Here is a 47,341-nt window from a genome sequence, read left to right as displayed (position 1 = left end):
GGCCCGCCCACCTCGCACCGAGGCGGGCGGGCCGCCGCCGTCGTCGTGCCGGGTCCCGGCGGCCCTCGGGCTCCAACATCTCCATCAGTAACCTTCCGGATTGTGGGTGCAGAACCCGGAGGCGCTCCTACACTGCCGTCATGGGCCAGACCGTGCTCTTCGGGATCGTCGCCTCGAGCGCCCTCGTCATCGGGGCGCTGGTAGGGGTGCGCTTCGAGCTGCCCAAGCGCGTGCTCGCCATCCTGCTGTCCTTCGCCGCCGGCGCCCTCATCACCGCGCTGGCCTTCGAGCTGTTCGAGGACGCCTACGAGCGCGGCGGCCTGCCGCTGGCCGTCGTCGGGCTGTTCGCCGGCGCCGTGGTCTTCACGGCCCTGAGCGCCCTCCTGGACCGCTGGGCGCAGCCGGGCCCCCGGGCCGAGGACGCCGAGAAGCAGGAGGGCAGCGCCAAGCTGGACACCGATGCCGCCGCGGACCGGAAGGCGCCGACGGCGGCCTCTGCGAGCGGCGGGGCCGGGCTCGCCCTGCTGGCCGCCGTCACCCTCGACGGCGTGCCCGAGAACGTGGCCCTGGGCGTCTCCCTCACCGAGGGGACGGGCGGGCTGGCGCTGCTCGCGGCCATCTTCGTGTCCAACCTGCCCGAGTCCCTGGTCGGCGCCGCCTCGATGCGCGAACAGGGCATGTCCCGGGGCAAGGCCGTGCTGCTCTGGACGGTCTGCGGCGTGCTCCTGGTGCTGGCCGTGCTGGTCGGCGCCGGCCCGCTGGCCGGCAGCGATCCCGAGACGATCTCCCTGCCGCTGGCCTTCGCCGCCGGCGCCGTGATCGCGTCCCTGGCCGACACCCTGATGCCGGAGGCGTACGAGCACGGCGGCCCGGCGGTGGCCCTGAGCACCGCGTCGGGCTTCGCGCTGTCCTTCGCCCTGTCCCTCGCCTGAGCACCCCGCTCGTGAGCGTTCTGCTCCTGAGTCCCCTGCACGGGAGCACCCCGTCCTGAGTGCTCTGCTCCTGATTGCCCTGCACGGGAGCACCTTGTCCTGAGCGCTTTGCTCCGGAGTGCCCTGCACGGAAGCCTCCGTCCCTGCGCCCCCTGCTCCGGAGCACCCCGTGCGGGTCCTCGAGGCCGCCCTGCCGCGCGTCCCATGGAACGCCCGGGCCCCGTCCGTGGCAGAGTCGAGGCGTGAACACCGACGAAAAACGCATCGCCCTGCTCATCGACGCCGACAACGCCCCGGCGGCCAAGATCGACGTGGTCCTCGCCGAGGTGGCCCGCCACGGCGCCGCGAACGTCCGGCGCGCCTACGGCAACTGGAAGAGCCCGCACCTGCAGCAGTGGGAGGCGGTGCTGCACGCGTACGCGATCCGCCCGATCCAGCAGTTCGCCTACAGCACCGGCAAGAACGCCTCGGACATGGCCATGGTGATCGACGCCATGGACCTCCTCTACGCCGGATCGGTCGACGGCTTCGCGATCGTCTCCAGCGACGCCGACTTCACACCGCTGGTCATGCGGATCCTCACGGACGGGCACAAGGTCTACGGCTTCGGCCAGCGGCAGACCCCGGAACCGTTCATCAACGCCTGCTCGCAGTTCACCTACGTGGAGAGCCTGGGGGAGCCCGCCGAGGAGAAGCCCGGGGAGGCGCCGGCGGCGGCCCCGCAGCAGGCTCTGCGCGGGGACGCGCGGCTGGTCCGGATGCTGCGCAGCGCGGTGGACGCCGCCAGCGGCGACGACGGCTGGGCGCACCTCGGCGCGGTCGGCCAGCAGATCGGCAACCAGGCCTCCTTCGACTCCCGCAACTACGGGTACCGCAAGCTCAGCGACCTCATCGAGGCCACCGGGCTCTTCGACGTCCGCCGGCAGAACCCGGGGGTCCAGGTGCGGGACAGCCGCCGCCGCTGACCCGCGACGGTGCACCCGTCTCGGCAACCCCGGTAGACCTCAAGACACCGTCTTCGAGTTAAAGCCACATGCGGTGTGCGGTCGACGCCACTGGCGTGTCCGCTTTGCTATGGTGATCGGCAAGTGGAGCCTCCAGGTTCCTTAGTGGCCGATCGCTGTTAGGTGTGAACCGCGTACCGGGCAGGATATGAGCCCGCCGAGTACGGCAAGTCGAGGAATCGTCATGTCGGAATGCTCGAAGGTCCATTACACCAGCCGTCGGACTGCTGTGGTTGCGATGAAGGCAATAGCCCGCCGTTACGCAAGTCGCGGCCTTGATGGCCCCAAGGGGGCGTATTTCTGCAGTTCGTGCCGGTGCTGGCATCTCACGTCCAAGGCTGGAGTACGGACTCCGTCATGGGAGAGGCCACGTGCTCGTCGCTGAAAGCGGCACGTCCGTGCCATTAGCTTCAGGAAGCGCACAATTCGCTAAGATACCCTGGCCGGTACGAAGGCGGGCCGGCCGCTAAGAAGGCAGCGCTTGTGCCGAAAGACGCAGGGGTGGGATAGCCGACGCGTAGGCTGAGGTAAGGCGAGCAACTCACCAACACGCACGAGATCGGGGCGAGTATCCCATGACCAAGGAGAAGTTGGATGGTCTCTGGTGGCTTCCAGAGAATCCTGACAAGCAAGTAGCGGGGACGCTGGTCGTATTCGGCAATGGTCGGCAGGAGTTGCGGCTGATCGGTAGTCTTCGCGACCCTTGGTCGGGCGCCGAGGTCACCCAACGGGATGACGGTTCAGCTGTCACTCAAATGACCAGAGGGTCCATCGAGCAGAACGGGTTGTATCCGCGTATTCACGGCGTGGTGGGAACAACGAACTACGATCTCGAGGACTGCTTTCAATTGGCTTCCACTATGAACCTCTTCGGGGGAGTGGGGGCCGAACGGATCCACGTCCATCAGAGTTTCTCGAACGTGCTGTTCGAGGTGGATGAAGAAGTGGCGTTCAGTCGTGCTCAGATTTCTCTGCTTGGTCTGGCGTATTGGGTGATGGAGACGGGGCTCGAGGAGTCAATGACCTTCAAAGAAGAGAAGGCAGGCAACATCACCGATATCGCTCACCAAATCAAGATCTCCCATGTCCCCGATGTCAAGTTCACCGGACCTGACGGTGAGAATCTTCGCTTCTCGCACACATACACGATGGGGGGTGACCGTCGGACTGAGCTTCGGTTCACCCAGGATTTCAAGTTTGTAGTGGAGCCCGACTCACTGCGCGCACCAGGAGAGTACATGAAGGTGAGCTCAGCGCTACAAGATCTCTTGACGATCGCGATCGGACGCCCGTCGGTCCTTCGAGAGGTCGTCTTCCGACATCCAGACACCAAGCGAGTTTTGGGAGAGAAGGAGTACTACCCCGCGATCGTCAATAGGGCGCAATGGGCCGTTCGTCCTGCTAAGCGGAAGAAGCCTCTCAGTCAGAACGACGTAATCTTCAACCTGGACGATTTCGGTGGTCCCGAGAAGGTGACCAAGTGGTTGGAGGTTGCCAGTGCGAACAGGTCAACTCTCTCGCGTGTGATGGCGACGAAGTACTCGGTAGATATGTTTGCAGGCGACTTGTTCTTCAGTTGCGCTGCCGCCCTCGAGGCCTACGACAGGACTATGTTCGCCGACGACATATATTACGTAGATCGCCTTAATACTACAGTCGCGTTTGTAGGGCATGTCCGTGGGCTCTGTAGTGATGTTGCCTGGCGCGGTGCTGGTGTTTACGGCGCCAGCGGGAACGGTCCAGGACGATCTGCGGCTCCGGTGGTGCGGCCCAGATCAGCAGGACGAGCAGGTGCCGGATCTCGGGCAGGCTCAGCGCGATCAGTTCACTACCGCCGGGGCGGCCCCCCTTTTTGCCGCTGCCCGGGCGCGGGTGACGGTGAGGAAGGCGTGGGCGAGCATCGCTAGGGTGATGTGCCGGTACCACCCGGTGTACTGGCGCACCTGGTACTGGTCGAGTCCGGTTTGGCCCTTGGCGGTCTGGAAGGTCTCCTCGATCGACCACCGGGTCCCGGCGATCCGGGCCAGCTCGGCCAGGCTCACCCGTCGGGGCCCGTAGCAGAGGTAGTAGGCGATCTCGGTGGGGTCGCTGAGTGAGCGGCGGGCCAGCAGCCAGTACTCACCGTCAGGGTCGAGCATGCCGTTGATCCTGGCACGGGCCCATCCATACCGTCGCTCTCCCTTGCTCCCGATTCCGGCCGTGCGTACCCGCCAGGCCTGGGCGGGTAGGGACGCAATGAGCTCTTTGGCTCGCACCTGGTGCCAGGCCAGAGGCCCGGCCTTGGGCACCACGGCCTGGGTGGAGGGTACGCCCAGCACGTAGTGCAGGCCGGTCTCCTCCACGGCCCGGCGGAAGGACCAGGCCTGGCCGTAGACGGCATCAGCGGTCACCCATCGGGCTGGTACGTGCCCGGCCACGGCGGCCTCGATCATGGTCGCGGCCAGTTCCGGCTTGGTGGCGAAGCGGCGTTCGTCCGGAATGCCGGCGGCCGCGCAACGGGGTCGGTCATCAGTCCAGGCCTTGGGCAGATACAGCTCCCGGTCCAGGAACGTGCGCCCGAGGGCGGTGGCGTAGGTGAGGAACACCCCGATCTGGCAGTTCTCGGTCCGTCCGGCCGTGCCCGAGTACTGGCGGGCGACCCCGGCCGAGCGAGTGCCCTTTTTGAGGAACCCGGTCTCGTCCACCACCAGCACCCCGTCCGGGTCCCCGAGGTAGGACAGCACGTAGGCCCGCAGGTCATCGCGCAGCGCATCCGGGTCCCAGTCCGTGGTCGAGAGCAGCCGTTGCATCGCATCCGGTGTCTTCTGGCCGGCTTGTTCGGAGATGGTCCAGGAGTTCTTCCGCTCCACGCCCGAGAGCAGCCCCTGCAGGTAAGCCATCGCATTAGCCCGCGGCTCCGCCCTCGCGAACCGCGCACCGATCAACCCCCCGACCTCATCCAGCCCCTGGGCCCACTCCGCCACATCGGCCACCACCACGTTGTCGCCCATCACACCATGATGAAACGGACAGCTATTCCCTCACAAGCGCGACTGTAGTATTAAGCGTTGCGCTCAACGCGTCGGTGCGCCTTTCACTTCTTTGGTGTGCGACGTGGACAGTTGGGCCACGTTGGTGAAGAAAAATCGAAACACCGTTGCGCACCACAATGCAGAGATTGCAGACGCTACGACGGCGCAGATCGTACTCGGACGGTCTGCGTTCTGGCTCTATGTCTTCTGCCTGTTGCGCGATGTGGATGCGCCGGAAGTGGTCTTCGAGAAGCTGTCCGATCAGCCATCTTTCGACCGCCTAACCAGCGACTTGGCCGGTGTGCTCGCGGCGCCGTAGGCGCCGTCTTGACTTGAACTAGCAACGTAACTCGTTGGGGTGCTTCATCCTCGTCACTGTGCCTGGGTGCACCCGGATGCTAAATTGTGTGGCTATAAGGGATCTGGTGCAGTTGTTCTCCCGGTCTGGCACGGCGTGCGTCTGCTGGCGACGTCGCGGGACTGTAGCGGTTCCTTTGGGTGTCTGCTCACTCTCTGGCGATAGTGCGAACCTTCGTGGTTCCTGACCTCCAGGGTGTGTCATGTTCGCTTTTCCTTCCTCCGCTGCGCCTACGCTTCCTCTTGCCGTTGATGCGGGGTGGCGTCTGTCTTTGTACCCCGATGCTGGGGAGGGCGGTGGCTGTTTCGTAGCATCCCAGCGGCCCGACCGTTCCTACGTTGCTCCAGGGTCTGCCGTTGATCCCGAGCGAGCCGCCCAAGAGGCGGCACGCCGTGCTCGGGCCAAACTGCGGCGTTACTGCGCGGCCAATCGGCTGAACCGTCTGGGCACTCTCACCTACGGCGAACCTCGGTGCACTGACCCCCGCCTGGTGCGGGCACATGCTGGGCTGTTCTTCCGGCAACTGCGCGACAGCCTCGGCGGCGATCCTCTGCCGTATGCCTGGGTGCCGGAATTGCACAAGGACGGGGTGCACTTCCACGTGCACTTCGCCGTGGGGCGCTACATCTCGCGGCACCTCATCAGCGAGGCGTGGGGCCGTGGGTTCGTGCACATCAAGCTGCTGGGGGATCTGCCGGTCGGTTCCGGCTCGCTCGGTGAGGCTCGTCTGGCGGCGCGGTATCTGTCCAAGTACGTCACCAAAACCTTCACCGACCCGGGCACCCGCGCGCTGGGTATGCACCGCTACGACCTCGGTCAGGGCTTCCAGCCGAAGGTGACTCGTCTGCACGGGGACAGCCCCGGGTCGGTCATTGAGCAGGCATCCGGGGTTCTTGGTGCGGAGCCGGCGGTGCGCTGGAACTCTGATCAGGTGTTGTCCTGGGATGGCCCGCCGGCCATCTGGGCGCAGTGGGACATCTGATCGTGGGCGCGATCGATCCGTCCGTGGTGGCGGCATGGGTCAGCTCCACCTGTGCAGCACAAGGAGTACCGGAGAAGATCACCGATCCGGCGGCATTGCACGAGCTCGGTGTGCTGTTGGGGGCGAGGGCGGAGCGGTTGCGCGCGCACGGCGCCCCGGCGCCGAGCACGCGACCGGCCGCCCTGTCCTCACTGCCGCCAGTCGGGCACGACCCGATCGTGGTCCAGTCCGTGCCTCCCGAGGTGTGTGGCGGGCAGGATCGTGACGGAGTTCAAGACGGCTTTGACGATGGCGACCTGCCGGGAGAGGTTGAGGGACTTCCAGACTTCCTGTAGCTGCTGGCCCTGGCCGATGTACTCGGTGACCGCGTCACGTCGATTGAGCCGGTCGAACCGGCTCCTGGCGTCTTTGAGCTTCGCCTCGATCCGGTTCCGGGCGGTGCGCCATTCCTCCTTGGAGATTTCTCCGTCGGCCCACATGGTCGCCAGGTCGTCCAGGCGGCGCTTCTGCGTGTCGATTGTGTCGGCCAGGGTGCGGAGTTGGTCGTGGTCGATGCCGTCTTCGGTGAGCGCTTGGTCCATGGCGGGGGAGTCCAGGCGCAATAGCACGGCTTCGGTGATGAACTGCTCGAGCATTTCGGCGTAGATGTACACGCCCCCGCACCCGCCGAAGTCGGGGCCGGTGCGGCAGCCGTAGCGTCGGGTGTCGTAGCGCGGTGCCGAGTGCATCCGATTGCCGCACTTGCCGCACACCAGCAAGCCGGACAGCAGGTATCGGCGTGCACTGCGGTTGGTGCGTCGGGCCGGGTCCAGCAAGAGCCGTCGGAGCCTCTCGCCCTGTTCAGGGGTGATGATGGGTTCCCACTGGGCGGGGCCGATGATCTGCCCCTGGTGGACGCGCATGCCCCACATGCGCGGGCTGGTCAGTTGTGTCCGGAGCGTGTTGGTACGCCATTCCTTGCCCGCCACCGTCTTCACACCGGTCTCCTGCAACCAGCTCGCCAGCGACGTCAGGGTTTCCCCAGCCAGGGCGCGTGCGGCAAGCTCGGCGATGATAGGGGCCTCGGTGGGGTGGTGGCTCACCCGGTCGTCCTGGAAGCCGAACGGGCGCGGCCCGCCCATCGCGGGGCGTCCGGACTGGGCGATCTCCAATGCCTTGCGGGCGCCTCGGCGTCGCTTGGAGTCCGATTCGTTAGCGGCGACTGCGGCCAGCAGGCGGGCCATCAGCAGCCCGTCCCCGTGGACGAGGTCCACGTCTCCGGAGAGCGTGACCACGTCGCGGACCCCGGCGGCGGTGCAGGTGTCCACGAACCGTTCTAGCTCCACCGGGCGTCGGTGCAGCCGGTCCATGTGCCACACGATCACCCCGTCGCGGCGCCCTTCGGCGATGTCGGTGAGCATGCGTTCGTACTGCGGTCGTTTCTTGCCCGAGTAGGCCGAGATGTCGTCGTCGACGTACTCGTCTGCGACCTGCCAGCCGCGTCGTTGGGCCTCGGCGCGGCAGTCCTCCAGCTGGCGTGTCACTCCCAGTTCCTCGCCGGTGCGGTCCTGAGAGATGCGGGCGTAGATCGCCACCGCCGTCCTTGTCGTCATGGGGGCAGATTAGCCAATAGTCGGCAACCCGAGGTGGGTTCACTGTCATCACGCCGACCACCGTCGAGTCCCCACTGGACTCGCATCTCCCCATGCGGATTGTTGGGGATTTGCGAGTCCTGTGGGGACTCGGCGTCCAGGGGAGCGTTGGGGTGGGGGCTCGGCGTTCCCCGCGGCACCGGCGTGAGGACTCGGCGCAGGGAGGCGCTGGGGCGTGAGCGAGGGTCAGCGGGAGAGGGCCGGCGGGGCGTTGAGGTCGCGGGCGCTGAAGGTGTCGCAGGCGTCGAGGTCGCCGGTGCGGTAGCCCGCGTAGAACCACAGCTGCCGCTGGGCCGAGGCGCCGTGGGTGAAGTTCTCGGGGCTGACCCGGCCCTGGGTGGTCTCCTGGATGCGGTCGTCGCCGATGGCGGAGGCTGCGTCCAGGGCCTGGTCGAGCTCCTGCTGGGAGATGTCGCCCAGGTCCACGGCCCCGGAGGAGTCCCCGGCGGCGCCGCCCGCCCACAGCCCGGCCAGGCAGTCGGCCTGCAGCTCGACGCGCACGGCCCCGGACTCCGGGCCCTGCGGATCCTGCTGGGCGTAGCCGAGCGTGCCGATCTGGTTCTGGATGTGGTGGCCGAACTCGTGGGCGAGCACGTACTCCTCGGCCAGCGGGCCGCCCTCGGCGCCGAACTGGGTCTGCAGCTCGTCGAAGAACGCGATGTCCAGATAGGCGGTCTCGTCGGCGGGGCAGTAGAACGGGCCCACGGCCGAGGTCGCGGCACCGCAACCGGTGTTGGTGTGCCCCTCGAACAGCTGCACGCCGGGCATCACGTACTGCTCACCCGTGGCCTGCGGCAGGTAGTCCGTCCAGAACTGGTCGAGGCTCTGTGCGGTGGCGATCATCCGGCAGTCGGTGTACTGGTTCGCGTCCGCACCCGTCCGGCAGCGCTCCGCCCGCTCCTGCTCCACGGCCGTCTGCGAGCCGGTGTCCTGCCCGCCCCCGCCGGTGATGGCGTCGATGCCGTCCTGGCCGAAGAGCAGGCCCACGACCAGCAGCAGCAGGCCGCCGCCGAGCCCGCCGCCCACGGCGATCCCGCGTCCGCGCCCGCCGCCGCTGCCGACGCGCGAGGCGTCCAGCTGAGAACTGTCGTCGAAGCTCATGGCTGAAGTGTAAGCCGTCTGATCATGGTCGCGGCGCTGCGTTCAGTCGAAGCCGCGGGCGGCGAGGGCCTGGCCGGTCCGCTCGGCGTAGGCGACCGTGGCGATCACCGCCGGGGTGACCAGCCGCACGGGATTGGGACGCAGGCCACGGGCCCGCACGGCGTCCCGGAGCTCGCCCACGGCCCCCACGATGAAGGGGATCGAGCGCAGCATCAGGGAGATCGCCAGGCCGATGCGCTCGGGATCCGCCCGGACCAGCCGCACCGGCGAGCACAGCCACACCACGCCGTCGAGCAGCTCCGGCAGGGGCGTGGTGTGCATCAGCACCCGGGTGACCACGAGGAAGACGACGATGGTCAGCACCACGTCCGCGGCCTGGGCCGCCCCGGCGGTGAGCACGTGGTAGACGGCCAGGAGGACCAGCACGGGCAGGGCCGGCGCGAGCCCGCGCCACCACTCCCGGGCGCCGATGCCTGCGGCGGAGCCCGCGACCAGCAGGACCACGGTCAGCGCGGTCGGCACCGGCCACGAGGGGGACAGCACCACGGCCAGGGTGACGGCGACGATGCTGAGGCCTTTCGCCCACAGCGGGGCGCGATGCAGGAGGGTCGTGCCGGGGGAGTAGCTGCCGAAGAGGTCCGGCCCCCGGCTCACGGGCGGAGCTCCTGCGGGAAGCCGTGGGCGCACCACTGCTCGTAGGCCGGCAGGACAGCCTCGGGCGGACCGTCCGCGACGAGGCCCCCCTCGTGCAGGACCAGTACGCGGGGTGCGGTCGCGGCCAGGCCGAGGTCGTGCGTGGCGATGACCAGCTGGTGCGGGAGGCCGTCGAGCAGCCGGATGAGCCGTCCCCGGTTGCGCAGGTCGAGCAGGGTCGTGGGCTCGTCGAGCACGAGCACCGCGGGCTCGACGGCCAGGACCGCCGCGAACGCCGCCAGCTGGCGCTCCCCGCCGGAGAGGTCGTAGATGCTGTGCTCGGCGCGGTGGCCGATGCCCACGCGCTCGAGCAGCTCGAGCGCGGCGCTCCGTCGTCGTCCCCGGGGCACGCCGGCCCCGCGCAGGGACAGCTCGACGTCCTCGACCGGGGTCGGCATCACCAGCTGGGAGAGGGGATCGGTGAACACGAAGCCCACCTGCCGCCGGGCCGCGCGCACGTCCCGGGCCACGTCCGTGCCGTGCACGGTGACCGTGCCCGACGACGGGCGGGCCAGGCCGTTGAACAGCCGCAGGAGCGTGGACTTGCCGGACCCGTTGAGCCCGACCACGGCCACCCGCTGCTCGTCCAGGCGCACGTCCAGGTCCTTGAGCAGGGTCAGCTCACCGGCGGTGGTGGGTGCCGTGACGGTGACGCGGGAGCACACGAGGGGCGCAGCCCCGGGGGTACCGGGCACGGGTCAGCGCGTGCCCGCGATCCGGGGGAACGCCTTGTGCACGCCCACGGCGATGACCGCGGCGAGCACCACCTTGACGAGGTCGCCGGGCCAGAACACGAGGTCGGCGAGGAACGCGTCCTGGAAGGGCAGGCGCGCGTTGGCCACCAGGCCGAGGATCCCGCCGATCCGGATCACCACGAAACCGGCCAGGGCCGCGGCCACGAGCCGCAGGGTGTAGGCGCCGGTGCGCTCGTAGCGGGCGTTGGTGGCGCCGCCGTCGTTGGCGCGGCGGGACGGGATCAGCCACTGGGCCACGTAGCCGGCCGCGGCCGCGGCGAAGGGGAAGGCCAGGATGTAGCCCGCCGAGGGGCCGGCGAGCACGCCGAGCCCGCCGCGGAAGCCGGCGAAGACCGGGACGCCGATGAGGCCGACCAGGACGTAGAGCGCCACCGCGAGGAGCCCACGGGTCCCGCCCAGGACCAGCCCGGTCAGGAACACGGCGAGGGTCTGCAGGGTCAGGGGCACCCCGGCCGAGCCGAGGGGGATCCCGGGGAGCACGGACAGGGCGGCGGTGAGCGCCGCGAACACGGCGATGTTCGCGAGGTCCTCGGCGGTGATGGCGCGGCGGCGTTCGACGTTGGTCATGGCTCCCAGACTAGGGCTTGCGGGCACCGGCGGCGGAACCGGTGCCCTTTCCGTCGGCGGGCCGGTCGCCGTCGTCGTCCTGCCGGGCGGCGTCGCGCTCCGTGGACCCGAAGCGGCCGCCCAGGGTCTGCTGGTAGCGCATCCGCTGGTACCGCCAGCGCTCGGCCATCGTGGCCTTGGACTCGACGCGGTCCGCGGGGTTCACGGGGTCCGGTCCGAGCACCGGGTCGTCGCCGACCTGGTAGCGGCTGGACCAGACCTGGATGACGGCCCAGGCGACGGCGGTGTACGGCACGGCCAGGATGGCGCCGAAGATGCCGCCGACCAGGGTGCCGACGGTCAGGGCGAGCAGCACCATGAGCGCGTGCAGGCTGAGGGTGCGGCCCATGACCACGGGCTGGAGGATGTTGCCCTCGATCTGGTTCACCACGATGATCCAGCCGACCACGGCCAGGGCGATGACCGGGCCGTTGGTCACGAGTGCGACGAGGGCCGCGATGATTCCCGCGACGGTCGCCCCGACCACGGGGATGAAAGCAGTGACGAACACGAGCACCGCCAGCGGCACGGCCAGCGGCACACCGAAGACCAGCAGGAACGCGCCGATGAGCACGGCGTCCACGAGGGCGACGAAGGCGGTGCCGCGGACGTAGCCGCCGAGGACCTGGGCGCCGCGGTCCACGGACTCGGCCAGCTTGGCCCGGCGCTCGCCGCGGAACCAGCGCAGCGCGAAGTTCCACATCTTCTCCCCGTCCTTGAGGAAGAAGAAGAGGATGACGATCATCAGGACGAGCCCGGTGACGAACGAGGCCGCTGCGGAGAGCCCGCTCAGGGCACTGCCGGCGAAGCTGCCGCTGGTGACGAAGTCGGTGGCCCGGCGCACGGCGGAGTCGATGCTGGCCGTGTCCAGGGGAAGCGGTGTGGACTCCAGGAGCCGGCGCAGCTCGTTCCAGCCCTCCGAGGCCTGCGAGGTCAGGGTGTCCCACTGGTTGCGCACCGTGAGCACGATGCCCGTGATCACGCCGCCGAGCAGCAGGAGGATGCCGAGGAACGCCGTGAGGGTCGCCAGCAGGTTCGACCAGCCCTTGCGCTCGAGCCACTTCACGACCGGCCCCACCGCGGAGGCGAGGATCAAGGCGACCATGGCGGCGATGACCACGACCTTGATCCGCAGCAGGATCCAGACGAGTCCGACCACCACGGCGGCCACGAGCAGCGTCTGGGCTGCGCGGGAACCGGCCCGGCCCAACGAGTCCGCCCACGGCCCGACCGCCGGGGCCAGCGCCTGGGTGGTCTCCTCGAAGCCGGCCGGCTCGACCCCGGGGCCCGTGGCGGGGACCGTGCTGGTGCCGGGGTCGAGCTTGCCGCCGAGGACGCTCTCGGCGTGCAGCGGAGCGGCCGACGAGCCTCCGCCGGAGTGCTGAGGAGGATGTTCCGGTCGGGACGACGTGGCCATGCAGGGCTCCTCGGGGAAGGTGGCGGTCGGGGGTGCGGTCGTGCGACGACGACGGCGCTCGCCCCAACCCTAAGGCGGCTGTCGGAAGGGTGTCCACCGGACGGCGGCGCCCGGAGCCGCATCGGGGCCGGTCAGGAGCGGCCGTCCACCTCGAACACGGCGGTCAGGACGTGCCGGCGGCGGGCCGCGACGTCGTGCATCAGCGCCGGGGCGTCGTCGAAGCCCACCACGTCGCTGATGAGGTGCTCCCGGACCTCCCCGGCGTGGGCGTCCAGGAGCCGGATCGTCTCCGCGGAGAGCCGGGCGCGGTCCCAGGTGTGGGCCAGCCCGCGCGGCACCCGCCCGATCTGCGCGCAGCGCAGGCTCAGCCCGTTGTGGTGGAACTCCTCGCCCAGCCGCACCGCGTCCGCGCCCTCGGTGTAGAAGGCCAGGTCGATCACGCTGCCCTGGGGCCGGACCGCCCGCAGCGCGGCGTGCAGGGCCCCGGGCTTGCCGCGGCACTGGAACACCACGTCTGCCCCGTGCTCGCCCGGGCCGTGGCGCCAGCGGGTCTTGAGCACCCGCCCCGGATCGTCGTCGAGGTCCAGGGGGAGGAAGCCCAGGCGTTCGGCGACCGCCCGCCGGCGCGGGTCGGAGTCGGCCACGGCCACCTCCCGGGCCCCGAGCGCGCGGGCGAACAGCCCGGTGACCAGGCCCACGGGGCCGGCCCCGGTGACGAGGACGAGCCGTCCGGCCACCCCGTCGCCCAGCCCGCGCACCGGCCCGGCGTCGGCGGCCGCGTGCAGCAGTCCGTTGGCGCAGATGGGGCCGAAGTGGGCCACGAAGACCCCCAGCAGCGGGTCGAGCGCGGCGGGCAGCGGCACGAGGTGCTCGCTCAGGGGATCGGCCACGTGGGCGGTCGCGTGGCCGTAGGCGGTGGCGAGGACGTCGCCGGCCCGGAAGGCGGGGGTGCGGGACTCCGCCACCCGGGCGACCTCCATGTAGCCCAGCCGGCGCACGGGATAGCCCTGCTCGGGGACGCCGGAGCGGAACAGGCCCAGCTCGGTGTCGTGCCGGGAGTGCAGCCCGGGGTGGTCCCCCTTGACGAAGGCCAGCTCCGTGCCCGCCGACAGGCCGGTGACCAGGGTCTCCAGGAGCAGCCCGCCCTCCGGCACCCCCGGCAGCTCCTCCTCGGCGATCTCGATCCGGCCGCGGGCGGGGACCACGAGGTTGCGCCGGACGCTCATCCGCGGTCCTCCAGGGCGACCGCCCGGCCCGTCCGGGCCGACTGCGCGATGGCGCAGGCGAGCCGGTGGGTGCGCAGCGCCTCGCCGTAGGGCGCCCGCGTGGCCTCCCGCTCGCCGCGCACCGCCTCCAGGAACTCGCGGTCCACCGCGATCCTCGGGTCCTCGGCCGGTGCGTGCTCGGTGCGCTCCGCGGGCCAGAAGGCCGTCAGCCCCTCCTCGGCGAGCTCGAGGACCAGGCCGCGGCTGACCGTGTGCAGCGCGGCGCGGTGCTTGACGGCCAGCGCGGAGGTCGCCGCGAGGGTCGCCACGGCCCCGGAGCGGAAGCGCACGGTGGCGGCGGTCGCGTCGTCCACGTCGCCGTCCTCCGGAGCGGTGCCGTCCGGGGTGCCGCGGACCCCGGCGGCGTAGACCTCGACGGCCTCGCCCAGCAGGAACCGGGCCGTGTCCAGCACGTGCGTCAGCTGCTCGACGACCTGCCCGCCCGACCGGTCCGTCCGGGCCCACCACGGCACCGGCGGGCGCTTGTCCAGCCAGTAGCCGTTGGCCAGCAGCGGCGGGGCGTCCGCGAGCAGGTCCCGGGCCAGCACGGCGGTGTCCAGGCAGCGCCAGTGGTAGCCGGTGCCCGTGACGACCCCGGTCTCCTCGACCAGCCGGCCGATGCCCTCGGCGACGTCCAGGCCCAGCCCCACGGGCTTCTCCACGAACAGCGCCTTGCCGCGCTCGAGCGCGGCGTGCTCGGCCGGCCCGTGGGCGAACGGGGGCACGCAGACGTAGACGGCGTCGGCCTCCACCGCGTCGAGGGCCTGCTCCGGGTCGGTGAAGCACGGGACGTCGAGCTCGGCGGCGAGGGCCTCGGCGGCGGGCCGGTGCGCGTCGGTCACGCTGACCACGCGGGCGCCGCCCAGCCGGTGCAGCACGTCGACGTGGCGCCGGGCCACGGAGCCGGCCCCCACGAGGGCGATCCTGAGCGTCATGCGGGGTTCTCCTCCAGCAGCCGGTGGTACAGGTCCAGGTAGCTCCGGGCCATGCCCGCCGGCGTCCACTGCTCGGCGGCCTCCCGGCAGGCCTGCGGGTCCAGGCGGTCCAGCTCGTGCAGGTGCCGGACCAGCTCGTCCTCCTCCGCGGCCAGGAAGCCGGTCCGCCCGTGCTCGACGAGCGAGGGCAGCACCCCGCGCGGCGTCCCGACGACGGGCACGCCTCGGGCCAGCGCCTCGACGACGCCGGTGGCGCCCGGCTCGGCCCAGCGGATGGGGCACAGCAGGGCCCGGGACGAGCGCAGCAGCCGTTCCTTGCGCTCGCCGGCCACACCGCCCACCCAGGTCACCGCCGCGCCGTCGACCAGGGGCCGAACCTCGTCCAGCCAGTACCGGACGTCCGGGTGGCCGCGCAGCGCCTCGTCGCCGTCGGCGAGCCGGCGCTCCAGCTCCTGCGGGTCGTCGATCCCGGCGACGGGGCCGGCCAGGACGAGGGGCACCCCCGCCCGGCGGCAGACCCGGGCCGCCACGTCCTGCGCCTTGTCGGCGGTGATCCGCGCCAGGACCAGCACGTGCTCGCCCGGGGACGCCTGCACCTCGAGCGGCGGCGGCGCCGCCAGCGGGACCACGCCCATCGTCTGCCGGCGCAGAGCGGCGGGGGCCCGCTCGAGCTGGGAGGCGGAGACCGCGGCGAAGCGCACGCGCCCGCGGCCGTCGAAGGCGGAGTAGAACTCCGGGTGCTTGCGCAGGTCCCAGTGCAGGGTCTGCAGGGTCGGCGGGGCGGCCGTCCCCATGGCGCCGAGCACGGACGGGCCCACGACCTCCAGGTGGTCGTGCACCACGTCCCAGCGGTCCCGGTCCCGCAGGGCGTCCACGAGGCCCTGCATGTGGGCGTGGGCGATGCCCGAGACCCGGTTGTAGGGCATCGCGATGGAGCGGAACGCCGGCTCCGGCAGGGGCCGCAGGTGCTCGTCCGCCTCGAGGGTGCTGGGCCCGACGGTGGCCAGCGTGACGTGCGCCCCCGCCCGCCGCAGCTCCGGCACCAGGGTGGCGACCACCGTCTCGATCCCGCCGTAGCCGGACGGCGGCACGGGCAGCCAGGGGCCCGCGTTCACGAGCACCCGCAGCCCGCTCATGCGACGCGGACCGGCTGCGCCCGGTACTCGGGCACCTCCGTCATCGGCGGGCGCTCGCGGACGATGATCTCGTGGGTCTCGGCCAGGAAGCGTTCCCCCTGCCGCAGGAACTGGGTGAGGTGCCCGCTCTCCCCCGCGACCGGCGCCTCGCAGCGCAGCCGCGCCTGGACCGTGAGCTGGATCTGGGCGGCCATCCGGGCCAGGGCCGCGTCCGGGGAGTTGCGGTGCGAGCGCACGCCGAGGTCCACCTGGGCCATGGCGTCCAGGCCCACGGCCTCCAGGACGTCGATGAGCATCGCGATCTCCACCCCGTACCCGGAGACGAAGGGCACCCGTTCCAGCAGCTCCCGGCGCCCGGCGTACTCCCCGGCCAGCGGCTGGACGAGGCCCGCCAACTGCGGCCAGAACAGGTTGAGCAGCGGCCGGGCCACGAGCTCCGTGACCCGTCCGCCGCCGGCGGGCAGGACGGTGGTGCCGTCCTGCAGCGGGCGGTCGTAGCAGCTCTTCACGAACTGCACCCCGGGCTCGGTCAGCAGCGGGCCCAGCAACCCCACGGCGAACTGCGGGTCGAACTCCCGCAGATCCGCGTCGACGAACGCGAGCACGTCCCCGGTGGTCACGGCCAGGGACTTCCACAGCGCCTCGCCCTTGCCGGGGACGTTGCCGTGGGCGGGCAGGATCTCGTCCTGCCGGTGGACCCTGGCACCGGCCGCCGCGGCGACCGCCCCGGTGCCGTCCGTCGAGTCCGAGTCGATGACGACCAGCTCGTCGATCAGCGCCACGTCCTCCATGAGCTCGCGCCGCAGCGCGGCGACGATCCGGCCCACGGTCTCGGCCTCGTTGCGGGCCGGCAGCACCACGCTGACCGTGGTCCCGCGCTTGCGGCGGCACAGCTGCTCCGCGGACCACTGCCTGCCGTGGTAGCTGCGGGCGGCGAACCACTCCTGGACGTCCTGTCGCATGCTGCTCGCTTCCGAGGATGAGGAATACTGGAAGGTGACTGATCAGTTGCCGTCGGACACTACCGAGCGACGGGCCCGGGGAGAAGAGGCCGCGAGGAGTCGGTCGAATGTGTCGCGGCCACTGGGCCGGCGGCCGCGACGTCGAGGAGAGGCAGGGATGGACCAGCAGGGAAGCTCCCGGACACCGGCGCGCCGCCGCCTGGTGCTGTGGCGCCACGGGCGCACCGCGTGGAACGTCGAGAACCGCGCCCAGGGGCAGGCCGACATCCCGCTCGACCCCGTCGGGCGCGGGCAGGCCCGCGCCGCCGCCCCGACGCTGGCCTCCTTCGAGCCGGCGTTCGTGTGGTCGAGCGATCTGCAGCGGGCCCGGCACACCGCCCGGGAGCTCGCGTCCCTGACCGGGCTCGAGGTGCGGCTGGACGCCCGGCTGCGCGAGTACGACGTGGGCATCCGCCAGGGCACCACCTTCGCCGAGTTCCGCGAGAGCCACCCCGAGGTCTACGCCCGGTTCTTCTCCCAGGAGGACTACCGGGTGCCCGGCGCCGAGCTGCCCTCCGAGGTCGACGAGCGGATGTCCGCCGTGCTCACCGACGCCGTCGCGGCGCTCGACGAGGGCCGCACCGGCGTGCTCGTCGGCCACGGCGCGGCCCTGCGCAGCGGACTGGCGGCCTTCCTCGGGGTCCCGCCCCGGCTGCGGGACATGTTCGCAGGGATGGCCAACTGCGCGTGGACCGTGCTGCAGGAGCACCCGCACCGCGGCTGGCAGGTCGCCGACTACAACGCCCGCACCCTCCCGGGCGTCTCCTCGGCGCTCGCGGACGAGATGCCGGTCCACCACGTGAGCAAGAACGCGGAACCGGCCGGCTGATCGGGGTGCCGCCGCGGAACGCGGACCGGTAGGATGGACAGGTTGCCCGGTCAGGGCGCCCACCCCTCTCCGCACTCCCTTCCGAAAGGCCTCCTCCGTGATCACTGTCCAGAACCTCGAACTGCGTGCCGGTGCGCGGCTGCTCATGGACGAGGTCAACTTCCGCGTGGACAGGGGGGACAAGATCGGCCTCGTCGGCCGCAACGGCGCCGGGAAGACGACGATGACCAAGGTCCTCGCGGGGGAGACCCTGCCCGCGGCGGGGACGGTCACGCGCACCGGGGCCATCGGCTACCTCCCGCAGGACCCGAAGGTCGAGGACATGGACCAGCTGGCCCGTGACCGCATCCTCTCGGCCCGCAACCTCGCGGGCGTCGTCGCCCGCCTGCGCCAGGCCGAGCAGGACATGGCCTCCGAGGACGAGGCCGTGCGCAACAAGGCCATGCGCGGCTACGACCGGCTCGAGTCGGAGTTCCTCGCAGGCGGCGGCTACGCCGCGGAGTCCGAGGCCGCGACGATCACGTCCAACCTGGACCTGCCCGAGCGCATCCTCGGCCAGCCGCTGCGCACGCTCTCCGGCGGTCAGCGCCGCCGCGTGGAGCTGGCGCGCATCCTGTTCTCGGACGCCGACATCATGCTCCTCGACGAGCCCACCAACCACCTGGACGCCGACTCCGTGGTGTGGCTGCGGGACTTCCTGAAGAACTTCGCGGGCGGTCTGCTGGTGATCAGCCACGACGTGGAGCTGATGGAGATGGTGGTCAACAAGGTCCTGTACCTGGACGCCAACCGCTGCGTCATCGACCTGTACAACATGGGCTGGAAGAACTACCTGCTCCAGCGCGAGCAGGACGCCCACCGCCGCAAGCGCGAGTACGCCAACGCGGAGAAGAAGGCCACCGCCCTGATGGACCAGGCCAACAAGATGCGCGCCAAGGCCAGCAAGGCCGTGGCCGCCCAGCAGATGATCAAGCGCGCCGAGCGGCTCATGAACGGGCTCGAGGGCGAGCGGCAGGCGGACAAGGTCGCCAACATCCGCTTCCCGAAGCCCGCGGACTGCGGCAAGACCCCGCTGACCGCCCGGGACCTGTCCAAGTCCTACGGCTCGCTCGAGATCTTCAACGACGTGGACCTGGCCATCGACCGCGGCTCCCGGGTGGTCATCCTCGGGTTCAACGGCGCCGGCAAGACCACGCTGCTGCGGATGCTCGCGGGCGAGGCCCAGCCGGACACCGGCGAGGTCGTCCCCGGGCACGGGCTCAAGCTCGGCTACTTCGCCCAGGAGCACGACACCCTGGACCCGGACCGGACGGTGCTGGAGAACATGCGCTCCGCGGCCCCCGACCTCGCCGACACGGAGGTGCGCAACGTCCTGGGCTCCTTCCTGTTCCAGGGCGACGACGTCTCCAAGCCCGCCGGGGTGCTCTCCGGCGGGGAGAAGACCCGCCTGGCGCTGGCGACCCTCGTGGCCTCCTCCGCCAACGTGCTGCTGCTCGACGAGCCGACCAACAACCTGGACCCGGCCTCCCGCCGGGAGATCCTCAACGCGCTGCGCACCTACGAGGGCGCGGTCGTGCTCGTCTCCCACGACGAGGGCGCGGTCGAGGCGCTGGACCCCGAGCGCGTGGTGATCCTGCCTGACGGCACCGAGGACCTGTGGAGCCAGGAGTACCAGGACCTCATCTCCCTGGCCTGAGCCGGGCGGCGCCACCCGGGCTCAGTCGCGGGCGGCGGTGGTGCGCTCGCGCTCCAGGGCGTCCAGGAGGGCGTCCTCCTCATCCTCCCACGTGGGGCGGGAGCGCTTGCGCTGCGGCTTGGGCCGCATGAGCGACTTGAGGTGGGCCGGCATGTCGTCGGCCATCTCCATCTGACGCACCACGAGCTCCTCGTCGACCTCGCCGATGTAGTTGCCCTCCGCGTCGTAGAACCGCGAGAGCCGGCGCTCCATCTCCTCGGCGTACTGGCGGTCCCAGGCGTCGTTGCGGGCCTGCTGGCGGGCGGCGTAGCCGTAGGCCACGAAGAACAGGGCCGCGAACGCGTACCACTGCAGCGAATAGGACAGGTGCGGCCCGGAGTCGATCTCCGGCTCGGGGGCCGGGGCCGGGGCCACCGCGGGCGCCGGGTCCTCGGCGAAGACCTCGCCGTAGGCCTCCGTGCCGACCGGCACGCCCCAGCGCTCGCGCAGCTCCTCGAGGTCGATCGAGGCGATCTGCCCCGCCGGGGCGCCGCGGCTGACGGCCGGCTCCCCGGGCTGGAGGCGGGCGGTGACCGTCACCTCGCCGGCGGGCGGGGCGGGCACGGCGTCCGGCATCCCGTTGGCCGCCTCGCCGGTGGGGATCCAGCCGCGGTCGAGGACCACCACGTCCCCGTCCTGCGTGCGGAACGGGACGAGGACCTCGTAGCCGACGCGTCCGTCCTGCGGCCGGTTGCGGACCAGGACCTGGTCCTCCGGCAGGTAGTGGCCGGTCAGCCGCACGGGGTGCCAGGTGAGGCGCTCGTCGTGGGCGGCGAACTGCGCGGCGGCCTCCGCGCCGGTCAGGGGCTCCGCGCGGTAGTTCTGCGTGATCTTGGTGTTCTCCCCGACGAGGTGCTCGTTGCGGTCCATCTGCCAGCCGCCCAGGTACACGGAGAGCACGGCGGCGGCGCAGGCGAGGAGGAAGAAGCCCAGCCACTTGCCGCTGAGCAGAAAGCGGTAGTCGTTCATCCCCGCGGCTCCTGTGCGGGGCCCGCGCCGTCCAGCGGCACGGTGTCCTTCCAGAAGCCGCGCGCGCCGAGGAACTGCTCGAGGTCGCCGCGGTGCTCCGGGCACGCCAGCCAGATCTTGCGCCGCTCCGGGTCGTGCAGGCGCGGATTGTTCCAGCGGATCTGCCACGCGGCGTCCGCGCGGCAGCCCTTGCGCGAGCACTGGGGGGTGTCGGGCCCCGCCGGGGGAGTGTCGGCGCCTCGCGGGGACAGCGATCCGAGCAGGTCGAACTCCACGGCGGTCGTGCTCCTCAGGGTCTGCGGTCGGGGTCCCGGGACGGCCGGCGGCGGGCTCAGGCCGCGCCGCGGCGCCGGGTGGTGTCGTCCTCGACAGTAGCGGAGGAAGCCGGGTCCCCGCTGGGAGCGGCCGTGCTCCCGGTGCCCGGCGGGGTGGTGCCGTCCTCCCCGTGGCCGGGCACGAACTCGCCCTCCAGGACGAAGCCGATCGCGAGCGGCTCCGCCGGCGGCGCCGGTTCGGGGGCGGCCGCCAGCGCGGGCGCGCCCGGCGGCTCGTAGTAGTGGCTGGTCCGGGTGGAGCGGTCGTTGCTGTTGGCCAGCAGGACCGCCATCCAGGGCAGGATCGCCACGCCCAGGATCGCGATGCCGCGGACCCAGATGTTGTCCACCACCACGAACACGACGAGGCACACGATGCGCAGGCCCATCTGGATGCTGTAGACCTTCATCCGGTGGCCCATGTCCTGGGTGTGCGGCTCGGCGGTGGCGGTGATGGAGTGGACGTCGTCCTGGCCGGCGGTCTCGCCGGTCGTGAGATAGCGCTTGCTCATGGTCCTCCCAACAGACGATCAATTGTCTCGCCGGGGTCCGACATCGCGAAGACCGTCCCCGGGATCCACCGGCGGCCCGCCCGCCCCGACCGGTACCATTGGGGGGATCTCCGCGCGGGCCCCCGATCCTCGCCCGCCGCCGTCCCGCGACCCACGACCGAAAGGCCCTTCCCCATGGCAGACGAGCAGCGCAGCCCGGCACCCCGCACCGTCCTCGTGACCGGCGGCAACCGCGGGATCGGACGGGCCATCGCGCAGGCGTTCCGTGACGCCGGTGACCACGTGGCCGTCACCTACCGCTCCGGCGAGGCGCCCGAGGGCTTCTTCGCGGTGCAGGCCGACGTCACCGACTCCGCCTCGATCGACGCCGCCTACAAGGCCGTGGAGGCCGAGTTCGGTCCGGTCGAGGTGGTCGTGGCCAACGCCGGGATCACCCGGGACACCCTGCTGCTGCGGATGAAGGAGCAGGACTTCCAGGACGTCGTGGACACCAACCTCACCGGGGCGTTCCGCGTGGTGCAGCGCGCCGCCAAGGGCTTCATGCGCCTCAAGCGCGGGCGCGTGGTCCTCATCTCCTCCGTGGTCGGGCTCTACGGCTCGCCCGGACAGGTCAACTACGCCGCGTCCAAGGCCGGACTGGTCGGCATCGCCCGCTCCATCACCCGTGAGCTGGGAGGGCGCAACGTGACCGCCAACGTCGTCGCCCCCGGGTTCATCAACACCGAGATGACCGCGGCCCTGCCCGAGGACACCCAGAAGGACTACCTCGCCTCCATCCCCGCCGGCCGCTTCGCCGAGCCGGAGGAGGTCGCCGCCGTGGTGCGCTGGATCGCCTCCGACGAGGCGAAGTACATCTCCGGCGCCGTCATCCCCGTGGACGGCGGCCTCGGCATGGGCCACTGAGCCCCGCCACCCACGATCCCCGCACGTTCCACCGAAGGAGCACCATGAGTTCACTTGCAGGCAAGACCGCGGTCGTCACCGGGTCCTCGCGCGGCGTCGGCGCCGACACCGCCAAGCTGCTGGCCGCCCAGGGCGCCAACGTCGTCGTCAACTACCGGCAGAAGGCGCCCCGCGCCAACAAGGTCGTCAAGGAGATCGAGGCGGCCGGCGGGAAGGCCGTCGCCGTGCAGGCCGACATGACGCAGCCCGAGGACGTCCGCAACCTCTTCGCCCGGGCCGTGGAGGCCTTCGGCGGGGTGGACGTGCTCGTGCTCAACGCCTCCGGCGGCATGGAGACGGATCTCGGCGAGGACTACGCCCTCAAGCTCAACCGGGACGCGCAGGAGGACGCCCTCACCGCGGGCCTCGAGCACCTGCCCGAGGGCGGGCGCGTGGTCTTCGTGACCAGCCACCAGGCGCACTTCATCAACGACGTCGAGACCATGCCCGAGTACGTGGAGGTCGCGCGGTCCAAGCGCGCCGGCGAGGACGCCCTCACCGCCCGCATCCCCGAGCTGACCGAGAAGGGCATCACCTTCGTGGTGGTCTCCGGCGACATGATCGAGGGCACCGTGACCGCGACCCTGCTGAACCGGGCCCGCCCGGGAGCGCTCGAGGAGCGGCGCGAGGCCGCCGGCAAGCTCTACTCCGTGCAGGAGTTCGCCGAGGAGATCGCCCGGATGGTCACCGCGGACGTCCCCACGGGGCACGTCGAGCTCGTCGGCGGCGCCGACGACTTCCTGGCGAAGGCCGGGCGCAAGTAGACCGGCGACGACGGCGGGGCGGGCACCTTCCCGGGTGGCCGCCCCGCCGTCGCCGCTTGCTGCCGTCACCGCTTCCCGCCGCCGGCGGCGCCGTGGAGCGGCGCGCGTGCCGGCGCCCACGACCGGTCCGCAGTGCCGGTCCGCAGTGCCGGTTCCCGGGGCCGGCTCCTGCTCGCCGGTGCGGAACCGACCGCAATGTGACGCCGCCCACCGGCCGCAGGTGCTATTGATGGACCACACGGCGCGAGGCCGTCGGCGCCTCGGCCAGGAGCACCTCCGCGCGGTGCGGAGCCGAGCGAGGAGCCACGATGACCCCACGGCCCACAGGACGACTCGATCCGGGCGGCCACCTCGTGCTCGCCCGCACGTTCCGGGCCTCGGCCGAGGATATCTGGGCCGCGGTGACGGACGCCGAGCGGCTCGCCCGCTGGTACGGGACGTGGCGCGGGGACCCGGCCTCGGGCCGGGTCGAGCTGCTCATGACCGCCGAGGACTGGGACCGGCCCGAGCCCCTGCTGATCCGCCGGTGCGAGCCGCCGCAGCACCTGGCGCTCACGCTCGGCACGGCGGCCGACGCCTGGCGCGTGGACCTCGACGTCGTGGACTACGGCGGGACGACCGTCCTGCAGCTCACCCACCGGTATCCCGACCCCGACGAGGTGGAGTCGGTCGGGCCCGGCTGGGAGTACTACCTGGACCGGCTGGTCGCCGCCGAGACCGGGGGCAGCCCGGACGCCGTCGACTTCGCACGCGACTACCACCCCGCGATGTCCGGGCACTACCGGCCGCTCGCCGAGCAGCTGCGGGCCCGGGCCTGACCGCGCCCCCGCCCCGCGGCGGCGTGCCCGGGGCCCGCGCTCACCCCGGGTCCCTCACCCGGGGGTCGGGCTCGCGATCTGGATGAGGTTGCCGCACGTGTCGTCGAGCACCGCGGTGGTGTACGGACCGGCGACCGTGGGTTCCTGGACGAAGTGCACGCCGCGCTCGCGCAGGCGCTCGTACTCCGCCTGCACGTCCTTGACGCCGAAGCTGGTGAACGGGATGCCGTCGGCCACGAGCGCGGCCTTGAACGGCCCCACGGCGAGGTGCTCCGAGGGCTCGAGGACCAGCTCGACGCCCTCGGGCGCCTGGGGCGAGACCACGGTGAGCCACCGGGCGCCACCGGCGGGGATGTCGTGCTTGACCATGAAGCCGAGCTTGCCGGTGTAGAACAGCAGGGCCTGCTGCTGGTCGTCGACGAAGACGCTGGTGTGGGTGATCCGCATGGGACGGTCCTCCTCGGGTCGGACGGGGTCGTTCAGGAGTCGGCGCCGCCGACGCTGAACATCCAGTGGGTGCCGAAGCGGTCGGTGCACATCCCGAACAGGCCGCCCCAGGGCGCCTCCTCGAGCGGCATCGTGACGGTCCCGCCCGCGGTCAGCGTCTCCCACCAGCCGCGCATCAGGGCCTCGTCGTCGCCGCTCAGGGAGACCGCGACGTTGTCCCCGACCGTCAGCGCCATGCTGTCCGGGGTGTCGGAGGCCATCAGGACCATGCCGGCGTCCGTGGTGAGCATCGCGTGCATGACCTTGTCCTGCTCCGCGGGGTCGTCGCTGGCCCCGTACTCGCTGAAGCGGCTCACCGACAGCTCCCCGCCGAACACGGAGCGGTAGAACGTCATCGCCTCCTCGGCGGTGTCCCGGAACGAGAGGTAGGGATTGAGCAGCATGGGCATGGTCCGGCCTCCGCGTCGATCGGTCGATGTCCTCATCATGGCCCCGTCCGTGCCGCGGGGGAAGAGTCCCTGGGAAGCCGCCGCCGGGGTGCGTAACCTGGTGCGCATGAGCAGAACGCAGTACTACGTGGCGGCCAGCGCCGACGGGTACATCGCCGACCGGGAGAACCACCTCGACTGGTTGCTGCAGTACGGTTTCGAGGCCTACCAGGAGCACTACGACGCCTTCCTGGCCGACGTCGGAGCGCTCGCGATGGGGGCGAGCACGTACGAGTTCGTGCTCGGCCAGGGGGACTGGGCCTACGGCGACCTGCCGGTGTGGGTGTTCACCCACCGGGAGCTGCCGAGGATCGAGGGCGCGAACCTGCTCTTCGTCAGCGGGCCCGTGACGCTGCACGCCGAGGCGCTGACGGCCTCCGCGGGCGGGCGGAACCTGTGGGTGGTGGGCGGTGGCCGGCTCGCGGCCCAGTTCGCGGACGCCGGGCTGCTCGACGAGCTGTGGCTGACGTACATGCCCGTCGTCCTGGGCGGAGGCCACCCGGTGCTGCCGACCGAGGCCGCGCGCGACCTGCGGCTGCAGCGCACCACCCACTTCGAGGGCGGCGCCGTGGAGCTGCGCTACGTGCTGCAGGGCCCGGACCGGCAGGTGTGGCCCGAGTAGGCGCGACTTCTTGCCGGTCCCGGCACCGCGGACTACACTTCCCGCCACGGCACCGGCGGCCGATCTGCCGCTCCACCGGGGCCCGAAGGCCCCTCGTCGCAGGAACCCGCCATGAGCACCCAGAGCCCGGTCACGGGTGACCGCGCACGCGACCGAGCCCTGCGCCAGTTCGCGGAGCACCTCACCGGGGTCCTCATCGGACCGCAGGACCCCGGGTACGACGACGCACGACGGCTGTGGAACGGAATGGTCGACGTCCGTCCCCGCGCTGTCGCCCGCGCCGGGTCCGTCGCCGACGTCGACCCCTGCCTGGCCGCCGCCCGGCGCACCGGCCTGCCGCTGGCCGTGCGCGGCGGCGGGCACAGCATCGCCGGGCACAGCACGGTCGCGGACGGCCTCGTCCTGGACCTCGGCGGCCTGACCGGCGTGGCGGTGGATCCCGTCGCGCGCCTCGTGACCGCCCAGCCGGGAGCCACCCTCGCCCACGTGGACCGGGCGACCGCCCCGCACGGCCTCGCCGTGCCGCTCGGCGTGGTCGGCGGCACCGGGGTCGCCGGGCTCACGCTCGGCGGCGGCATCGGGTGGCTGACTCGCACCCACGGCCTGACCCTCGACAACCTGGTCTCCGCGGAGGTCGTCACCGCCGCGGGGGAGCACCTGCACGTCGACCGGACCGAGCACCCGGACCTCTTCTGGGGACTGCGCGGCGGGGGCGGCAACTTCGGCGTGGTCACCTCCTTCGCGCTCCGGGCCCACCCGCTGGCGTCCCCCGTCCTGGCGGGCGGCCTCGTCTACCGCCGCCCGAAGTGGGAGCGGGCGCTCGCGGCCTTCGAGGCGTGGACGCGGGAGCTCCCGGACGAGATGAACACCATCGTGTCCTTCGTGTTCCTCCCGCCGGAGTACGGGCTCGGGCACGAGGTGCTCATGACCGTCGGTCTCGCCTGGGCCTCGCCGCAGCACGGGCGCGGCCTGGAGCTCGTCGAGCGGCTGCGCGCGGCGGCGCCGCCCGACCTGGAGACCGTGGGCCCGGTGCCCTGGACCTCCTGGCAGACCGCGAAGGACCCGGTCTTCCCGGTGGGCTCCCGGGGGTACTGGAAGAACGTGGCCTTCAGCCGGCTGGACGAGGAGGTCGTCGCCGCCCTGGTGGCCGTGGCCTCGGAGATCACCTGGGTGGGCAGCGGCATCAACCTGCACTGCCTCCGCGGCGCCTTCGGCCGGGTGCCCGAGGACGCGACGGCGTGGCCCAGCCGGGCCGCACGGTTCTGGCTGAACGTCTTCGGCTTCTGGCGCGACCCGGCCGACGACGTCCGGCTCACGGCGTACGCCCGGCGGGTGCACGCGGCCCTGGGGCCGTTCGCGGAGCAGGGCCAGTACGTCAATTTCCTGGGGGCGGAGCAGGGCGGCGACCCGGGGGCGGCGGCGCGGGAGGCCTACGGGCGCGCCAAGCACGAGCGGCTGGTCGAGCTGAAGAACCGCTACGACCCGGACAACGTGTTCCGCGGCAACCACAACGTCGTCCCGACGTCGTCCCGCTGATCCCGGCCGGGGTCCGGGGCCCGTGGTGCCGGGCGGTCAGACCGCCGCGGAGGCGCGCGGCAGCCCGTACCAGGCGGCCGCGTTGTCGTGCAGCACGGACGCCGCGGCCTCCGCGCCCAGGGTCTGCACGACCAGGCCGACGTCCTCGTCCCGGAACGGGCGCTCCGCCCGGGTGCTGGGCAGGTCGGTGCCGAAGAGCAGCGCCGACGGGTCGGCGGCGTGGATCCGGCGCAGCGCGTCCGGCACGTCGAGGTCGACGCGGCCGAAGCCGGTGGCCTTGACCTTCACCCCGTGCCCGACGAGCTCGAGCAGCAGGGGCAGCCCGGCCGCGCTCATGCCGAGGTGGTCCACGCCCGTCCGCGGCAGCCGCCGCAGCACGGGGGCGAGGTGCTCCAGGGCCGCGGCGTCCAGGTAGAACTCGGCGTGCCACCCGGCGAGCTCGTGCACCCGCCGGGCCAGCCGCTCGATGCCGGCGGGGTCCGCGTCCGAGCCGCGGCGGAGGGCGAAGCGCACGGCCCGCACCCCGGCACGGTGGAGCTTGCGCACCTGCTCGTCCGTGACGCCGGGCGGCAGCTGGGTCACCCCGGCGAAGCCCGGGCCGAGCTCCGCCAGCGCCGCGCGGAGGAAGGCCTGGTCGTGGCCCTGGAACGAGCCGCTCACCACCGCCCCGCCCACCACGCCCAGTCCCCGGACCCGCCGCCGGTAGTCCTCGGCCGTGAAGCACGGGGGCACGTAGCCCTGGTTCGGCACCAGGGGGAACCGCGGGTCGATCACGTGCAGGTGGGCGTCGATCACGGTGTCGTCCTCCTCGGCTCGCCGCGAGGTCGTCCGCCGGGAGCGGAGCGCTGCTGCCACGGCACCGACTCTACGCGGGGGTCAAGGGTGCGGCGGGCCGTGCGGTCACTCCTCGTAGGGGGGCCACAGGCTGGTCCCCAGCCTGACCTCCAGACGGGCGACCGTGTACCCGTCCGGCCAGACGTGACCGTCCAGGATCCGCGACAGCGCGGTGTGGTCGACGCCGGCGAGCGCCCCGACCTCGCGCAGGGGCCGGGAGCCCACGGCCGCCCGCAGGTTCACCGCGAACAGCCTCGCCCGTTCCGCCACCGGGTCGTCGCAGATCTCGTCCGGCCAGGAGACGCAGTGGTCCTGTGGTTCCGGTCGTACCCTGCTGGCCATGGCGTGCAGTCTAGGGACCGGCCCTGAGCATGAACCTGGTGCTCAGGGGGCGGGCGGACCGTAGCGGTGCTCGGGGCGGCCGGTGCTCCCGTAGCGGAGCTGGATCTCGACCGAGCCGTCCTCGGCCAGCGCGGAGAGGTAGCGCTGGGCGGTGGCCCGGGAGATGCCGACCTTGCGGGCGATCTCCGCGGCCGGGAGCGGCGCCCCGGGCTCCAGGGCCGCCAGCACGGAGGCCTCCGTCGCGGACCGGGTGCGCTCGCCGGGGGAGGAGGTCTCGCCGGGGTGCAGGGCGTGCAGGGCGCGGTCCACGGTCTCCTGCGTCAGCGCGTCCCGGTCGGTGAGCAGCCGGCGGTACCGGGCGTAGGCCCGCAGGGTGCGGGCCAGCCGCTCGTTCGGGAACGGCTTGATGAGATAGGCCAGGGCGCCGCGGCGGACGGCGGTCCGCACGGAGGCGGGGTCGGCCGCCGCGGTGAGCATGATGACGTCGACGTCGAGGGCCCGGAGCAGGTCCAGCCCGAGCGCGTCCGGCAGGTAGACGTCCAGCAGGACGAGGTCGGGCTGGTGGGCGTGGACGGTGCGCATGGCCTGCTCGGCCGTGCCCACGGGGGTGAGCGCGGTGAAGCCGGGCACGGCGTTCACGAAGCCCGCGTGCAGCCGGCCCACGTGGAAGTCGTCGTCGACCACGAGGACCACCAGGTCGTCGCTCATCCTGCACCTCCTGCTGCGCCGGCGGACGGTTCCCCGCGGACGTCGGCCACGGGCTCGCGGACCACGGTACCGGGCAGGCGGGCGCAGAAGACGGCTCCCGGCCCGCCGGGGCGGCCCGGATCGGCCACCCACACGTCCCCGCCGCGCCGGCGGGCCAGCTCCCGGCTCAGGGACAGCCCGAAGCCCTGGCCGTGGACGTCGGGCAGCACGTCGAAGCGCGCTCCGCCGCCGTCCCCGGAGCCGCCGGACGGGACAGCGGTGGACCAGCCCTGGGCGAAGATCGGCTCGGGGTCCGGCACGGGCAGTCCGTCGCCGGAGTCGGCCACCACGAGGTGCAGCGTGCCCTCCCCGCCGGTCCAGTCGTCGAGCAGCTCGACCTCGACCCAGCGCTCCTCCGCCGCGCCCTGGACCGCGGCGCGGACGGCGTTGTCCACGAGACTGCCGATCACGGTGGTGACGTCCTGCGGGTCCGTGATCCGGCCGCGGACCAGGGTGTCCGCGCCGATGCGCAGGCTCACGCCGCGCTCGGCCGCCTCGACGCTCTTGGCCCCGAGGAACGCCTGCAGGTAGGGGTCCCGCAGCAGCTCGGCCCGCTCGGCCGGATAGCTCAGGGGCCCGGTCTCGGTCACCTCGGACACGTACCGGCGGGCCTCCTCGGCGTCGCCGATCGCCAGCAGCCCGGAGATGGTGTGCAGCCGGTTGGCGAACTCGTGGCGCTGGGCGCGCAGGGCGGTGCTGAGAGCTCCGACCGCGTCGAGCTGGCGGGTCAGGGACTGCAGCTCGGTGCGGTCCCGGACCAGCACCACCCAGCCGAGCGGGGGCGATCCCGGGCCGGCGGGCCGGACGGCGCGGGCCGAGAGGATGAGCACGTGCCGTCCGACGACCTGCTCCACCGCGGGGGACGCGGGGGTCGCCGCGGCGAGCAGGGCGGCGAAGGACGCCGGCAGCCCCGCCTCGGCCAGCGGGGTCCCCACCAGCCGGGAGGGCTCCGCCACGCCCAGCAGCCGTGCCGCCTCGGCGTTGACCACCGTGATGCGGTGCTCGGGCGAGATGCCGATGACGCCCTCGTCGACCCCGCGCAGCACCGCCTCCTGGTCCTGGGCGAGCGCGACGATCTCCTCGGGCTCCAGACCGAGGGTGAGCCGCTTGAGCCGGCGCGCGATCGCCGCGGAGGCGGCGGCGCCGAGGCCCAGGGCGCCGAGGGCAGTGGCCGCCACGGGGGTGATGTCCTGCCGGAGGCTGGCCAGCACGTCCTCGCGGGAGATCCCCACGCTCACCGCGCCCACCACCGCCGAGTCCGAGTCGGGGGCGTACACCGGGACCTTGGCCCGGGCCGAGTGGCCCAGGGTGCCGCGCTCCTGGCTGGTGACCTCCCGCCCGGCCAGCGCCTCGGTGGGGTCCGTGCTCACGGGCAGGCCCAGGAGCTCGGGGGTCGGGTGGGAGAGGCGGAGCCCGCTGTCGTCGGTGATCACCACGAAGAGGGACTCCGTACGGCGGCGGACCTCCTCGGCGGAGGACTGCAGGGAACCCCGGGCCAGCACGTCCGGGTCGAGGTCCTCGGGGCCGGCCGGGGCCAGGTCGGCCACGCCCGCGCGGACGTCGTCGGTGGCGGCCACGGCCCGGGCGATGGACAGGGCCTGGTGCTCGGCGTCCCGGCCCAGGCGCTCGTAGGTCAGCCAGCCGTAGACGCCCCCGCACAGGGCCACGACGACCGTCACCACGGCGAGGTGCAGCAGCATCATCCGGGCCAGGAAGCCGGGGCGCTGCCGGAGCGCACCGGGTACCGTCACTGTCTCTCCTCGGGGCCGGGCGTGGTCTCGTGCGCGACCGCCGCGTGTGCTGCACCCCACTCTACGGGCCGGGGTGCGGCCCGGGTCCCGGCCCCGAGGGCCCTCCCGGGCGGCGGCCCCGGGTGCGGGGGCGGAGGCCCCGGCGGGTCAGAGGTCCGCGAAGAAGCGGACGGCGTCCAGGTTCGGCAGGTTGATCTGGGCGTCGGCGGCCGCGCGCAGGGCGGGCTTGGCGTTGAAGGCCACGCCGAGTCCGGCGGCCGTGACCATGTCGATGTCGTTGGCGCCGTCGCCCACGGCGATGACGTCCTCGGGGGCGACGCCCAGCTCCCCGGCCCAGGTCCGCAGGCTGCGCTCCTTGACGGTGCGGTCCACGACCTCCCCGAGCACCCTGCCGGTGAGCCTCCCGTCGGCGACCTCCAGCGTGTTGGCGGTGTGCCGGGTGAGCCGCAGCCGTTCCGCGAGCGGGGTGAGGACCTCCAGGAAGCCTCCCGAGACGGCCGCCACGGCGTGCCCCTCCCGCAGGAACGCCTTGACGAGCACGTCCGCGCCGGGGGAGAGCCGCACGGCGGCCGAGACCTCGTCGAGCACGGACGCGGGCAGCCCCGCGAGGGCCTCGACCCGCGCGTGCAGGGACTGGGCGAAGTCCAGCTCCCCGCGCATGGCCGCCTCGGTCACGGCGGCGACCTCCGCCTCGCGCCCCGCGTGGGCCGCGAGCATGTCGACGACCTCCTGCTGGATCAGCGTGGAGTCCACGTCCATGACGAGCAGCTTCTTGCGCTCCGGGTCGAACAGGGTGGTCGGCACCACGTTGACGTCCACCCCCGGCAGCATCTGCTCCAGCGGGTCCGGGCGCAGGGCCGCGAGCAGGGCGGTGGCGTCCGATCCGGCCACGTGGGCGGTGAAGGCGTTGTAGCCGGGGACCCCCGAGTCGTGCCCGGCGGAGCCGGGACCGGTGACCCGCACGCCGGAGAACCGCTCGACCTCGGCGCCGGCGTCCTGCACCAGGGCGAGGATGCGCTCACGGGCCTCCGGGTCCGGATTCTGGGCGAACGCGATCACGGCGAGGTGGGTGGTCATGCGGCCAGTGTATCCGGGCCCCCGGACGCACCGGCCCGACGACGGGCGCCGGGGCGGGAACCGCCGCCGCCGGTGCCCTACAGTGGCCGGTATGAGTGCTGTGGTGGAGATGGTGGACGTCAGTGTGGTCCGTGGCCGGAAGACGCTGCTGGAGTCCGTGGACTGGGTCGTCAACGAGGGCGAGCGGTGGGTCGTGCTGGGCCCCAACGGGGCCGGCAAGACCACGCTGCTGTCCATCGCCGCCGCCCGGCTGCACCCCACCCGGGGAATGGTGGACATCCTCGACGAGATCCTCGGCGCGGTGGACGTCTTCGAGCTGCGCCCCCGGATCGGCCTGAGCTCCACGGTGCTCGCGGCCCAGATCCCCGAGGCGGAGACCGTGCGCAACTGCGTGGTCACGGCCGCCTACGGCGTGACCGGGCGGTGGATCGAGAGCTACGACGACGCCGACGAGGCCCAGGCGCAGGAGCTCATGGCCGCGTGGGGCATCGACCACCTGGCCGAGCGCCGGTTCGGGTCCCTGTCCGAGGGGGAGCGCAAGCGCGTGCTCGTCGCCCGGGCCCTGATGACCGACCCCGAGCTGCTGCTCCTGGACGAGCCGGCGGCCGGCCTCGACGTGGGCGGCCGGGAGGACCTGGTGGCACGGCTGGACGAGCTGGCCCGGGACGAGGCGTCCCCGGCCGTCGTCATGGTCACCCACCACCTGGAGGAGGTGCCCGACGCCTTCACCCACGCGCTCCTGCTGCGCGAGGGACGGGTGGTCGCCTCCGGGCCCGTCCGGCAGGTCATGACGCAGAAGAACCTCTCCGAGACGTTCGGGCTGCCCCTCAAGCTCGTGCAGGTCGGCAACCGCTACGCGGCGTTCGCCCGGTCCTGACCTGCTCCGTGGCCGCGTTCCCCTCCGTGCTCCTGTCCGCGCCCCCGCTCGTGCCCCGGTCCGCGGGCGGCGCCGGCGAGCTCGTCACCGGTCTCCTCGCCGACCTGCCCTTCGAGGCCTGGCAGGTGGGCCTGATCCTCCTCGCGGGGGTGTGGGCCGGACTCATCAACACCATCGTGGGCTCCGGGACCCTCGTGACCTTCCCCGTGCTGGTCACCATGGGCGTGCCGCCGGTGACCGCCTCGATGTCCAACGCGATGGGCCTGATCGCCGGCAACCTCACGGGCGCCTGGCACTACCGCCACGAGCTCAAGGGCGTCGAACGGACCCTCCTGAAGCTCGTCCCGTTCTCGGTGGCCGGCGGCGTCATCGGGGCGGCGCTGCTGCTGCACCTGCCCGAGTCCGTGTTCGGCTACGCGGCGCCGGCCCTGATCGTCGTCGCCCTCCTGTTCGTGATCTTCCAGCCGCGGCTCCAGGCGCTGGTGCGCCGCCGCAAGGAGAACCAGGCCGAGGCCGCCGCCGCGGCGGCGCGGGCGCGCGGGGAGACCCCGCGGCCCCTCGACCCGGACCGGGCGCCGCAGCCGGCGTCCCTGTACGCCCTGGTCTTCCTGGCCGGCGTCTACGGCGGCTACTTCGTGGCCGCCCAGGGAGTGCTCCTGCTCGGCATCCTCGGCGTGTTCCTGCTCGCCTCCCTGCAGGCCGCCAACGCCGTCAAGGTGGTGCTCGTGGCCCTCGTCAACATCGTGGCCGCGGTCTCCTACGTCCTGTTCGCCCTCGACCGGATCAACTGGTGGGTCGTGCTGCTCATCGCCGTGAGCTCCACCGCGGGCTCCTGGGCCGGCGCCAAGATCGGCCGCCGGCTCTCCCCGGTGGTGCTGCGCACCGTGATCGTGGTGCTGGGCGTCGTGGCCCTCGTCAACCTGGTGTCCCGGCTGATCTGAGGGCGGCCGCGGGCCCCGGCACCGTGCGGAGCCCGCGCGGCCGCCCACGTCCGGGCGGGAGCAGGTCCCGGGGACGGCACCGGCTACGATCGGGGCGACGCCGCCCCGACCAGGGTGCCGGCCACAGGGCCGCACGCCCACGCTCCCGCCGACCCGAAGAGACCCCGTGACCGACTTCCCCCACCTGATCCGCCTCGAGAGCGCCGACGACCCCCGGGTCGCCGACTACGCCCGCCTGACCGACGTCAAGCTGCGGCGCAGGCTCGAGCCCGAACGCGGCCTGTACATCGCCGAGTCCTCCAAGGTGCTCCGCCGGGCCCTCGCGGCGGGGCACGTGCCCCGCTCCTTCTTCATGGCGGACAAGTGGCTGGAGGACCTCGCGGACGTGCTGGTGGAGCACCCGGACGTGCCCCTGTACGTCGGCGCGGACGAGGTGCTCGAGCAGATCACGGGCTTCCACCTGCACCGCGGGGCGATCGCGGCCATGCAGCGCCCGGAGCCCGTGGAGCTGGAACGGCTCCTGGCGTCGTCGCGGCGGATCGCCGTCCTCGAGGACATCGTGGACCACACCAACGTCGGGGCGATCTTCCGCTCGGCCGCCGCGCTCGACGTCGACGCCGTGCTGGTCACCCCCCGCTGTGCCGACCCCCTGTACCGCCGGGCCATCCGGGTCTCCATGGGCACCGTGTTCCAGGTCCCGTGGACCCGGCTGCAGCACTGGACCGCCGACCTGCAGCGGATCAAGGACGCCGGCTTCACCACGGCGGCGCTCGCCCTCGGCGACGACTCGCTCACCCTCCAGGAGCTGTCCGCCCGCCGGGACGAGAAGCTGGCGCTGGTCCTCGGCACCGAGGGGGACGGGCTGAGCGCGGCCACCGTCCACCACGCGGACCTCACCGTCCGGATCCCGATGTCCCACGGCGTGGACTCCCTCAACGTGGCCGCCGCCTCGGCCGTGGCGTTCTGGGAGACCCGGCCCGCCCGGTGACGACCGGGCCGTCGGGGAGGCCCCGGCACGGCTCCTCGTGCGCGACGGCCCCGGCGGCCGCAGCGGGTCACAGTTCGGACGTCGATCACCCTCCGACCAGTGCTGTTGGCATCCGTGAAGTCTATTCTGGGAGGGTCTGCGAGGCCCGGTCCGAGAAACCGCGGCACCAGCCGGCGTCCGGGCGCAGAGGAACAGCAGGTGTGTCATGAAGAAGCTGATCTCGTGGCTGGCGGTCCTGGTGCTGGCCACGGGGCTGGGGCTGATCGTCCCCGGCAGCGCCTCCGCCGCGGCGCCGTACTGCGGCATCACGTGGGGTTCCCAGCCCAAGAGCAGCGGCGGAGTTGTCGCGCCGCCGCGCGTTCCCCACGTCACGAACGTCCGGGCGGGCCGGCACGCCTGTTTCGACCGGCTGGTGGTGGACCTGGACAACGAGGTGAAGGGCTACGACGTCCGGTACCGGGCGTTCCGGGGCATCGGGTCCGGGGCTCGCCTGCCGCTCCGGGGCACCGATCTGGTCCTTCTGGTCGACGCTCCCGCCTACGACGACAACGGCGTGGGCACCTATGAGTTCGACGACCCGCAGGAGCTCGTGGACGTCGACGGCTACCGGACGTTCCGGCAGGTCGCCTGGGGCGGCAGCTTCGAGGCGAAGACGAACCTGGGCCTCGGCGTCCGCGCCCGGCTCCCGTTCCGGGTCTTCGTGCTCGACGGCCCGGGGAACGGCTCCCGGCTCGTGGTCGACGTCGCGCACCGGTGGTGAGCCGGTCCCAGCACCGGGAACCGCCGGGCGAGGGGCCCGGCGCGTGCCGGGCCCCTCGCCCGGTCCGGACGGGCGTGAATTCCCGCCGGGGATCCGGTACGCTGGACCGCTGGTGCCCGATGCCCCCGCCCTTCTCGAACCGCGCGGACGGACGAAGACGGCGCACCGCCCACCGAGCGAAACCGTGGCTGGCAAAATCCAGGCACCAACGAAAAGGTTTGAACCCCATGAAGACTGACATCCACCCGGACTACCACCCGGTCCTCTTCCGCGACCTGGCCTCCGGCAAGACCATCCTGACCCGGTCCACCGCCACCTCGCAGAAGACCGAGACGTGGGAGGACGGCAACGAGTACCCGATCATCGAGGTCGAGATCTCCTCGGAGTCCCACCCGTTCTACACCGGCAAGCAGCGCATCATGGACTCCGCCGGTCGCGTGGAGCGCTTCAACGCCCGCTTCAAGAACTTCGGCAAGTCCAGCAGCTGACGTTCGTCCCGCTCGCGGGGCACAGCACCACCGCGCGCAGGCCCGGACCGCACAGGTCCGGGCCTGCGTCGTCCCCGGGGGCCCGGGCGTAGGCTGTCCCGGGACCACCAGCAGGACGGATCGAACAGCAGCACAGGACGGCGGGGAGGCGCGGATGACGCAGGAGCGGCGGCACGGGGAGTTCAAGGTGCAGGGCGGGAAGCTCGTGGTCGTGGACCTGGGCGTGGCCGGCGGCCGGCTGGTCGACGTCTCCGTCAACGGGGACTTCTTCCTCGAGCCGGACGAGGCCCTCGCGGACATCAACGCCGCGCTGACCGGCCTCGGCGAGCACGCCACCCAGCAGGAGATCGTCGGGGCCGTCGAGGCGGCGCTCGCGGACGACGTCGTGCTGTTCGGCTTCTCCCCGCAGGCGATCGCCACCGCCGTCCGCCGGGCGCTGGCCCACGCCACCACGTGGGACGACCACGCGTGGGAGATCATCCCGCCCACGGTCCGGCCCACCCTGGAGAACCTGGCGCTCGACGAGGTCCTCGCCCGCGAGGTCGGTGCCGGCCGGCGCCCGCCCGCCCTGCGGCTGTGGGACTGGGAGGAGCCGTCCGTGGTGATCGGCTCCTTCCAGTCCCTGCGCAACGAGGTGGACGCGGAGGGCGCCCGGCGGCACGGCATCTCGGTGGTGCGCCGGGTCTCCGGCGGCGGGGCCATGTTCATGGAGGCCGGCAACTGCATCACGTACTCGCTGTACCTGCCCCAGACCCTCGTGGACGGCCTCAGCTTCGCCGAGTCCTACCCGTTCCTCGACCGGTGGGTCATGCAGGCTTTCCAGGAGATGGGACTGGAGGCGTTCTACGTCCCGCTCAACGACATCGCCACCGAGCACGGCAAGATCGGGGGCGCGGCCCAGAAGCGCTTCGCGGGCGGCGGCATGGTCCACCACGTGACCATGAGCTACGACATCGACGCCCAGAAGATGACGGAGGTCCTCCGGATCGGCCGGGAGAAGCTCTCCGACAAGGGGCACCGCTCGGCCAAGAAGCGCGTGGACCCGCTGCGCCGGCAGACCGGCATGGCCCGGGCCGACGTCGTGGACAAGCTCATGGAGGTCTTCGCGGGGCGCTACGGGGCCGCGCAGGGTTCCGTCCGCGAGACCGAGCTCGCCGCCGCCCGCCGGCTGGTGGCCGCGAAGTTCGCCACCCCGGAGTGGATCACCCGGGTGCCCTGAGCCGCCCGCGGCACCTCGCCGGTCGAGTGCTCCCAGGCGCCTGTCAGCCGCTTCCGAGCACGGGAGGCCTAGCATGAGCGGCACCGACCGCCCACCGACCCGGGAGCCCATCATGTCCGTCGACGACCGCGACGCCGCCCGCGGCGTCCACCCCGCCGACCGGGACGCCGACGGCGTGGCCGTGCCGCGGCACCGGCGGCACCCCGTCCGCCGGGTGCTGCTCGTGCTGCTGGGTCTCGTGCTGGTCCTCGCCCTGGCGGCCGGTGCGTTCGTGTGGAACCTGGGGCGGACCTTCGACGCCCGGAAGCAGGTCGTCGAGGACGCGTTCCCGCCGGAGGGCGGACGGCCCGCCGCGGGCTCCGCCCGGGACCGGGGCACCACCGTGCTGCTGCTCGGGGCGGACAGCCTGCCCGGCGGGCGGGCGGACGTGGGCGTCGTGGGGGAGCGGGCGGACACCATCATGCTGGTGCACCTGCCCGAGGACGGCGGGGAGGCCTACGTGCTCTCCGTCCTGCGGGACACGTGGGTGCCGATCCCCGGCGTGGGCGAGGCCAAGATCAACGCCGCGCTCGACCTCGGCGGCGTCCCGCTGATGGTCGAAACCGTCGAGGAGCTCGTCGGCACCCGGGTGGACCAGGTCGCCGAGGTGGACTTCGCCGGCTTCCAGGCCCTCACCGACGCCCTGGGCGGGGTGACGATCGACGTGCCGCAGGACTTCGTCTCCAACGAGGGGATGACCTTCGAGGCGGGGCCGGAGCACATGGACGGGGAGCGGGCCCTCGAGTTCGTCCGGGAGCGCAAGGCCTTCGAGAGCGGGGACTTCCAGCGCGTGCAGAACCAGCGCAGCTACGTCCGGGCCGTGCTGGAGCGGCTGCTCGGCCCGCAGACTCTGCTCAACCCCGTGCGGCTGCACACCGTGGTCACCGACTTCTCGCCCTACCTGACGGTGAGCGAGGGGCTCGACTCGTCGTGGCTCGCGGGACTGGCCCCCGACCTGGCCGGGCTCTCCGCCGGGGACCTGCACCTGTCCACGGCACCGCAGCTCGGCCTGGGGGTGTCCCCGGACGGGCAGTCGGTCGTGGTGCCCGACCTCGAGGCGATGGCGGGGATCGGCGCGGCCATCTCGTCGGGGGATCTGGGCGGATATCTTGCTACGCTGAGCCCTGACGATCAGTAGCTCCCCGCCGGCGCCCGTGACCGGCGCGGACCGACTTCCCCCCGCCCGCAGCACGCCCCGTGATCGACCGGGACGGCCCCTCTTGACCCCCGCGAGAAGGCCATGCCGCACACCCCCCACCCCTTCAGTCCGGACGACGAGCCCCAGGCCTTCTGGCGGCCCGCGGCCCGTGTCCTCCCCACCGGTGCGGCCCGGCCCGCCGCCCGCGTCCTGCTGCGCAGTCCCTGGCCCGAGGCCGGGGCCGCCGTGGCCCGCGCCCTGGGCCCGGACGCCGCGGCGCAGCGGCGGCTCGAGGCACGCCTCCGCCGCGGGAGCCCCGCGCCGCGCACGGCCCGCCGGCTCGCCGAGGCGGCCCTGTCCGCGGGCCGCGTGGCCGAGGCGGACCGGCTCCTGGCGCAGGTGCCGCCGGACACGAGGGACCTCGCCGGCACGAGAGCCCGCCGGCACCGCCACGTCGGCCGGATCTCGGAGGCCGTGGTCGAGCTGCGGCGTGCCGCGGCCGCCGGGCGGGCCACACCGGGGGAGCGGCGCCGGCTGCTCCACTACGAGGACGAGCTGCGGCTGCTCTCCGGCTGGCGCCCGGCCCTCACCCCCGTGGTGGCCTACCGTCCGGAGCCCGCGTCCGTGCTGCACGTGCTCGCCGAGGCCCCGCCGCGCGCCCGGGGGCGGCGCGCCCCGCGCGCCCACTCCCTGCTCTCCGCGACCGTGGCCCAGGGCTGGACCGTGACGGCCGTGACACGCCCCGGGCCCGCGGCCGCCGTCGGCAGGGCTCCCGGGGCGGACGCCGAGGTCCTCGACGGCGTCTCCTACCACCGGCTGCTGCCCGCCGGCCGGGCACCGACCCCCACCGCACGGCTGCAGCGGGAGGCGCAGGCCCTGCTCGAGCTCGCCCTGCGCACGCGGCCCGCGGTGCTGCACACCACGAGCCGTGCCGGCAACGCCCTCGTGACCCGCGCGGTGGCGGAGTCGCTGGGCATCCCGTGGGTCTACGAGGTGCGGGAGCTGCCCGCCGACCGGTGGGCGGCCTCCCGCCCGGCCGAGGCGGCCACGAGCGAGCGGCACCGGCTCGAGAGCGCCCGCGAGGTCGAGGTCCTGGCCGCCGCGGCCGACGTCGTGACCACGAGCCGCGCCATGCGCGAGCGGGTGCAGGCGCTCACACGGGCTCTCCCGGGCGGCCCGGTGCCCGTCCGCGTGGCGCCCCCGGCCGTGGACGGTCCGTACCTGGCGGATCCCCGCCCCCTGCAGGAGGCGCGCCGGGTCCTGGGCCTGCCGGAGACGGCCCGGGTGGTGGGCGCGGTCGCGGACCTCGTGGAGCACGAGGGCCTCGACGACCTCCTGCGCGCCGCCGCCCTCGTGGCCGCCGACGTGCCGGAGCTCCTCGTGCTGGTCGTGGGCGACGGCCCGGCCCGGGCCGAGCTCGAGGAACTGGCCGTGCGGCTCGGCCTGGGCGGGCGGGTCCGCTTCGCGGGACGGGTCCCGGACGAGCAGGTCGTGCAGTACCACCAGGCGTTCGACGTGTTCGTGGTCGCGCGCAAGGACCGCCCGGTGACCCGCACCGCGGCCCCGACCGAGTCCGTGGAGGCCCTGGCCACCGGGACCCCCGTGGTCGCCACCCGGCTGCCCGTGCTCGCCGAGACCGTGACCGACGGCATCACCGGCATGCTCACGCCGCCGGAGGAGCCCGAGACCCTCGCGACGGTCCTGCGGATGATGCTCGAGTGCCCCGCCGTGCGCCGCTGCCTCGGGGTCGAGGGCCGGCGGCGCGTCGTGCCCGGGCGGACCTGGCACGGCGTGGCCTCGGCCGCCGCGGAGGCCTACGACCACCTGACCGGACGCGCCCGGTCCGAGGAGGAGTCGGCCTGAGCGCGGTGGGGTCTCAGAGCAGACCGAGGCGTGCGAGGCGGCGGCGTGCGGCGGCCTCGCTCGGCCCGGTCTCGCCGAGCGCCCTGCCGACCACCGCCAGGGTGAGCCCGGCGGCGCTCCGGGTCGGCAGCGGTACCGGGCCCAGCCGCGGACGGCCGAGGCCGAGCAGCTCCAGCCGGTCCTGCGGCATCGAGTCCACGACGGCGGCGAACAGGGCGCGGTAGCCGGGCAGCAGCACGGGGTCCAGGGGCGGGCGGCGCAGGAACGCCACGACGTCCTCGACCCGGTCCCCACCGGCCAGCCGAGGGCCGAAGGAGCGCAGGCGCTCGTCGAGCTCGGCCTCGGAGCGCGGTGGCCGGGCCACGCCCATCAGCCGCCCGGCCACCGCCCACTCCCGCACGTAGGCGTCCGGCCCGCCGGGGATCGTCCCGCCCCACCGCTGGTGGCAGCGCAGGAAGGCGTCGGTGAACGCCAGGTGGACCCACTCGGCCAGGTCGGGGTCGTTCGCGCAGTAGGGACGGCGCACGCCGTCGGCCCCGGTGTAGCTGCCGTGCACGCTCTCGTGCAGACGGCGGACGTGCGCCGAGGCCCGGCGCGCGGCGGTCGTGTCCCCGTAGGTGACGGTGAAGATCCACCGGATGGTCCCGGCGAGGCGTCCCAGCGGGTCCGTCCGGTAGTCCGAGTGCTCGACGACGCCGGCCAGTGCCCCCGGGTGCAGGGCCTGGGTGAGCAGGGCGCGCACGCCCGCGGGGATGGTCGCCATCGACCCGTGCACGGCCCACACCGCCGAGCCGGGCCGGAAGTGCCCCGCGTCCTCGCCGTCGGCCAGCGCCAGCTCCCACTCGGGCACGCGGTCCGCCCGACCGGCGAACGTCGTGCGCAGCCTGTCCTGCAACGGGGCCATCAGTCCCACGCCGGTCTCCTCTCCGCTCCCGGTGCTCTCCGTGCCGTCCATCATGGCCTGCGCCCCCGACATCCGCTGGGGCTTCGACACCTTCTGGGGCGTCGACAGCTCATAGGGCTCCGGCAACTCCTGGGCCCCGACATGTCCGGCACGGGTCCGGGGAACGGGTCGCACGGGGGCGGGCGGCGCGGGGGGAGCCTGCGACCGGCGCGGGAGCCGGCGACGGCGGGGCCGGCGCGGCCGGCACGGTCAGGACCGCTCCGGGCCCCCGGCGACCAGCGAGGCCAGGGGCGCGCCCTCGAGGAAGTCCACCAGGGCGGGCGAGCGGGTCACCACGGTCTCCTGGTAGCGGCCCGGCAGCTCGGGGTCCTTGCCGATGACCAGCTGCTCGACGTCGTCCTCCAGGAACATCGCCAGGATCCCGCGCAGCAGCTCCAGCACCGTCCCGTCGCGGAGCATGCCGCGCACGGCGCCGGGCACGCGGACGGTGCGCTCGCCGTCGAGCACGACGTCGACGAAGTCGGGGGTGTCGCTCTCCGACCAGCGCGCCGTGCTCGCGGCCGCGATCGTGCCGGTGACCTCGACCGTGAGGGTGACCACGATGGTCGCCTCCGTCAGCGCCGCCTGGATCTCCTCCGCCCGGCGCCGGTCGCGGCTCCTGCGCCAGCGGCTCGGGCGCGCGCGGTCGACCACCAGGTACTCCAGCTGCAGCTTGCCCCGGCAGACCTCCAGGAAGGACACGGTGACGGCCTCGGCGGGGCTGCCGCCCCGGACGGCGGCGTAGGCCCGGCGCAGCAGGTCCTGCAGGTCGGTGGAGCCGCGGGCCAGCGTGGGCGCCGAGAGGCTCACGGGCCGGCCGTGGGCGTCGAGGCAGCGCACCGTGATCGGAACGCGTGCCACCGTGGTGTCGAGGGGGGAGTCCACGCTGACGTCGAGCCTTCCTGTGAGGACGGGGAGTGACCCCATCATAGATGCGCACGCATTGTCCGGGTCCTGCGCGCGCCGTCCCCCGTTGTGGGGACGAGTCCGCTCCCACGAGGGGCGACGGCCGGCCCGGACGGTGCTCACGCCGTCCGGGCCGGCCGTCGCCGGAGCGATCAGGGCCAGGAGCCCTCCTCGGCGTGGGCGATGAACAGCTCGCGGACCTCGCACCCCCGGGGCTGGGCGAGGGCGAACAGGACGGCGTTCGCCACGTTCTCGGGATCGTTGAGCTGGGAGTCGTCCTGGGGCTTGTACTGCTCGTCCCGGTCGTCGAAGAAGCGCGTCTTCATGCCGCCGGGGATGAGCTGGGTGACGCCCACCTCGCCCTTGAGCTCCGCGGCGAGCGCCTGGCTGAAGCCGAGCACGCCGAACTTGGACGCACAGTACGCCGTCGCGTCCGAGACGCCCTTCAGCGCGAGGGTGGAGGCCACCGTGATGACCCGGCCCCGGGACTCCCGCAGCGCGGGCAGGGCCGCGCGCACCGTCGAGACGGTGCCGAACAGGTTGACCTGCACGACCTTCTCCCACTCGGCGGCCGCCACGTCCTCGAGACGGCCGCAGCGGTCGATGCCGGCCGCGGTGACCACCGCGTCCAGGCCGCCGGCGGCCTCCACGGCCCGGCGCACCGTCTCGGTCACCGCGGCGGTGTCCGCCACGTCGACCTCGTAGGCGGTGACGCCGGTGAGCGTGCTGATGTCCCGGTCCAGGACGATGGGGGTGCCGCCGTTGTCGCGGACCGCCTCCGCCACGGCGGCGCCGAGTCCGGAGGCCCCGCCGGTGATCAGCACCCGGCCGGGGCTGGTGGGCTGGAAACTCATGCAACTTCCTCTCTGCTGGGCACGGCCCCGCCCGCGGCGGGTGCCGCGGGCGGGGTGTGCTGCTCCACGTCGGAACAGGGTCAGGCCGCGCGGGTGCGGCGGCCTGGTCACTGCTACCGTATCCGGTCCCGGCCCGTTCGTAAGTAAGCTCATCAGGACGGCCCCCGAGGTGCGCACGCGCACGCCCGCCCGACGGAGAAGGAGTTCCATGACCACCGCAGCACCCGCCACCGCCCCGACGACCGAGCTCACCGTGCTGGACCCGCGGGACGGATCCACGGTCGGCACCGTGGCCGCGGCCACGGAGGAGGAGGTCCGCGCCGCCGTCGCGGCCGCCCGTGCGGCCGCCCGGGACTGGGCCCGGACGGCTCCCGAGGAGCGGGGGAAAGCCCTGCGCGCCGCCGCGGACCGGCTGGCCGAGCACGCGCAGGAGCTCGCCGAGCTCAACGCCCGCGAGACCGGCAAGCCCGTCGAGGAGTCCCTCGGCGGGGTGATGGCCGGGGTCGGCACGCTCCACCAGTACGCGGAGCTCGGACCGGTGCACCGGGGGCACAGCCTGCGCGGCAGCGTGCTGGCGGCCGACTACACCGTCGCGGAGCCGCGCGGCGTCGTCGTCGCCCTCACGCCCTGGAACGACCCCGTGGCGGTGGCCGCGGGCCTGCTCGGCGCCGCGGTCGTCACCGGCAACACCGTGGTGCACAAGCCGAGCGAGCGCTGCCCGCACGTCGGGGCGCGGCTCGGGGAGATCCTCGCCGAGGCCCTGCCCGCCGGGGTGCTCGGCACCGTCAGCGGCGGCGCCGCGGTCGGGGAGCTGCTCACCGCGCTGCCCGGCGTCGACGTCCTCGCCCACGTCGGCTCCACCGCCACCGGGGAGGCCATCGCCCGGGCGGCGGTCGGCACCGGCGCCCACGTGGTCCGGGAGAACGGCGGCAACGACGCCCTGGTGGTCGACGACGACGTGGACCCCGTCTGGGCCGCCGGCCAGGCCGCCCTCGGCGCGTTCGCCAACGCGGGCCAGATCTGCGTGGCGGTCGAGCGGATCTATGTGCACCGCGGCGTCGCCGAGCCGTTCCTCGCGGCACTGGCCGAGGAGGCGCGCCGGCGCAACACCGAGGGCACGCTCGCCCCGCTGGTCGACGAGCGGATGCGCGAGGAGGTCCACCGTCAGGTCGCCGACAGCGTCGCCCGGGGAGCGGTCGTGCTCGAGGGCGCACGGGTGCCGGAGGGCCCCGGGGCGTTCTACCCGGCCACCGTCCTGCGCGGGTGCACCCCCGGGATGACCGTGATGACCGAGGAGACGTTCGGACCCGTGGCCCCGGTGCAGGTGGTCGACAGCTTCGAGGAGGGGCTCCGGCTGGCCGCGGCCGACCGCTACGGGCTGGCCGCGACCGTGCTCACCGGGCGGATCGCCCACGCCCAGCGCGCCGTGGCCGAGCTGCCGGTGGGCACGCTGAAGGTCAACAACGTCTTCGGCGGCGCCCCCGGTGGCGCCGCGCAGCCGCGCCGGGCCTCCGGCGCCGGCTTCGGCTACGGGCCCGAGCTCCTGGAGGAGATGACCCAGGTCAAGGTCGTGCACATCGAGATGCCGCCGGCGGCGGACTGAGCGCCGGCCGGCCCGGCGGCATCCGGGTCCGGGACGTCACCGCCGGCGCAGGGGCTCGAGGAGCCCTCGGACCCGGTCCGAGGGCTGCTCGCCCAGTTCCCGCGCCAGCTCGCCGCGGTAGTCCCGGAACGCCCGCCACGCCTCGGCCTCGTTGCCCAGGCGCAGGTGCGCGCGGAGCAGCAGGCTCACGGTGCTCTCGCGCAGGGGAGCGGCGTCGCGCAGCGTCCGGGCCAGCGCCAGGGCGTGGTGGACGTCGCCGTGGACGAGACAGAGCTCCGCCCGTTCCTCGACCGCGTTGACGTAGAGCTCCTGCAGCCGGGCCTGCTCCTCGAGCACCCAGTCGTCGTACCAGCCCGGCAGCAGGGCCACGCCGGGGCGGTCCAGCACCCAGGCGTCCTCGTGCCCGGCGGACCAGGACGCCACCGGGCGCACGAGCAGCTCGAGGAGGTGGTGCAGGTCCACGTCCACGGCCTCGGACAGTCCCAGGGCGCCGCCGCGGCACTCCACGGCCCCCGGTACGCGCCGGGACAGGGTGAAGACGGCGGTGCGCAGGCTGCCGAGCGCGTGGTCCTCCGGGCAGTCCGGCCACATCAGCCCGGCGAGGTAGTGCCGGGACCGGGGGCCGTGGATCGCCAGCGCCGCCAGCAGCCGCTGCTGCCGGGTCCCGGTCCGCACCCTGGTCCCCTGCACGGCGGCGTCCCAGCTCCCCAGCAGGCGCAGCGTGATCGTCCTTCCGTCGCCCATGACCTTGCTCCCCCCCGGCTGACCAGGCACGATGTCAGCGCCCGCGCTTCACCGCCATGCTGGGACGCGGCGCGGGGGAAGTCAACGACATGACGGGCCGCACGGCGCGTGCGACCGTCCCGGTCCCCGCCGGCCCGCGCCGCGGGCCGGCNNNGCCGCCGAGGCTCTCCCAGCCGCTCCAGCGGCGCCCGTTCCACCACTTGTGCCACAGGGCGTTGTCCGTGCCGATGCCGAAGCAGTCGATCCGGCCGTAGTCCCAGGAGACCGCGGAGGGGACGTGCCGCAACCGGCCGCCCAGGCCCTCCCAGTGGCTCCAGCGGCGCCCGTTCCACCACTTGTGCCACAGGGCGTTGTCGGTGCCGAGCACGAAGCAGTCCAGGCGGTTGCGGTCCCAGGACGAGATCCCGACACCGCCGCGGCACCGGCCGCCGAGGCTCTCCCAGCCGCTCCAGCGGCGCCCGTTCCACCACTTGTGCCACAGCGCGTTGTCCGTGCCGATGCCGCAGACGTCGATCCGGTCGCGGCCCCAGGAGACGGCGGCGGGGTTGGACTTCAGCCGGCCCCCGAGGCTCTCCCAGTCGCTCCAGCCGCGGGCGTACCACTTGTGCCACAGGGCCCGGTCGGTGCCGATGACGAACGTGTCGAGCCGGCCCCGCGCCCAGGAGGACACGCCCGTGCCGTACCGGCAGTCGCCGCCCAGGTCCTCCCACCCGGACCAGGCCGTGGTGGTGACGGGCGCGGCGAGGCCCGCGGGGGTCGAGGCCAGGGCGGCACCCGTGCCCAGCACGGCCCCGGCCGTGAGCAGATTTCTCCGTGACACCCCGCTGGGCGCGGCGGTGGTCCGGTGGTCGGTGAGGTCCTGTGCGGTCATGGCGTGCTCCTCGACGCGGGCGGGCCGGCCGGTGGGACGGTGACCCGCCACGGTGGATGCGGTGGGCGCGACCGGAGCGGGCGGCGGACGTGGTCCCCGGCCGCCGGGACGGTCCCGGAGCGGTCTCCCGGTCGCACGGACATCGTCCGGCCCGCGGTGTGATCCCGGCGTGACTACCGTCGGGGCATGTCGGGGCAGGTCAGGGGCGCGTCGTGCTGCCGCGGGCCGGGCTGCGGACCGCGGCGCCCGGAGGCGGGCTCAGAAGCGGCGGCGGACCCGGACGGTGTTGGCCAGCCGCCGCACCTTGGGCACGTTGGTGGAGAGCACGAGGTAGCCGGTGAGAGTGCCCACAGTGGTCGCCCCGCCGGCGATGAGGGGCACGTGGAACCTCCGCCACCGCTCCGGGTCGGACGCGAGGATGTGGGCCATGCCGTTGATCGAGGCGGCGATCACCGCGCCGGCCACCACCTGGTGGCCGATCTTCTCGCCCCGCTTGAGCAGCGGCTCGAACTCGTCGGCGCGCAGGTGGACGTCGAAGCCGCCGCGCTCCAGGACCACGATGAGCCGCCGGAGGTACTCGGGGGCCTCGACGCCCATCTGCACCGCGTCCTGCAGGATGTCGCGCAGCCGCTTGGCGAGGATCTCGGGGGAGAGCCGGTGCAGCACGAAGCGCTGCGCGTACGGCGTGAGGACCGAGACGAGGTCGAACTCCGGGTCCAGGCCGGTGCCCACGGACTCCGCCGTGACGAGCATCCGCAGGAACAGCGCGGACTCGCGCGGCAGGTGCATCCGGTAGCGGCGCAGCATCCCGATGAGGTCGCCCATCAGGTGGCCCACCCGCACCTCGTGCAGGGGCTTGTTCGAGTAGCGGCGCAGCAGGATCGCCACGTCCCGCTCGAGCGTCTTCTTGTTGACGTCCTGCTCCTGCGAGGTCAGCCCGAGCAGCCCCGCGGCGACCCGCCGCGGGTTCTCCTGCACCACGCCGAGCATCAGGGTCACCAGGTGGTCCCGGAACTCGTCGGTGAGGGTGCCCATCATGCCGAAGTCGATGATGCCGATCCGCCCGCCGGTCTCCACGAAGAGGTTGCCGGGGTGCGGGTCCGCGTGGAAGAAGCCGTGCTCGAAGATCATCCGGCAGATGGCCTCGGTCGAGTCCACGGCCAGCAGGTGCCGGTCGAGCCCGGCCTCCTCGAGCGCGGGGTAGTCGTTGATCTTGATCCCCCGGATCCGCTCCATCGTGAGGATCCGGGAGGTCGACGCCTCCCAGAAGATCTCCGGGATGTGCACGCGGGGGTCGCCCATGAAGTTCTCGGCCATCCGCTGGGCGTTGCGGGCCTCCGTGAGGTAGTCCAGCTCGTCCCGCAGGGACTGGGCGAACTCGTCCGCGAGACCCTCGAGGTCGAAGTGCTCCACCGCCGGCCAGTAGGTGGACAGCAGCTTGGCCAGCTCGGAGAGGATCTCGAGGTCCCGGTTGACCTCCTCGACGACGCCGGGGCGGCGCACCTTCACGATGACGTCGACACCCTTGTAGACGGCCGCGTGCGCCTGGCCGA

General features: G+C 73.0%; 48 protein-coding genes (1 of these 48 only partly in view). 21 read left to right on the top strand and 27 right to left on the bottom strand.

Going from position 1 to position 47,341, the window contains the following annotated elements:
- Positions 1-140 precede the first annotated feature (140 nt).
- From AVL61_RS14600 to AVL61_RS18045, 3 genes are all read left to right on the top strand, one after another.
- A complete protein-coding gene (locus AVL61_RS14600) occupies positions 141-932 on the top strand; it encodes a ZIP family metal transporter (protein ID WP_058875045.1) in 792 nt (263 codons plus the stop codon).
- A gap of 242 nt (positions 933-1,174) precedes the next feature.
- Positions 1,175-1,897 (top strand): NYN domain-containing protein, encoded by a 723-nt coding sequence (locus AVL61_RS14595; protein WP_017834300.1) that lies wholly within the window; start codon positions 1,175-1,177, stop codon positions 1,895-1,897.
- 614 nt (positions 1,898-2,511) lie between these two features.
- The gene (locus tag AVL61_RS18045; protein ID WP_157571452.1) at positions 2,512-3,843 is read left to right on the top strand and encodes an ApeA N-terminal domain 1-containing protein; all 1,332 of its coding nucleotides are present in this window, start codon (positions 2,512-2,514) and stop codon (positions 3,841-3,843) included.
- Here AVL61_RS18045 and AVL61_RS14590 read toward each other — a convergent pair.
- Positions 3,757-4,911, bottom strand: coding sequence for an IS701 family transposase (locus tag AVL61_RS14590; RefSeq protein ID WP_058875059.1), 1,155 nt, complete (start codon positions 4,909-4,911; stop codon positions 3,757-3,759). The genes AVL61_RS18045 and AVL61_RS14590 overlap by 87 nt on opposite strands.
- Positions 4,912-5,029: 118 nt before the next feature.
- Here AVL61_RS14590 and AVL61_RS18040 point away from each other — a divergent pair, with 118 nt between their 5' ends.
- Complete coding sequence (locus AVL61_RS18040) at positions 5,030-5,266, top strand: hypothetical protein (protein ID WP_157571451.1); 237 nt, start codon at positions 5,030-5,032, stop codon at positions 5,264-5,266.
- A 241-nt stretch (positions 5,267-5,507) separates the two neighbouring features.
- Positions 5,508-6,287 carry a rolling circle replication-associated protein gene (locus AVL61_RS18785; RefSeq protein ID WP_082697190.1) on the top strand — a complete coding sequence of 260 codons (780 nt, stop codon included), beginning with the start codon at positions 5,508-5,510 and terminating at the stop codon, positions 6,285-6,287.
- Positions 6,288-6,475: 188 nt separating this feature from the next.
- Here AVL61_RS18785 and AVL61_RS14580 read toward each other — a convergent pair whose 3' ends face one another.
- From AVL61_RS14580 to AVL61_RS14535, 10 genes are all read right to left on the bottom strand, one after another.
- Complete coding sequence (locus tag AVL61_RS14580; protein WP_058875043.1) at positions 6,476-7,861, bottom strand: recombinase family protein; 1,386 nt, start codon at positions 7,859-7,861, stop codon at positions 6,476-6,478.
- Positions 7,862-8,104: 243 nt separating this feature from the next.
- Positions 8,105-9,019 (bottom strand): KPN_02809 family neutral zinc metallopeptidase, encoded by a 915-nt coding sequence (gene ypfJ, locus AVL61_RS14575; RefSeq protein WP_058875042.1) that lies wholly within the window; start codon positions 9,017-9,019, stop codon positions 8,105-8,107.
- A 42-nt stretch (positions 9,020-9,061) separates the two neighbouring features.
- The gene (locus AVL61_RS14570; RefSeq protein WP_058875041.1) at positions 9,062-9,673 is read right to left on the bottom strand and encodes an energy-coupling factor transporter transmembrane component T family protein; all 612 of its coding nucleotides are present in this window, start codon (positions 9,671-9,673) and stop codon (positions 9,062-9,064) included.
- Positions 9,670-10,407, bottom strand: a complete 738-nt coding sequence (locus tag AVL61_RS14565; protein WP_058875040.1) for an energy-coupling factor ABC transporter ATP-binding protein — start codon at positions 10,405-10,407, stop codon at positions 9,670-9,672. The genes AVL61_RS14570 and AVL61_RS14565 overlap by 4 nt, the downstream gene beginning before the upstream one ends.
- A 3-nt stretch (positions 10,408-10,410) precedes the next feature.
- A complete protein-coding gene (locus tag AVL61_RS14560) occupies positions 10,411-11,034 on the bottom strand; it encodes a biotin transporter BioY (RefSeq protein ID WP_058875039.1) in 624 nt (207 codons plus the stop codon).
- 10 nt (positions 11,035-11,044) lie between these two features.
- On the bottom strand, positions 11,045-12,490 hold the full coding sequence (locus tag AVL61_RS14555; RefSeq protein ID WP_082697188.1) for an AI-2E family transporter: 1,446 nt from the start codon (positions 12,488-12,490) through the stop codon (positions 11,045-11,047).
- Between the two features lie 131 nt (positions 12,491-12,621).
- Complete coding sequence (locus AVL61_RS14550) at positions 12,622-13,716, bottom strand: zinc-dependent alcohol dehydrogenase (RefSeq protein ID WP_058875038.1); 1,095 nt, start codon at positions 13,714-13,716, stop codon at positions 12,622-12,624.
- A complete protein-coding gene (locus tag AVL61_RS14545; RefSeq protein WP_058875037.1) occupies positions 13,713-14,690 on the bottom strand; it encodes a Gfo/Idh/MocA family protein in 978 nt (325 codons plus the stop codon). The genes AVL61_RS14550 and AVL61_RS14545 overlap by 4 nt, the downstream gene beginning before the upstream one ends.
- The gene (locus tag AVL61_RS14540) at positions 14,687-15,826 is read right to left on the bottom strand and encodes a glycosyltransferase (RefSeq protein WP_058875036.1); all 1,140 of its coding nucleotides are present in this window, start codon (positions 15,824-15,826) and stop codon (positions 14,687-14,689) included. Before AVL61_RS14540 ends, AVL61_RS14545 begins: the two co-directional genes overlap by 4 nt.
- Positions 15,823-16,788 carry a glucosyl-3-phosphoglycerate synthase gene (locus tag AVL61_RS14535; protein ID WP_058875035.1) on the bottom strand — a complete coding sequence of 322 codons (966 nt, stop codon included), beginning with the start codon at positions 16,786-16,788 and terminating at the stop codon, positions 15,823-15,825. The genes AVL61_RS14540 and AVL61_RS14535 overlap by 4 nt, the downstream gene beginning before the upstream one ends.
- 157 nt (positions 16,789-16,945) lie before the next feature.
- Between AVL61_RS14535 and AVL61_RS14530 the strand changes: the two genes are divergently transcribed.
- Both AVL61_RS14530 and abc-f read left to right on the top strand, forming a co-directional pair.
- The gene (locus tag AVL61_RS14530; protein ID WP_058875034.1) at positions 16,946-17,656 is read left to right on the top strand and encodes a histidine phosphatase family protein; all 711 of its coding nucleotides are present in this window, start codon (positions 16,946-16,948) and stop codon (positions 17,654-17,656) included.
- Positions 17,657-17,753: 97 nt separating this feature from the next.
- Positions 17,754-19,352: a ribosomal protection-like ABC-F family protein gene (gene abc-f, locus AVL61_RS14525; RefSeq protein ID WP_058875033.1), complete on the top strand. Its 1,599-nt coding sequence runs from the start codon at positions 17,754-17,756 to the stop codon at positions 19,350-19,352.
- A 21-nt stretch (positions 19,353-19,373) separates the two neighbouring features.
- Here the strand turns inward: abc-f and AVL61_RS14520 are convergent, their stop codons facing one another.
- From AVL61_RS14520 to AVL61_RS14510, 3 genes are read right to left on the bottom strand one after another with little or no spacing between them, the layout of a single operon-like run.
- A complete protein-coding gene (locus AVL61_RS14520; protein WP_058875032.1) occupies positions 19,374-20,360 on the bottom strand; it encodes an SURF1 family cytochrome oxidase biogenesis protein in 987 nt (328 codons plus the stop codon).
- Complete coding sequence (locus AVL61_RS14515; RefSeq protein WP_082697186.1) at positions 20,357-20,635, bottom strand: hypothetical protein; 279 nt, start codon at positions 20,633-20,635, stop codon at positions 20,357-20,359. The genes AVL61_RS14520 and AVL61_RS14515 overlap by 4 nt, the downstream gene beginning before the upstream one ends.
- Before the next feature lie 56 nt (positions 20,636-20,691).
- Positions 20,692-21,186 carry a DUF3099 domain-containing protein gene (locus AVL61_RS14510; RefSeq protein WP_082697185.1) on the bottom strand — a complete coding sequence of 165 codons (495 nt, stop codon included), beginning with the start codon at positions 21,184-21,186 and terminating at the stop codon, positions 20,692-20,694.
- Between the two features lie 174 nt (positions 21,187-21,360).
- Between AVL61_RS14510 and AVL61_RS14505 the strand changes: the two genes are divergently transcribed.
- The 3 genes from AVL61_RS14505 (at position 21,361) to AVL61_RS14495 (ending at position 23,710) form a co-directional block, all read left to right on the top strand.
- Positions 21,361-22,089, top strand: a complete 729-nt coding sequence (locus tag AVL61_RS14505; protein WP_058875031.1) for a beta-ketoacyl-ACP reductase — start codon at positions 21,361-21,363, stop codon at positions 22,087-22,089.
- A 44-nt stretch (positions 22,090-22,133) separates the two neighbouring features.
- Positions 22,134-22,892: an SDR family oxidoreductase gene (locus AVL61_RS14500; RefSeq protein WP_058875030.1), complete on the top strand. Its 759-nt coding sequence runs from the start codon at positions 22,134-22,136 to the stop codon at positions 22,890-22,892.
- Between the two features lie 308 nt (positions 22,893-23,200).
- Positions 23,201-23,710 carry an SRPBCC domain-containing protein gene (locus AVL61_RS14495; RefSeq protein WP_058875029.1) on the top strand — a complete coding sequence of 170 codons (510 nt, stop codon included), beginning with the start codon at positions 23,201-23,203 and terminating at the stop codon, positions 23,708-23,710.
- Between the two features lie 54 nt (positions 23,711-23,764).
- Here AVL61_RS14495 and AVL61_RS14490 read toward each other — a convergent pair whose 3' ends face one another.
- Positions 23,765-24,157 carry a VOC family protein gene (locus AVL61_RS14490; protein WP_058875028.1) on the bottom strand — a complete coding sequence of 131 codons (393 nt, stop codon included), beginning with the start codon at positions 24,155-24,157 and terminating at the stop codon, positions 23,765-23,767.
- Positions 24,158-24,189: 32 nt separating this feature from the next.
- Entirely contained in the window at positions 24,190-24,606 is a 417-nt protein-coding gene (locus tag AVL61_RS14485) for a VOC family protein (protein WP_058875027.1), read from the bottom strand.
- 106 nt (positions 24,607-24,712) lie between these two features.
- On the opposite strand from AVL61_RS14485, the gene AVL61_RS14480 reads away from it, so the two are divergent.
- A complete protein-coding gene (locus tag AVL61_RS14480; RefSeq protein WP_231738427.1) occupies positions 24,713-25,267 on the top strand; it encodes a dihydrofolate reductase family protein in 555 nt (184 codons plus the stop codon).
- A 111-nt stretch (positions 25,268-25,378) separates the two neighbouring features.
- Positions 25,379-26,803, top strand: coding sequence for an FAD-binding oxidoreductase (locus AVL61_RS14475; protein ID WP_058875026.1), 1,425 nt, complete (start codon positions 25,379-25,381; stop codon positions 26,801-26,803).
- A 36-nt stretch (positions 26,804-26,839) separates the two neighbouring features.
- Here AVL61_RS14475 and AVL61_RS14470 read toward each other — a convergent pair whose 3' ends face one another.
- From AVL61_RS14470 to serB, 5 genes are all read right to left on the bottom strand, one after another.
- A complete protein-coding gene (locus tag AVL61_RS14470) occupies positions 26,840-27,598 on the bottom strand; it encodes an amidohydrolase family protein (RefSeq protein ID WP_058875025.1) in 759 nt (252 codons plus the stop codon).
- 105 nt (positions 27,599-27,703) lie between these two features.
- A complete protein-coding gene (locus tag AVL61_RS14465; RefSeq protein WP_157571450.1) occupies positions 27,704-27,979 on the bottom strand; it encodes a helix-turn-helix domain-containing protein in 276 nt (91 codons plus the stop codon).
- A gap of 42 nt (positions 27,980-28,021) precedes the next feature.
- The gene (locus AVL61_RS14460) at positions 28,022-28,687 is read right to left on the bottom strand and encodes a response regulator (protein ID WP_058875023.1); all 666 of its coding nucleotides are present in this window, start codon (positions 28,685-28,687) and stop codon (positions 28,022-28,024) included.
- Complete coding sequence (locus AVL61_RS14455; protein ID WP_082697184.1) at positions 28,684-30,477, bottom strand: sensor histidine kinase; 1,794 nt, start codon at positions 30,475-30,477, stop codon at positions 28,684-28,686. Before AVL61_RS14455 ends, AVL61_RS14460 begins: the two co-directional genes overlap by 4 nt.
- 147 nt (positions 30,478-30,624) lie before the next feature.
- A complete protein-coding gene (gene serB, locus AVL61_RS14450) occupies positions 30,625-31,554 on the bottom strand; it encodes a phosphoserine phosphatase SerB (protein ID WP_058875022.1) in 930 nt (309 codons plus the stop codon).
- A gap of 91 nt (positions 31,555-31,645) precedes the next feature.
- Here serB and AVL61_RS14445 point away from each other — a divergent pair, with 91 nt between their 5' ends.
- The 8 genes from AVL61_RS14445 to AVL61_RS14410 all read left to right on the top strand — a co-directional run bounded on the left by AVL61_RS14445 (position 31,646) and on the right by AVL61_RS14410 (position 39,867).
- Positions 31,646-32,431, top strand: coding sequence for an ABC transporter ATP-binding protein (locus AVL61_RS14445; protein ID WP_058875021.1), 786 nt, complete (start codon positions 31,646-31,648; stop codon positions 32,429-32,431).
- A 104-nt stretch (positions 32,432-32,535) separates the two neighbouring features.
- Positions 32,536-33,372 carry a sulfite exporter TauE/SafE family protein gene (locus AVL61_RS14440; RefSeq protein ID WP_058875054.1) on the top strand — a complete coding sequence of 279 codons (837 nt, stop codon included), beginning with the start codon at positions 32,536-32,538 and terminating at the stop codon, positions 33,370-33,372.
- A gap of 166 nt (positions 33,373-33,538) precedes the next feature.
- Positions 33,539-34,360, top strand: a complete 822-nt coding sequence (locus tag AVL61_RS14435; protein ID WP_058875020.1) for a TrmH family RNA methyltransferase — start codon at positions 33,539-33,541, stop codon at positions 34,358-34,360.
- Positions 34,361-34,565: 205 nt separating this feature from the next.
- Positions 34,566-35,120 carry an AMIN-like domain-containing (lipo)protein gene (locus tag AVL61_RS14430; protein ID WP_058875019.1) on the top strand — a complete coding sequence of 185 codons (555 nt, stop codon included), beginning with the start codon at positions 34,566-34,568 and terminating at the stop codon, positions 35,118-35,120.
- A 227-nt stretch (positions 35,121-35,347) separates the two neighbouring features.
- Positions 35,348-35,608 (top strand): type B 50S ribosomal protein L31, encoded by a 261-nt coding sequence (locus AVL61_RS14425; RefSeq protein WP_058875018.1) that lies wholly within the window; start codon positions 35,348-35,350, stop codon positions 35,606-35,608.
- Between the two features lie 154 nt (positions 35,609-35,762).
- Positions 35,763-36,827 (top strand): lipoate-protein ligase LplAB, encoded by a 1,065-nt coding sequence (locus AVL61_RS14420; protein ID WP_058875017.1) that lies wholly within the window; start codon positions 35,763-35,765, stop codon positions 36,825-36,827.
- A gap of 73 nt (positions 36,828-36,900) precedes the next feature.
- The gene (locus tag AVL61_RS14415; RefSeq protein ID WP_231738426.1) at positions 36,901-38,004 is read left to right on the top strand and encodes an LCP family protein; all 1,104 of its coding nucleotides are present in this window, start codon (positions 36,901-36,903) and stop codon (positions 38,002-38,004) included.
- A gap of 102 nt (positions 38,005-38,106) precedes the next feature.
- Complete coding sequence (locus tag AVL61_RS14410) at positions 38,107-39,867, top strand: glycosyltransferase (protein WP_058875016.1); 1,761 nt, start codon at positions 38,107-38,109, stop codon at positions 39,865-39,867.
- Positions 39,868-39,880: 13 nt separating this feature from the next.
- On the opposite strand, the gene AVL61_RS14405 is transcribed toward AVL61_RS14410, so the two are convergent.
- The 3 genes from AVL61_RS14405 to AVL61_RS14395 all read right to left on the bottom strand — a co-directional run bounded on the left by AVL61_RS14405 (position 39,881) and on the right by AVL61_RS14395 (position 42,570).
- Positions 39,881-40,771 (bottom strand): oxygenase MpaB family protein, encoded by an 891-nt coding sequence (locus AVL61_RS14405; RefSeq protein ID WP_058875052.1) that lies wholly within the window; start codon positions 40,769-40,771, stop codon positions 39,881-39,883.
- A 249-nt stretch (positions 40,772-41,020) separates the two neighbouring features.
- Complete coding sequence (locus tag AVL61_RS14400) at positions 41,021-41,695, bottom strand: hypothetical protein (protein ID WP_058875015.1); 675 nt, start codon at positions 41,693-41,695, stop codon at positions 41,021-41,023.
- A 173-nt stretch (positions 41,696-41,868) separates the two neighbouring features.
- A complete protein-coding gene (locus tag AVL61_RS14395) occupies positions 41,869-42,570 on the bottom strand; it encodes an SDR family oxidoreductase (RefSeq protein WP_058875014.1) in 702 nt (233 codons plus the stop codon).
- Positions 42,571-42,778: 208 nt separating this feature from the next.
- Here AVL61_RS14395 and AVL61_RS14390 point away from each other — a divergent pair, with 208 nt between their 5' ends.
- Positions 42,779-44,173 carry an aldehyde dehydrogenase family protein gene (locus AVL61_RS14390; protein WP_058875013.1) on the top strand — a complete coding sequence of 465 codons (1,395 nt, stop codon included), beginning with the start codon at positions 42,779-42,781 and terminating at the stop codon, positions 44,171-44,173.
- A 36-nt stretch (positions 44,174-44,209) separates the two neighbouring features.
- Here the strand turns inward: AVL61_RS14390 and AVL61_RS14385 are convergent, their stop codons facing one another.
- The 3 genes from AVL61_RS14385 to AVL61_RS14375 all read right to left on the bottom strand — a co-directional run.
- Positions 44,210-44,917, bottom strand: a complete 708-nt coding sequence (locus AVL61_RS14385) for an AfsR/SARP family transcriptional regulator (RefSeq protein ID WP_058875012.1) — start codon at positions 44,915-44,917, stop codon at positions 44,210-44,212.
- 34 nt (positions 44,918-44,951) lie between these two features.
- A complete protein-coding gene (locus tag AVL61_RS18780; protein WP_058875011.1) occupies positions 44,952-45,788 on the bottom strand; it encodes a PLL family lectin in 837 nt (278 codons plus the stop codon).
- Positions 45,789-46,046: 258 nt separating this feature from the next.
- Positions 46,047-47,341: the 3' portion of an ABC1 kinase family protein gene (locus AVL61_RS14375; RefSeq protein ID WP_058875010.1), read on the bottom strand. It continues 388 nt past the right edge of the window; 1,295 of the gene's 1,683 nt are visible here — the last part of the coding sequence; its start codon lies off the right edge, out of view; the stop codon is at positions 46,047-46,049.

Source organism: Kocuria rosea subsp. polaris (assembly GCF_001483755.1).
GTDB lineage: Bacteria > Actinomycetota > Actinomycetes > Actinomycetales > Micrococcaceae > Kocuria > Kocuria cellulosilytica.
Note: the sequence above shows the minus strand (reverse complement) of the source record. Positions and strands in the feature narration are given on the sequence as shown.

Bases quoted from the DNA above. Each gene is read 5' to 3' on its own strand.
- AVL61_RS14465 (WP_157571450.1), bottom strand. From the start codon at position 27,979: ATGGCCAGCAGGGTACGACCGGAACCACAGGACCACTGCGTCTCCTGG.
- AVL61_RS14445 (WP_058875021.1), top strand. From the start codon at position 31,646: ATGAGTGCTGTGGTGGAGATGGTGGACGTCAGTGTGGTCCGTGGCCGG.
- AVL61_RS14535 (WP_058875035.1), bottom strand. From the start codon at position 16,788: ATGCGACAGGACGTCCAGGAGTGGTTCGCCGCCCGCAGCTACCACGGC.
- AVL61_RS14430 (WP_058875019.1), top strand. From the start codon at position 34,566: ATGAAGAAGCTGATCTCGTGGCTGGCGGTCCTGGTGCTGGCCACGGGG.
- AVL61_RS14490 (WP_058875028.1), bottom strand. From the start codon at position 24,157: ATGCGGATCACCCACACCAGCGTCTTCGTCGACGACCAGCAGCAGGCC.
- serB (WP_058875022.1), bottom strand. From the start codon at position 31,554: ATGACCACCCACCTCGCCGTGATCGCGTTCGCCCAGAATCCGGACCCG.
- AVL61_RS14510 (WP_082697185.1), bottom strand. From the start codon at position 21,186: ATGAGCAAGCGCTATCTCACGACCGGCGAGACCGCCGGCCAGGACGAC.
- ypfJ (WP_058875042.1), bottom strand. From the start codon at position 9,019: ATGAGCTTCGACGACAGTTCTCAGCTGGACGCCTCGCGCGTCGGCAGC.
- AVL61_RS14420 (WP_058875017.1), top strand. From the start codon at position 35,763: ATGACGCAGGAGCGGCGGCACGGGGAGTTCAAGGTGCAGGGCGGGAAG.
- AVL61_RS14395 (WP_058875014.1), bottom strand. From the start codon at position 42,570: ATGAGTTTCCAGCCCACCAGCCCCGGCCGGGTGCTGATCACCGGCGGG.
- AVL61_RS14555 (WP_082697188.1), bottom strand. From the start codon at position 12,490: ATGGCCACGTCGTCCCGACCGGAACATCCTCCTCAGCACTCCGGCGGA.
- AVL61_RS14550 (WP_058875038.1), bottom strand. From the start codon at position 13,716: ATGAGCGTCCGGCGCAACCTCGTGGTCCCCGCCCGCGGCCGGATCGAG.
- AVL61_RS18045 (WP_157571452.1), top strand. From the start codon at position 2,512: ATGACCAAGGAGAAGTTGGATGGTCTCTGGTGGCTTCCAGAGAATCCT.
- AVL61_RS14425 (WP_058875018.1), top strand. From the start codon at position 35,348: ATGAAGACTGACATCCACCCGGACTACCACCCGGTCCTCTTCCGCGAC.
- AVL61_RS14390 (WP_058875013.1), top strand. From the start codon at position 42,779: ATGACCACCGCAGCACCCGCCACCGCCCCGACGACCGAGCTCACCGTG.
- AVL61_RS14415 (WP_231738426.1), top strand. From the start codon at position 36,901: ATGAGCGGCACCGACCGCCCACCGACCCGGGAGCCCATCATGTCCGTC.
- AVL61_RS14560 (WP_058875039.1), bottom strand. From the start codon at position 11,034: ATGACCAACGTCGAACGCCGCCGCGCCATCACCGCCGAGGACCTCGCG.
- AVL61_RS14475 (WP_058875026.1), top strand. From the start codon at position 25,379: ATGAGCACCCAGAGCCCGGTCACGGGTGACCGCGCACGCGACCGAGCC.
- AVL61_RS14545 (WP_058875037.1), bottom strand. From the start codon at position 14,690: ATGACGCTCAGGATCGCCCTCGTGGGGGCCGGCTCCGTGGCCCGGCGC.
- AVL61_RS14520 (WP_058875032.1), bottom strand. From the start codon at position 20,360: ATGAACGACTACCGCTTTCTGCTCAGCGGCAAGTGGCTGGGCTTCTTC.
- AVL61_RS14500 (WP_058875030.1), top strand. From the start codon at position 22,134: ATGAGTTCACTTGCAGGCAAGACCGCGGTCGTCACCGGGTCCTCGCGC.
- AVL61_RS18785 (WP_082697190.1), top strand. From the start codon at position 5,508: ATGTTCGCTTTTCCTTCCTCCGCTGCGCCTACGCTTCCTCTTGCCGTT.
- AVL61_RS14495 (WP_058875029.1), top strand. From the start codon at position 23,201: ATGACCCCACGGCCCACAGGACGACTCGATCCGGGCGGCCACCTCGTG.
- AVL61_RS14505 (WP_058875031.1), top strand. From the start codon at position 21,361: ATGGCAGACGAGCAGCGCAGCCCGGCACCCCGCACCGTCCTCGTGACC.
- AVL61_RS14410 (WP_058875016.1), top strand. From the start codon at position 38,107: ATGCCGCACACCCCCCACCCCTTCAGTCCGGACGACGAGCCCCAGGCC.
- AVL61_RS14600 (WP_058875045.1), top strand. From the start codon at position 141: ATGGGCCAGACCGTGCTCTTCGGGATCGTCGCCTCGAGCGCCCTCGTC.
- AVL61_RS14530 (WP_058875034.1), top strand. From the start codon at position 16,946: ATGGACCAGCAGGGAAGCTCCCGGACACCGGCGCGCCGCCGCCTGGTG.
- AVL61_RS14405 (WP_058875052.1), bottom strand. From the start codon at position 40,771: ATGGCCCCGTTGCAGGACAGGCTGCGCACGACGTTCGCCGGTCGGGCG.
- AVL61_RS14480 (WP_231738427.1), top strand. From the start codon at position 24,713: ATGAGCAGAACGCAGTACTACGTGGCGGCCAGCGCCGACGGGTACATC.
- AVL61_RS14485 (WP_058875027.1), bottom strand. From the start codon at position 24,606: ATGCCCATGCTGCTCAATCCCTACCTCTCGTTCCGGGACACCGCCGAG.
- AVL61_RS14460 (WP_058875023.1), bottom strand. From the start codon at position 28,687: ATGAGCGACGACCTGGTGGTCCTCGTGGTCGACGACGACTTCCACGTG.
- AVL61_RS14385 (WP_058875012.1), bottom strand. From the start codon at position 44,917: ATGGGCGACGGAAGGACGATCACGCTGCGCCTGCTGGGGAGCTGGGAC.
- AVL61_RS14540 (WP_058875036.1), bottom strand. From the start codon at position 15,826: ATGAGCGGGCTGCGGGTGCTCGTGAACGCGGGCCCCTGGCTGCCCGTG.